Source organism: Streptomyces zinciresistens K42 (assembly GCF_000225525.1).
Classification (GTDB): domain Bacteria; phylum Actinomycetota; class Actinomycetes; order Streptomycetales; family Streptomycetaceae; genus Streptomyces; species Streptomyces zinciresistens.
In genome coordinates this window covers 1-56,946 of the sequence record NZ_AGBF01000010.1, presented here as the reverse complement: position 1 = coordinate 56,946, position 56,946 = coordinate 1, and the positions used below count along the sequence as shown (strand labels likewise).

Annotated in this window: 52 protein-coding genes (1 of these 52 only partly in view); 24 read left to right on the top strand and 28 right to left on the bottom strand. The window is 72.7% G+C overall.

Annotated features, from left to right (window positions below; translation table 11 throughout):
• The 3 genes from SZN_RS05980 to SZN_RS05970 form a co-directional block, all read left to right on the top strand.
• Positions 1-829, top strand: the 3' portion of a protein-coding gene (locus tag SZN_RS05980; protein WP_007492367.1) for a hypothetical protein. Its footprint begins 122 nt before the window's first position; 829 of the gene's 951 nt are visible here — the last part of the coding sequence; the start codon falls outside the window, past its left edge; it ends in the stop codon at positions 827-829.
• 256 nt (positions 830-1,085) lie between these two features.
• Positions 1,086-2,144: a LacI family DNA-binding transcriptional regulator gene (locus SZN_RS05975; protein ID WP_007492365.1), complete on the top strand. Its 1,059-nt coding sequence runs from the start codon at positions 1,086-1,088 to the stop codon at positions 2,142-2,144.
• Complete coding sequence (locus tag SZN_RS05970; protein ID WP_007492362.1) at positions 2,141-3,052, top strand: carbohydrate kinase family protein; 912 nt, start codon at positions 2,141-2,143, stop codon at positions 3,050-3,052. The genes SZN_RS05975 and SZN_RS05970 overlap by 4 nt, the downstream gene beginning before the upstream one ends.
• Positions 3,053-3,210: 158 nt before the next feature.
• On the opposite strand, the gene uvrA is transcribed toward SZN_RS05970, so the two are convergent.
• Entirely contained in the window at positions 3,211-6,249 is a 3,039-nt protein-coding gene (gene uvrA / locus SZN_RS05965) for an excinuclease ABC subunit UvrA (RefSeq protein ID WP_043728621.1), read from the bottom strand.
• Between the two features lie 222 nt (positions 6,250-6,471).
• Between uvrA and SZN_RS05960 the strand changes: the two genes are divergently transcribed.
• Together SZN_RS05960 and SZN_RS05955 are read left to right on the top strand one after the other, a co-directional pair.
• Positions 6,472-7,158 (top strand): maleylpyruvate isomerase family mycothiol-dependent enzyme, encoded by a 687-nt coding sequence (locus SZN_RS05960; RefSeq protein ID WP_007492359.1) that lies wholly within the window; start codon positions 6,472-6,474, stop codon positions 7,156-7,158.
• A 62-nt stretch (positions 7,159-7,220) separates the two neighbouring features.
• Positions 7,221-7,877, top strand: coding sequence for an MBL fold metallo-hydrolase (locus tag SZN_RS05955; protein WP_007492357.1), 657 nt, complete (start codon positions 7,221-7,223; stop codon positions 7,875-7,877).
• 267 nt (positions 7,878-8,144) lie between these two features.
• Here SZN_RS05955 and aroQ read toward each other — a convergent pair whose 3' ends face one another.
• On the bottom strand, positions 8,145-8,618 hold the full coding sequence (gene aroQ, locus SZN_RS05950) for a type II 3-dehydroquinate dehydratase (RefSeq protein WP_007492356.1): 474 nt from the start codon (positions 8,616-8,618) through the stop codon (positions 8,145-8,147).
• Between the two features lie 269 nt (positions 8,619-8,887).
• On the opposite strand from aroQ, the gene SZN_RS05945 reads away from it, so the two are divergent.
• Complete coding sequence (locus tag SZN_RS05945) at positions 8,888-10,159, top strand: MFS transporter (RefSeq protein WP_007492354.1); 1,272 nt, start codon at positions 8,888-8,890, stop codon at positions 10,157-10,159.
• A gap of 34 nt (positions 10,160-10,193) precedes the next feature.
• On the opposite strand, the gene SZN_RS05940 is transcribed toward SZN_RS05945, so the two are convergent.
• From SZN_RS05940 to SZN_RS05915, 6 genes are all read right to left on the bottom strand, one after another.
• Complete coding sequence (locus SZN_RS05940; protein ID WP_007492352.1) at positions 10,194-11,294, bottom strand: calcium:cation antiporter; 1,101 nt, start codon at positions 11,292-11,294, stop codon at positions 10,194-10,196.
• 543 nt (positions 11,295-11,837) lie between these two features.
• A complete protein-coding gene (locus SZN_RS05935) occupies positions 11,838-12,839 on the bottom strand; it encodes a TerC family protein (protein ID WP_043728617.1) in 1,002 nt (333 codons plus the stop codon).
• 225 nt (positions 12,840-13,064) lie between these two features.
• A complete protein-coding gene (locus SZN_RS05930) occupies positions 13,065-15,062 on the bottom strand; it encodes a TerD family protein (protein WP_007492348.1) in 1,998 nt (665 codons plus the stop codon).
• Positions 15,063-15,116: 54 nt separating this feature from the next.
• Positions 15,117-15,695: a TerD family protein gene (locus tag SZN_RS05925; protein WP_007492347.1), complete on the bottom strand. Its 579-nt coding sequence runs from the start codon at positions 15,693-15,695 to the stop codon at positions 15,117-15,119.
• 195 nt (positions 15,696-15,890) lie between these two features.
• Positions 15,891-18,038: an excinuclease ABC subunit UvrB gene (gene uvrB / locus SZN_RS05920; RefSeq protein ID WP_007492346.1), complete on the bottom strand. Its 2,148-nt coding sequence runs from the start codon at positions 18,036-18,038 to the stop codon at positions 15,891-15,893.
• Between the two features lie 40 nt (positions 18,039-18,078).
• Entirely contained in the window at positions 18,079-18,945 is an 867-nt protein-coding gene (locus tag SZN_RS05915) for an MHYT domain-containing protein (protein WP_007492345.1), read from the bottom strand.
• 279 nt (positions 18,946-19,224) lie between these two features.
• Between SZN_RS05915 and SZN_RS05910 the strand changes: the two genes are divergently transcribed.
• The 4 genes from SZN_RS05910 to fdhA all read left to right on the top strand — a co-directional run bounded on the left by SZN_RS05910 (position 19,225) and on the right by fdhA (position 23,554).
• The gene (locus tag SZN_RS05910; protein WP_007492344.1) at positions 19,225-20,094 is read left to right on the top strand and encodes a glycerophosphodiester phosphodiesterase; all 870 of its coding nucleotides are present in this window, start codon (positions 19,225-19,227) and stop codon (positions 20,092-20,094) included.
• Between the two features lie 60 nt (positions 20,095-20,154).
• Complete coding sequence (locus tag SZN_RS05905; RefSeq protein ID WP_043728611.1) at positions 20,155-20,709, top strand: methylated-DNA--[protein]-cysteine S-methyltransferase; 555 nt, start codon at positions 20,155-20,157, stop codon at positions 20,707-20,709.
• Between the two features lie 174 nt (positions 20,710-20,883).
• Positions 20,884-22,167, top strand: coding sequence for an MFS transporter (locus SZN_RS05900; protein WP_007492342.1), 1,284 nt, complete (start codon positions 20,884-20,886; stop codon positions 22,165-22,167).
• Positions 22,168-22,327: 160 nt separating this feature from the next.
• Positions 22,328-23,554, top strand: coding sequence for a formaldehyde dehydrogenase, glutathione-independent (gene fdhA / locus SZN_RS05895; protein ID WP_043728606.1), 1,227 nt, complete (start codon positions 22,328-22,330; stop codon positions 23,552-23,554).
• Between the two features lie 74 nt (positions 23,555-23,628).
• Here the strand turns inward: fdhA and SZN_RS05890 are convergent, their stop codons facing one another.
• The gene (locus SZN_RS05890) at positions 23,629-24,057 is read right to left on the bottom strand and encodes a VOC family protein (protein ID WP_007492338.1); all 429 of its coding nucleotides are present in this window, start codon (positions 24,055-24,057) and stop codon (positions 23,629-23,631) included.
• Positions 24,058-24,156: 99 nt separating this feature from the next.
• Between SZN_RS05890 and SZN_RS05885 the strand changes: the two genes are divergently transcribed.
• Together SZN_RS05885 and SZN_RS05880 are read left to right on the top strand one after the other, a co-directional pair.
• Complete coding sequence (locus SZN_RS05885; protein WP_007492335.1) at positions 24,157-25,065, top strand: pseudouridine-5'-phosphate glycosidase; 909 nt, start codon at positions 24,157-24,159, stop codon at positions 25,063-25,065.
• A 251-nt stretch (positions 25,066-25,316) separates the two neighbouring features.
• Positions 25,317-26,207 (top strand): carbohydrate kinase family protein, encoded by an 891-nt coding sequence (locus tag SZN_RS05880; protein WP_043728657.1) that lies wholly within the window; start codon positions 25,317-25,319, stop codon positions 26,205-26,207.
• Between the two features lie 135 nt (positions 26,208-26,342).
• Here the strand turns inward: SZN_RS05880 and SZN_RS05875 are convergent, their stop codons facing one another.
• The gene (locus SZN_RS05875) at positions 26,343-27,149 is read right to left on the bottom strand and encodes a methyltransferase (protein ID WP_007492333.1); all 807 of its coding nucleotides are present in this window, start codon (positions 27,147-27,149) and stop codon (positions 26,343-26,345) included.
• 469 nt (positions 27,150-27,618) lie between these two features.
• Here SZN_RS05875 and corA point away from each other — a divergent pair, with 469 nt between their 5' ends.
• Positions 27,619-28,746, top strand: coding sequence for a magnesium/cobalt transporter CorA (corA, locus tag SZN_RS05870; protein WP_007492332.1), 1,128 nt, complete (start codon positions 27,619-27,621; stop codon positions 28,744-28,746).
• 103 nt (positions 28,747-28,849) lie between these two features.
• Here corA and SZN_RS05865 read toward each other — a convergent pair whose 3' ends face one another.
• Both SZN_RS05865 and SZN_RS05860 read right to left on the bottom strand, forming a co-directional pair.
• Entirely contained in the window at positions 28,850-29,287 is a 438-nt protein-coding gene (locus SZN_RS05865; RefSeq protein ID WP_007492330.1) for a CBS domain-containing protein, read from the bottom strand.
• A 309-nt stretch (positions 29,288-29,596) separates the two neighbouring features.
• Positions 29,597-30,229, bottom strand: a complete 633-nt coding sequence (locus SZN_RS05860; protein WP_007492328.1) for a nucleoside/nucleotide kinase family protein — start codon at positions 30,227-30,229, stop codon at positions 29,597-29,599.
• A gap of 103 nt (positions 30,230-30,332) precedes the next feature.
• Here SZN_RS05860 and SZN_RS05855 point away from each other — a divergent pair, with 103 nt between their 5' ends.
• From SZN_RS05855 to SZN_RS05845, 3 genes are all read left to right on the top strand, one after another.
• The gene (locus SZN_RS05855) at positions 30,333-31,034 is read left to right on the top strand and encodes a DUF2293 domain-containing protein (RefSeq protein WP_043728601.1); all 702 of its coding nucleotides are present in this window, start codon (positions 30,333-30,335) and stop codon (positions 31,032-31,034) included.
• A gap of 268 nt (positions 31,035-31,302) precedes the next feature.
• Positions 31,303-31,782 (top strand): anthrone oxygenase family protein, encoded by a 480-nt coding sequence (locus SZN_RS05850; RefSeq protein WP_007492325.1) that lies wholly within the window; start codon positions 31,303-31,305, stop codon positions 31,780-31,782.
• Between the two features lie 157 nt (positions 31,783-31,939).
• The gene (locus SZN_RS05845) at positions 31,940-33,427 is read left to right on the top strand and encodes a glutamate synthase subunit beta (protein ID WP_007492323.1); all 1,488 of its coding nucleotides are present in this window, start codon (positions 31,940-31,942) and stop codon (positions 33,425-33,427) included.
• Positions 33,428-33,635: 208 nt separating this feature from the next.
• Here the strand turns inward: SZN_RS05845 and SZN_RS05840 are convergent, their stop codons facing one another.
• From SZN_RS05840 to SZN_RS05830, 3 genes are all read right to left on the bottom strand, one after another.
• The gene (locus tag SZN_RS05840; protein WP_086021336.1) at positions 33,636-34,451 is read right to left on the bottom strand and encodes an SAM-dependent methyltransferase; all 816 of its coding nucleotides are present in this window, start codon (positions 34,449-34,451) and stop codon (positions 33,636-33,638) included.
• Positions 34,452-34,606: 155 nt separating this feature from the next.
• Entirely contained in the window at positions 34,607-34,861 is a 255-nt protein-coding gene (locus SZN_RS05835; protein ID WP_007492317.1) for a DUF397 domain-containing protein, read from the bottom strand.
• Positions 34,862-35,722 carry a helix-turn-helix domain-containing protein gene (locus SZN_RS05830; RefSeq protein ID WP_007492315.1) on the bottom strand — a complete coding sequence of 287 codons (861 nt, stop codon included), beginning with the start codon at positions 35,720-35,722 and terminating at the stop codon, positions 34,862-34,864.
• Positions 35,723-36,006: 284 nt separating this feature from the next.
• Between SZN_RS05830 and SZN_RS05825 the strand changes: the two genes are divergently transcribed.
• From SZN_RS05825 to SZN_RS05815, 3 genes are all read left to right on the top strand, one after another.
• On the top strand, positions 36,007-36,681 hold the full coding sequence (locus SZN_RS05825) for an ATP-binding protein (RefSeq protein WP_050815013.1): 675 nt from the start codon (positions 36,007-36,009) through the stop codon (positions 36,679-36,681).
• Positions 36,672-37,103 carry a hypothetical protein gene (locus SZN_RS05820; RefSeq protein ID WP_043728597.1) on the top strand — a complete coding sequence of 144 codons (432 nt, stop codon included), beginning with the start codon at positions 36,672-36,674 and terminating at the stop codon, positions 37,101-37,103. Before SZN_RS05825 ends, SZN_RS05820 begins: the two co-directional genes overlap by 10 nt.
• 369 nt (positions 37,104-37,472) lie before the next feature.
• Entirely contained in the window at positions 37,473-39,416 is a 1,944-nt protein-coding gene (locus SZN_RS05815) for an ABC transporter ATP-binding protein (protein ID WP_007492309.1), read from the top strand.
• Between the two features lie 15 nt (positions 39,417-39,431).
• Here SZN_RS05815 and SZN_RS05810 read toward each other — a convergent pair whose 3' ends face one another.
• The 4 genes from SZN_RS05810 to SZN_RS05795 form a co-directional block, all read right to left on the bottom strand.
• Positions 39,432-39,614, bottom strand: a complete 183-nt coding sequence (locus SZN_RS05810; RefSeq protein ID WP_043728649.1) for a hypothetical protein — start codon at positions 39,612-39,614, stop codon at positions 39,432-39,434.
• 156 nt (positions 39,615-39,770) lie between these two features.
• Entirely contained in the window at positions 39,771-40,460 is a 690-nt protein-coding gene (locus tag SZN_RS05805; protein WP_007492305.1) for a DUF899 domain-containing protein, read from the bottom strand.
• 181 nt (positions 40,461-40,641) lie between these two features.
• Positions 40,642-41,595 carry a prolyl aminopeptidase gene (gene pip, locus SZN_RS05800; RefSeq protein WP_007492303.1) on the bottom strand — a complete coding sequence of 318 codons (954 nt, stop codon included), beginning with the start codon at positions 41,593-41,595 and terminating at the stop codon, positions 40,642-40,644.
• A gap of 101 nt (positions 41,596-41,696) precedes the next feature.
• Entirely contained in the window at positions 41,697-42,383 is a 687-nt protein-coding gene (locus SZN_RS05795) for a uracil-DNA glycosylase (RefSeq protein WP_007492301.1), read from the bottom strand.
• A 70-nt stretch (positions 42,384-42,453) separates the two neighbouring features.
• On the opposite strand from SZN_RS05795, the gene SZN_RS05790 reads away from it, so the two are divergent.
• Positions 42,454-42,999 carry an RNA-binding S4 domain-containing protein gene (locus SZN_RS05790; protein WP_007492298.1) on the top strand — a complete coding sequence of 182 codons (546 nt, stop codon included), beginning with the start codon at positions 42,454-42,456 and terminating at the stop codon, positions 42,997-42,999.
• A gap of 174 nt (positions 43,000-43,173) precedes the next feature.
• On the opposite strand, the gene SZN_RS05785 is transcribed toward SZN_RS05790, so the two are convergent.
• On the bottom strand, positions 43,174-43,635 hold the full coding sequence (locus SZN_RS05785) for a DoxX family protein (RefSeq protein ID WP_007492296.1): 462 nt from the start codon (positions 43,633-43,635) through the stop codon (positions 43,174-43,176).
• A gap of 102 nt (positions 43,636-43,737) precedes the next feature.
• Positions 43,738-44,670 (bottom strand): acyltransferase domain-containing protein, encoded by a 933-nt coding sequence (locus SZN_RS05780; RefSeq protein ID WP_007492294.1) that lies wholly within the window; start codon positions 44,668-44,670, stop codon positions 43,738-43,740.
• A gap of 57 nt (positions 44,671-44,727) precedes the next feature.
• Here SZN_RS05780 and SZN_RS05775 point away from each other — a divergent pair, with 57 nt between their 5' ends.
• Positions 44,728-45,072: a DUF6343 family protein gene (locus tag SZN_RS05775; protein ID WP_007492292.1), complete on the top strand. Its 345-nt coding sequence runs from the start codon at positions 44,728-44,730 to the stop codon at positions 45,070-45,072.
• Positions 45,073-45,104: 32 nt separating this feature from the next.
• On the opposite strand, the gene SZN_RS05770 is transcribed toward SZN_RS05775, so the two are convergent.
• The 4 genes from SZN_RS05770 to rpsA all read right to left on the bottom strand — a co-directional run bounded on the left by SZN_RS05770 (position 45,105) and on the right by rpsA (position 48,892).
• Positions 45,105-45,485: a tetratricopeptide repeat protein gene (locus SZN_RS05770; protein ID WP_007492290.1), complete on the bottom strand. Its 381-nt coding sequence runs from the start codon at positions 45,483-45,485 to the stop codon at positions 45,105-45,107.
• Between the two features lie 50 nt (positions 45,486-45,535).
• Positions 45,536-46,171, bottom strand: a complete 636-nt coding sequence (gene coaE, locus SZN_RS05765; protein WP_007492289.1) for a dephospho-CoA kinase — start codon at positions 46,169-46,171, stop codon at positions 45,536-45,538.
• A 119-nt stretch (positions 46,172-46,290) separates the two neighbouring features.
• On the bottom strand, positions 46,291-47,229 hold the full coding sequence (locus SZN_RS05760) for a PAC2 family protein (RefSeq protein WP_043728594.1): 939 nt from the start codon (positions 47,227-47,229) through the stop codon (positions 46,291-46,293).
• A gap of 166 nt (positions 47,230-47,395) precedes the next feature.
• A complete protein-coding gene (rpsA, locus tag SZN_RS05755; RefSeq protein WP_007492284.1) occupies positions 47,396-48,892 on the bottom strand; it encodes a 30S ribosomal protein S1 in 1,497 nt (498 codons plus the stop codon).
• 378 nt (positions 48,893-49,270) lie between these two features.
• Here rpsA and SZN_RS05750 point away from each other — a divergent pair, with 378 nt between their 5' ends.
• Together SZN_RS05750 and hrpB are read left to right on the top strand one after the other, a co-directional pair.
• On the top strand, positions 49,271-50,128 hold the full coding sequence (locus tag SZN_RS05750) for a class I SAM-dependent methyltransferase (protein ID WP_078508464.1): 858 nt from the start codon (positions 49,271-49,273) through the stop codon (positions 50,126-50,128).
• Positions 50,129-50,152: 24 nt separating this feature from the next.
• Positions 50,153-52,660: an ATP-dependent helicase HrpB gene (gene hrpB / locus SZN_RS05745; RefSeq protein WP_007492272.1), complete on the top strand. Its 2,508-nt coding sequence runs from the start codon at positions 50,153-50,155 to the stop codon at positions 52,658-52,660.
• Here hrpB and pgfA read toward each other — a convergent pair.
• The 3 genes from pgfA to SZN_RS05735 form a co-directional block, all read right to left on the bottom strand.
• A complete protein-coding gene (gene pgfA, locus SZN_RS05740; protein ID WP_007492270.1) occupies positions 52,650-53,642 on the bottom strand; it encodes a cell envelope lipid trafficking protein PgfA in 993 nt (330 codons plus the stop codon). The genes hrpB and pgfA overlap by 11 nt on opposite strands.
• Before the next feature lie 25 nt (positions 53,643-53,667).
• Positions 53,668-53,802: an SPW_0924 family protein gene (locus tag SZN_RS40345; protein ID WP_007492269.1), complete on the bottom strand. Its 135-nt coding sequence runs from the start codon at positions 53,800-53,802 to the stop codon at positions 53,668-53,670.
• Positions 53,803-54,004: 202 nt separating this feature from the next.
• Positions 54,005-55,759 (bottom strand): lytic transglycosylase domain-containing protein, encoded by a 1,755-nt coding sequence (locus SZN_RS05735; protein WP_007492268.1) that lies wholly within the window; start codon positions 55,757-55,759, stop codon positions 54,005-54,007.
• A 323-nt stretch (positions 55,760-56,082) separates the two neighbouring features.
• Between SZN_RS05735 and SZN_RS05730 the strand changes: the two genes are divergently transcribed.
• The gene (locus SZN_RS05730; protein ID WP_007492267.1) at positions 56,083-56,943 is read left to right on the top strand and encodes a DUF4184 family protein; all 861 of its coding nucleotides are present in this window, start codon (positions 56,083-56,085) and stop codon (positions 56,941-56,943) included.
• The last annotated feature ends 3 nt before the right edge of the window (positions 56,944-56,946 follow it).

Here is a 56,946-nt window from a genome sequence, read left to right as displayed (position 1 = left end):
GCGCGTGAAGCACCATCTGTCCCGGCGCGGGGTCAAGGTCGGGGTCACCAGCCTCAGCTACTGGCAGCAGGGCGCCCGCCGTCCGCAGCGCCCCGAGTCGCTGCGCGCGGTACGGGCCCTGGAGGAGATCCTCCAGCTGCCGGAGGAGTCCCTGATCCGGCTGCTCGCCGAAGCCGACGACCACACCGCCCTCCAGCGGCCCGCCACCCGCACCTACCGCGCCCTGGTGGAGGCGACCGGCGTCCTGCAGGAGCTGCTGGGAGACCTGGACTGCTCGGTCGACGGCGGGCTGCACACCCTCGCCCACCACGAGCGCGTACGGATAGGGGCGCGGCGCGAGCTGGCCGGGCGCGAGTCGCATCACATCGTGCGGGCCCACAAGGACGGCGTGGACCGCTTCATCGCCGTGCACCACGGCGATCCCGGGTGCGTCCCGCAGCACATGACCGTGCACGCCCTGGAGAACTGCCGCACGGGCCGGATCCGCTGGCATCAGGACACCGGAGTCCTCGTGGCCGAGCTGCTGTTCGACACCCGGCTGCGCGCGGGCGACACCCATCTCTTCCGCCATGGCGTCGACGACGGCACCGCCGACGTGTCCCACGAGTACGCCCGGGGGTTCCCTCTCGCGGGCGGGCAGTACGCGCTCCAGGTCCGCTTCGCCGGGAGCGAGCTGCCCGCCCGGTGCCACCGGTTCACCCAGCATTCTGCGGCGGCGCCCCGCAGCGGCCGCCAGGGTCTCGCCCTGAGCGGGCTGCACCGGTCCGTGCACCTCGTGGAGCCGCGGGTGCGGGCGGGGATCGTCGGCATCGGGTGGCAGTGGGAGTGAGCCGCCCCCTTGCGGCCTCCGGTCGCGCGCCGGTCTGAGCCGTCCCCGGCGCTGTGTTCCGGGCCGCGGGTCGCGACACGCCCCGGCCGGCGCGGGGGAGGGCGAGCGACCGGTCTTCGCGGCTCTGCCCCCTCGGCGCGGCGAGATCCTCCGCGTAAACGCTTGCGCAAGCGTTTACGCCGGGCTTCGGATGGGATACCTTCCCCGCCAGGAGGCCCGCCGTGGCCCCGGCGGAACGCGCAGGGAAGGGATCGCGATGACGACCATGGCCGATGTCGCGCGAAGCGCCGGCGTCTCCGTGGCGACCGTCTCGCATGTGCTGAACGGCACCCGGCCGGTACTTCCCCACACCCGCCAGGCGGTGCTGGACGCGATGGACGCGCTCGGCTACACCCCCAACACCCTCGCCCGGTCCCTGGTGACCTCGCGCACCCGCTCCATCGGCCTCGCGGTCTCCGCGATCAGCAATCCGTACTTCACCGAGATCCTCCAAGGCGTCGAGGCCGCTGCCGTCGAGGAGGGCTACAGCCTGCTGATCGCCGACCCGCACGACGATCCGCTGCATGAGCGCAAGGTCGTCCAACTGCTCCACGAACGCCGCGTGGACGGCATGATCGTGGCACCCTCCGCGAACCCGCGGGACCTCCTCGCCTACCTCGGCCGTCACAAGGTGCCGGCCGTGCTCCTGGACCGGCTGGTCGACTTCCCGGCGGACGGTCCCGCTCGGTTCGACCAGGTGTGCGCCGAGAGCGCCGCGCCCGTGTCCCGGCTGGTCACGCATCTCGCCGGGCTCGGCCACCGGCGGATCGCCCTGATCGCCGGCCGGCCGGGGCTCAGCACCACCGCCGAGCGGATCAGCGGGTACGGGGACGGACTCGCTTCCGCTGGGCTCGATCACGACGAGGACCTCGTGGTGCACGGCCACTCCGAGTCGGCCGGCGCGGAACCGGCCACCGCGAGGCTGCTGGCCCTCGCCTCACCGCCGACCGCGCTCGTCACGGCCAACAACGCGATGACCATCGGCGCCCTGCGCGCGCTGCGGGACCACGGCCTGTCCGTGCCCGGCGACATGGCACTGTGCTGCTTCGACGACTTCGCCTGGGCCGACCTGTTCTCCCCCCGGCTCACCGCGATCGCCCAGCCCGGCAAGGAGATCGGCGCTCGGGCCGTCCGGATGCTCCTCGACCGCCTCGCCGCGCCGGAGCGGGCCGCGCGGACCGTGCGCCTGCCCTGCGCCTTCATGCACCGCACCTCCTGCGGATGCCCCGAACAGCCCCTGACGCCCCGGACACCCCTGGAAGGAACGCTCTCGTGATCGTCGTCGCCGGTGAGGCCCTGATCGACCTGGTACCGCAGGGCACGGGTGCCCTCGCGGGCCTGAAGCCGGCGCTCGGCGGCGGCCCCTACAACACGGCCGTGGCGCTCGGCCGGCTCGGCTCCCCCACCGCGTTCTGCTCGCGCACCTCGCGGGACGCCTTCGGCGAGGCGCTGCTCGACGGGCTGCGGGAGGCGGGCGTGGACGTGTCGGCCGTGCAGCGGGGCCCGGAGCCCACCACGCTCGCCGTCGCCACCGTCGACGCCGAGGGATCGGCCGCGTACTCGTTCTACGTCGAGGGCACCGCGGACCGGCTCTTCACCGCTCCCCCGGCCCTGCCCACGGGCACCCGCGCGGTGTCGTTCGGGACCTGTTCGCTCGTCCTGGAGCCGGGAGCCACGGCGTACGAGGAGCTGATGCGCGGCGCGGCCGGGCAGGGGGTGTGCACGGCGCTCGACCCGAACATCCGGGCGGGGCTGATCCCGGACCCGGACGCCTATCGTGCCCGCTTCGGGAGCTGGCTGCCGTCCGTGACGCTGCTCAAGCTCTCCGAGGAGGACGCGCGGTGGCTGGGCGGCACGCCGCGTGAGTGGCTGGCCGCGGGACCGGCGGCCGTGGTGGTCACCCGGGGCGGCGACGGACTGACCGTCTTCACGCGGGACGGCGCCGAGCACTCCGTGCCGGGCGAGAAGGTCGACGTCGTGGACACGATCGGCGCCGGCGACACGGTGAACGCCGCCCTGCTGCACGGGCTGGCCGCCCAGGACGCGCTGTCCGCCGACGCGCTCGCGGGACTGGGCGCGGACGGCTGGGCACGGCTGCTGCGGTTCGCGGCGCGGGCTGCCGCGATCACCTGTTCCCGTGCGGGTGCCGAACCGCCCTACGCCTCCGAGCTGGGAGCCGCGTGAGAGGCGTTCGGTCTCGGAAGAGCACGCTGTTGAGAAGTCAAGGTGCGCCGCGGCCGCCTGGCCGGGGCCGCTGATGATCCAACGGGCGGCGCCTCGCGGGAAGTTCCCGGGACGCGCCGCCCGTTTCCGGATTTCTGCGAGTCGGCTGCCCGCCGGGCTCAGACCTTCCGTGCCCGCGTCGTCTTCTTCGCGGGGGCCGCCTTCTTCCCGGCGGCCGCCTTCTTGGCGGTGGTGTTGCCGTCGGGCGCCTTCGCCGTCCTGGCGGTCGCCGTCTTCTTCGCCGTGGTCCCGGCCGCGACGGTCTTCTTGGCCGGTGTCCTGCGCGAGGGCTTCGCCGTGGCCGCGTCGCTGACGCGGTCGGCGCCGAGGATCTCGCGCAGGAACTTGCCGGTGTGGCTGGTGGGCACCGCCGCGACCTCCTCCGGTGTGCCCTCGGCGATGACGAGGCCGCCGCCTGCGCCGCCCTCGGGTCCCATGTCCACCAGCCAGTCCGCGGTCTTGATCACGTCGAGGTTGTGCTCGATGACGATGACCGTGTTGCCCTTGTCCACCAGGCCGGAGAGGACCGTCAGCAGCTTGCTGATGTCCTCGAAGTGCAGACCGGTGGTCGGCTCGTCCAGGACGTAGACCGTACGGCCGGTGGAGCGCTTCTGGAGCTCGCTGGCGAGCTTGACGCGCTGCGCTTCGCCGCCGGACAGGGTGGTCGCCGACTGGCCGAGGCGGACGTAGCCGAGCCCGACGTCGTTGAGCGTCCTGAGGTGGCGGTTGATCGCCGGAACGGCCTCGAAGAAGTCCATGGCCTCCTCGATCGGCATGTTCAGGACCTCGGAGATGGACTTGCCCTTGTAGTGGACCTCAAGGGTCTCCCGGTTGTACCGGGCGCCGTGGCAGACCTCGCACGGGACGTACACGTCCGGGAGGAAGTTCATCTCGATCTTGATCGTGCCGTCGCCCGCGCAGTTCTCGCAGCGGCCGCCCTTGACGTTGAAGGAGAAACGGCCCGGCAGGTATCCGCGGACCTTCGCCTCGGTGGTCTCGGCGAACAGCCGGCGGATGTGGTCGAAGACGCCGGTGTAGGTCGCCGGGTTCGACCGCGGGGTGCGGCCGATCGGCGACTGGTCGACGTGCACGACCTTGTCGACGAGGTCGTCGCCGTCCACACGCGTGTGCCGCCCCGGCACATTGCGCGCGCCGTTCAGCTCGCGGGCCAGGTGGGTGTACAGGATGTCGTTGACCAGCGTGGACTTGCCGGAGCCGGACACGCCGGTGACCGCGGTGAACACGCCCAGCGGGAACGAGACGTCGATGTCCTGGAGGTTGTTCTCCCGGGCGCCGTGCACCGTGAGCTGCCGCGTCGGGTCCAGCGGGCGCCGGATGTCGGGCAGCGGGATGGCCTTCTTGCCGGCCAGGTACTGACCGGTCTGCGACTCGGCGTTGGCCAGCAGTTCCTTCAGTGAACCGCTGTGCACGACCTTGCCGCCGTGCTCACCGGCTCCGGGGCCGATGTCGACGATCCAGTCGGCGGTCTTGATGGTGTCCTCGTCGTGCTCGACGACGATGAGCGTGTTGCCCATGTCGCGCAGCCGGACCAGGGTCTCGATGAGCCGGTGGTTGTCGCGCTGGTGCAGACCGATGGACGGCTCGTCGAGGACGTAGAGCACGCCGACGAGTCCCGAGCCGATCTGGGTGGCCAGGCGGATGCGCTGGGCCTCGCCGCCGGACAGGGTGCCGGCCGCGCGGTTCAGCGAGAGGTAGTCCAGGCCGACGTCGACCAGGAAGCGCAGCCGCTCGTTGACCTCCTTCAGCACGCGCTCGGCGATCTTCTTGTCGCGGGAGTTGAGTCTCAGCTGACCGAGGAAGTCGGCGCAGTCGCTGATCGACATCGCCGAGACCTCGGCGATCGACTTCTCCATGATCGTGACCGCGAGGACGATCGGCTTCAGGCGCGTGCCCTCACAGGTGGGGCAGGGCACCTCGCGCATGTAGCCCTCGAAGCGCTCGCGGCTCGCGTCGCTCTCCGCCTCGCTGTGCCGGCGCTTCACGAAGGGCACGGCCCCCTCGAAGGGCGTCGTGTAGACGCGCTCGCGGCCGTACCTGTTGCGGTACCGGACCTCGATCTGGGTCTTGTGGCCGTGCAGCAGGGCCTTCCTGGCGCGCTGGGGCAGGCCCGCGAAGGGGATGTCGGTGCGGAACCCCAGGGCGTCCGCGAGGGCGCCGACCAGCCGGCCGAAGTAGTCCTTGGTGTGGCCGTGCGACCAGGGGTGGATGGCGCCCTCGTCGAGGGACTTGTCCTCGTCCGGGACGATCAGCTCGGGGTCGACCTCCATGCGCGTGCCGATGCCGGTGCACTCGGGACAGGCGCCGAAGGGCGAGTTGAAGGAGAAGGAGCGGGGCTCCAGCTCCTCGAAGGACAGGTCGTCGTACGGGCAGTACAGGTGCTCGGAGTACATGCGCTCGCGCTCGGGGTCGTCCTCGGGGAGGTCGACGAAGTCGAGCACGACCATGCCGCCGGAGAGGCCGAGTGCGGTCTCCACGGAGTCGGTGAGGCGGCGCTTGGCGGAGTCCTTCACGGTGAGGCGGTCGACGACCACCTCGATGGTGTGCTTCTCCTGCTTCTTCAGCGTGGGCGGGCTGGACAGCTGGACCGTCTCGCCGTCGACGCGCGCGCGGGAGTAGCCCTTGGTCTGGAGGTCGGCGAAGAGGTCGACGAACTCGCCCTTGCGCTCGCGCACCAGCGGCGACAGCACCTGGAATCGGCTGCCCTCCGGCAGCTCCAGCACCCTGTCGACGATGGCCTGGGGAGACTGGCGCGAGATCGGACGGCCGCACTGGGGGCAGTGCGGCTTGCCGATGCGCGCGAAGAGCAGCCGCAGGTAGTCGTAGACCTCGGTGATGGTGCCGACCGTCGAGCGCGGGTTGCGCGAGGTCGACTTCTGGTCGATGGAGACGGCCGGGGACAGTCCCTCGATGAAGTCCACGTCGGGCTTGTCCATCTGGCCGAGGAACTGCCGGGCGTAGGACGACAGCGACTCCACGTAGCGCCGCTGGCCCTCGGCGAAGATCGTGTCGAAGGCCAGCGAGGACTTGCCCGACCCCGACAGGCCCGTGAAGACGATGAGCGAGTCGCGCGGCAGGTCGAGCGAGACATTCTTGAGGTTGTGCTCGCGCGCGCCACGGACGATGAGACGGTCGGCCACGCCGGTCCGCACCTTTCTTGAGAAGAGTGACAGGGGCGAGGCCCCCGTGTTTCCACACTAGGGGGAGCCACTGACAACGCCGGTCGGATTCCCCAATGGGACAACAATCCCGGACCATCCAGCATGCCCGACGCCGGGAACGAGCGTATAGCACGTGCATTCGATTTACGGCACTCGTTCACCACCTTCACCCAAAGGTGTGGCGAGGCTAATGTCAGCACCATGATTGATCACGCTCGTGACCTGCTGTCCGTGCATGAGGCGACGGACCGGCTGCTCACCGCAGCGGCCAAGCTGGACAACGCGTCGGTGGCGGAGCCGTCACGCCTGCCCGGCTGGAGCCGCGGCCATGTGCTCGCCCACCTCGCCCGCAACGCCGACGCCCTGGTGAACGTCCTCGAAGGACGCCCCATGTACGCCTCGGCCGCGACCCGGGACGCCGACATCGCGCGCGACGCCACGCGCCCCGTGGACGTCCACCTCACCGACGTGCGCGACAGCGGTGGTCGGTTCCGGACGGCCGGCGAGGCCCCCGCGGACTGGTCACGCACCGTGGAGCTGCGCAACGGCGTCACCGACGCCGCCGCCCGGGTGCCGTTCCGGCGCTGGGTCGAGGTGGAGCTGCACCACGTGGATCTCGGCATCGGCTACGAGCTGGAGGACCTGCCCGCGGAGTTCGTGGAGCGGGAGACCGGGTTCCTCGCCGAACGCTTCACCGGCCGTCCCGACGTCCCGCCGACACGGCTGACCGACGGCACGCGGGCGTGGAGCACCGGCCGGGAGGCGGACGCTCCGCGGATCACCGTCCGGGGGCCGGCGCCCGACCTGCTGGGCTGGCTCGCCGGGCGGCGCGACGGCTCCGGGCTGAGCACCGAGGGCGGCGTCCTCCCTACGCTCCCCCCGCTGTAGGGACTCCCGTCGGGCTCCCCGTACAGCGGCCGGGCGCCCGGCCTCCGCTATAGGCTGCCGCCATGACGTACAGCGGACAGGTGACGGTCGGTGGCCCCGCCGACGTGCACGAGCTCAAGGACCTGATGATCACCAAGATCGCGGTCGGCCCGATGGACAACAACGCCTATCTGCTGCGGTGCCGCGCCACCGACGAGCAGCTGCTGATCGACGCCGCCAACGACGCGCACGCGCTGCTGGGCACGATCGGTGACGACGGCGTCACCTCCGTCGTCACCACCCACCGGCACGGCGACCACTGGCAGGCGCTCGCGGCCGTCGTGGAGGCCACGGGCGCGCGTACCTACGCGGGCCGGCACGACGCCGACGGCATCCCCGTACCCAGCGACGTCCTGGTCGACGACGGCGACGTCATCCGGGTGGGGCGCGTCGACCTCATCGCCCGCCACCTGGTGGGGCACACACCGGGCTCCATCGCCCTGGTCTACGACGACCCCCACGGCCACCCGCACGTGTTCACCGGCGACTGCCTGTTCCCGGGAGGTGTCGGCAACACCCGCAAGGATCCGGAGGCGTTCGCCCGTCTGATCCACGACGTGGAGACGAAGATCTTCGACGTGCTGCCGGACGAGACCTGGGTCTATCCCGGGCACGGCGACGACACGTCCCTGGGCGCGGAACGCCCGCACCTGCCGGAGTGGCGCGCGCGGGGGTGGTGACCGGCGCGGCGGAGCCCGGCGCGCGCCCCGTGTGAACGCTTCGCACGCGCAGGCGCCGTGCGCGCGCTCCCGGCGCACAACGGCGCGCAGTCAACTGGACTCAGCCCCGCCCGGGATGACGGCTCCTGAGCGGATGGGGTCGCCGGTCTTCGATCCCCGCCCTCGACCGGCGACCCTGGCACGCCGTCAGGAACCTCGCGCACGGGCCGGCCGTACACGGGGGTCCAGTCGCCAGGGAAACCGTACACGCGCGTGTGCCGCCCCCGGTCAGGTGTCCGCCCGGCCCGTTCCCGCGAGCGCGGCGATCCGCTCCACCCCGAACGCGTACCCCTGCACGCCGCATCCCGCGATGACACCGTCCGCGCGCAGGGAGACGTACGAGTGGTGGCGGAACGCTTCACGCCGGTGGATGTTGGAGATGTGGACCTCCACCACAGGAAGCCCGTCACAGGTGTTGAGCGCATCCAGGATCGCCACGGACGTGTGCGAGTAGGCGCCGGGGTTGATCACGATGCCGCTGTGGCCGGAGCGCGCCTCGTGGATCCAGTCGACCAGCACGCCCTCGTGGTTGGACTGACGGAGGTCGACGGTGCCGCCGTGCGCGGCCGCCGCCTTGGCACACAGCGCCTCCACGTCGGCCAGGGTCTCCGAACCGTAGATCTCCGGCTGCCGCGTGCCCAGCAGGTTGAGGTTGGGGCCGTTGAGGATCATGATCGGGGCGTTGGCCAGGGTGCGGGGCACGGTTCCTCCGGTCCGTAGGGGTCGGCGGTCCGTCGAAGACCGCTGCTCAGCCCCCGGTCTATCACGGTGCGCCGACAGCGCCGAGGCCCCTGCCCTCCGGGACCGGGACCGGCCCACGGCGCCCCTGGAGGCGCTTCTCGGGAGGACCCGCCCGGCGCTCACCGGCACGGACCGACGCGGCCGACCGCCCCCGCACGCCCCCGTAACCGTCGGTGACTGTGGGTAGTTGACGCGGTATGCACGACGTACGCACCGTAAAGGCGCCCTCCATGCTGCGGCTCGCGTCCGCTTCACTGGCCGGGACCGCCATCGAGTTCTACGACTTCTTCGTCTACGGGACCGCTGCCGCGCTGGTTCTCGGGCCGCTGTTCTTCCCGACGTTCTCGCCCCTCGCCGGGACCCTGGCCGCGTTCGCGACCTTCGGGGTGGGCTTCGTGGCGCGCCCTCTGGGCTCGGTGCTGTTCGGGCACATCGGCGACCGGCACGGACGGCGTCCGGTGCTCGTGGCCTCCCTGCTGCTGACGGGCGCCTCCACGGTCGCGGTCGGCTGCGTGCCGACGTACGGCACGATCGGCGTCGCCGCTCCCCTGCTGCTGCTCGCCCTGCGCTTCCTCCAGGGGCTGGGGCTTGGCGGCGAGTGGGGCGGGGCCGTGCTGCTGACGGTGGAGCACGCGCCCGCCGGACGGCGCGCGCTGTGGTCGAGCTTCCCCCAGGTCGGACCAGCGGTGGGCTTCCTGCTCGCGAACGGCGTGGTGCTGGCCCTGTCGGCGACGCTGTCCGAGGCGCAGTTCGCGGCATGGGGGTGGCGGGTGCCGTTCTGGGCGGCCGGTGTGCTCGCCCTGGTGGGGCTGTGGCTGCGGTCGTCCCTCGCGGAGAGCCCCCGGTTCCTGGAAGTCGCCGACCACGCGCGCGTGCCGCTCGCCGAGGTCGTACGCGACCACTGGCGGCTGGTGCTGCTGACGGCCGGCGCGCTGTCGATCGGATACGCCGTCTTCTACACCGTGACGACCTGGTCCCTGTCCTACGGCACCGAACGCCTCGGGGTGGACCGCGGCGTCCTGCTGGTCTGCATCATGGGTGCGGTGCTGGTGAAGGGCGCGCTCACGCCGCTGGTGGCGATGCTCGGCGACCGGTACGGACGCCGTCCCCTGTGCCTCGTCGGGTGCACCGCGGCGGCGCTGTGGATGTTCCCACTGGTCGCCCTCCTCGCGACGGGTGAGCCGCTGCTGATGTTCGCGGGATTCCTGGGCGCCATGCTGGCGTTCATCACGATGTTCGCCGTGATCGCCGCGTATCTGCCGGAGTTGTACGAACCCCGTGTGCGCTGCACGGGCGCCGCGGTCGGCTACAACCTCGGCGGGGTCCTCGGTGGCGCGCTGACGCCGATCGTGGCGACGGCGCTCGTCGAGCAGAGCGGGCGGGTGCCCTGGAGCGTGGGGGCGTATCTGACCGGGCTCGCCCTGCTCAGCCTGGGGTGCTTCGCCCTGCTGCCCGAGACGCGCCCGGTGCCCGCCATGGCGGCGGAGCCCGCCACCGGGTGACGGGCTCCGCCTCGCACACGGGTCGCGAGGGCCGCTACGGGTTGATCGCAAGCTCCAGATAGGCCGCGAACAGCACCAGATGGACACCGCCCTGGAGCGGGGTCGCCCGCCCCGGCACGACCGTCAGCAAGCTCACCACCACCGTCAGGGCGAGCAGCACCATATGGGTGGGCCCCAGTCCGAGGACCAGCGGGCCGGAGAGCCAGATGGAGGCCAGCGCGACGGCGGGGATGGTCAGGCCGATGCTCGCCATCGCGGAGCCGAGCGCCAGGTTCAGACTGGTCTGCACGCGGTCCCGGCGGGCGGCCCGCACCGCGGCGATCGTCTCCGGCAGGAGGACGAGCAGGGCGATGACCACGCCCACGACGGCCTGGTGCAGGCCCGCCGCCTGCACGCCCGACTCGATGGCCGGCGACACTCCCTTGGCCAGGCCCACGACACCGATCAGTGCCAGCCCCAGCAGGCCGAGGCTGAGCAGTGCGGACCGCTTGGAGGGCGCGTCGGCGTGGTCCTCCGAGGTGATCACCTCGCCCAGCCGGGTGATGGGCAGGAAGTAGTCACGGTGCCGTACGGTCTGCGTCGTCACGAACAGGCCGTAGAGGATCAGCGAGGAGACCGCCGCGAACATCAGCTGGACTCCGGAGAACTCCGGGCCGGGTTTGCTCGTCGTGAACGTCGGCAGCACCAGGCTGAGTGTGGCCAATGTGGCGACGGTCGCGAGGGCGGCGCCGGTGCCCTCCGGGTTGAAGACGGCCGTACGGTGCCGCAGTGAGCCCACCAGCAGGCTCAGTCCGACGATGCCGTTGCAGGTGATCATCACGGCCGCGAAGACCGTGTCCCTGGCCAGGGTGGCGCTCTTGTCGCCGCCGTCGATCATCAGGGTGACGATCAGGGCGACCTCGATGATCGTGACGGCCACGGCGAGGACGAGGGAGCCGAACGGCTCGCCCACCCGGTGGGCCACCACCTCGGCATGGTGCACGGCGGCCAGGACCGCGCCCGCCAGGACCAGCGTCACCACGGCGACGACGGCGCCCGGCAGGCTCCGTCCCCAGGTGAACACCAGCAGGACGACCGCGAGCACCGGCACGACGAACGTCCACTGCGTCATGAGCGGCCTGAGCCGAGCGATCATGGAGCGATCGTCCCAGAGGGTGTCGGGGTTCGCATTCCGGTCTGTCGGGTTGTCAGGCGGCCCCGCGTCCTCGGGATGCGGGGCACCTGCGGGTCGTATGTCGCTACGCGGAATCGGTCATCTCCTCTATGTCGCAGTCCGTGAAGGACGGCGGCCTGATGCACGGCGCGGCCATCCGCTCCGCGAACTTGGTGGTACCGGCGTCTTCGCCGGTGCGCGTCGCTTCCCCGTGGGGGCCGGGCTCGAGCGACCCGCGACAGCGGGCGGCCCGACCCCGGTCCCGGAGGACGAATCGCCGGGCGGGGCCGTGGCCGGCGAGGCGCTGCCGCCTCTCCTGGATCCGGCTCCCGTGCCGCGTAGATGTGCTCTGTCCCGAAGTCTGCGATCCGCGCGAACTTCGTGAGTACGTCCATCGGTGCCTCCCCGGGCCGTGGTACCCCCTGCGGGGCGCCCGTACCCGAACAAGCACCGGGAGCGGTGCTCGGGCGATTCGCTCGGCACCACTCCCGGTGTTGGTTCTTGTTCCTTCTACGTCGGACGAGGTCAGACGTCGATGCTGTCCTTCGGAGCGCCTTCGCTGCCGCCCCGCGCGGCCTCGGCCGCCGCCTGCTTCTTGGACGCCCTCAGGCTGGTGATCGTGGTGACGATCAGGACCGAGCAGATCACGCCGAGCGAGACCGGGATGCTGATCTTCGGGACGCCGACACCGGACTCGTGCAGCGCCTGGAGCACCAGCTTGACGCCGATGAAGCCCAGGATGACCGAGAGGCCGTAGCTGAGGTGGACCAGCTTCTTCAGCAGGCCGCCGATGAGGAAGTACAGCTGCCGCAGGCCCATGAGCGCGAACGCGTTGGCCGTGAACACGATGTACGGGTCCTGCGTCAGGCCGAAGATCGCCGGGATGGAGTCCACGGCGAACAGCACGTCGGTGGTACCGATCGCCAGCATCACGACCAGCATCGGGGTCATGACGCGCTTGCCGTTCTCCTGGATCCACAGCTTGGTGCCGTGGTACCGGTCGGCGACGCCGAACCTGCGCTCGGCTGCCTTGAGCAGCTTGTTCTCCTCGAACTCCTCGTCCTCCGACTCGGAGCGCGCCTCCTGGATGAGCTTCCAGGCGGTCCAGATCAGGAAGGCGCCGAAGAGGTAGAACACCCACGAGAAGCTCGCGATGATCGCGGCGCCCGCCGCGATGAAGACGGCGCGCAGCACCAGGGCGATGAGGACGCCGATGAGCAGCACCCTCTGCTGGTACTGGGACGGCACCGAGAACTTCGCCATGATCAGCACGAAGACGAACAGGTTGTCGACACTCAGCGACTTCTCGGTGATGAAGCCGGCGAAGAACTCACCCGACGGCTGTCCGCCGCCGAAGAAGAGCAGGCCGAGCCCGAAGAGGCCGGCCAGGGTGATCCAGACGATCGTCCAGATTCCGGCTTCCTTGATGGACACGTCGTGTGGCTTGCGTCCGATGAAGAAGTCGACGGCGATGAGGGCGGCCAAGCCCACGATGGTCAGGACCCACAAGGTCGTGGAAACTTCCACTGCGCCTCCGGCAGTCGTAACGGCAAATGTCAGCGTCGTCGCGCGCCGGAGGTCTCTTCCACCCAAGATGGGCCGACGCCCCGGGATCTGGCCGGATCCGTATTGACGGGAACGTCGCAGCAGACAGGGAGTACTCCCCTCCGTGGGATCAACAGTACCGAATCACCAAGGAAAGGTAAAGCAATTGGCAAAAGGGCTGCCAAGTTCGCTGGTCAGGGCCTTTTGCTAGTACCCCGTCCGAGCGGCCGCCACGTGGCCCAGGACCTGCTGGAGCACCTGGCTGCCGGACGGCACCACGGGCGGCTCGTAGGTCCAGGCGTGGCCCACCCACGGGTCGGCCAGATGATCGTCGGGCACCGGGGTCAGCCGCAGCAGTGCCCGCCAGAGCGGGTCGAGCAGCGGACCGTAGCCGGTGGCCTCCTCGCGGTCCGCCACCATCATCAGATGGACGCCGACCGCCGGCCCCTCGTCGGCGAGGTACCTCAGCTGGTTCACGGCGCGGTCGTCGAAGCCGTGCGGGAAGTCGTTGACGATCAGCAACTGCTGGGAGGTGTCGAAGCCGGGGGGAAGGGAGTCCGGCGCCCCGCCCCGGAGAGCCATCTGCACCAGATCGACGCGCTGGGTGAGCCTCGCCAGGACCTCCGAGACGCCGGCCGCGCCCACCGCGGGCGGAGCCGCGAGCACACCGGTCCGCACGAGCGGCGCCAGGGACTGCGCGCCCGCGCCTGCCGGATCGATCACGTGCACCGTGAACTCGCCCGCCGGGTAGACGGCGAGCAGCCGTGCCGCGTGCGCCACCGCCGTCTCCATCGCCAGCCGCCGCATGTCGTGGGAGTCGGTGAAGGAGCCGTCGAGCGATCCGCCACGGCCGCTGTCGATCCACAGACCGCGCTCCAGCGGCAGCCGGATCAGCATCGGAATGCGCAGATCGGGGCTCTCGGGCAGATGCAGGTCGCCCAGGCGCACTGCCATGGGCAGCTCCATGGGGACGCGGTAGCCCTGCCAGACGGGGCTGTCCCAGCTGGCGTACGGCGGCGGCAGCGCGGGGTCGACGACCTCGGACTCGGCGGTGAGCTGGGCGACGTCCCGGTCGAGCGTCACCCGGGCCTGGTTGACGAGCTGGTCGTGCTTGGCCTGGGCGGCCTCACGGGCGGCGTCGCCCTGGCCGCCGATGCGGCTGCGCGGGTCCGACAGGACCTGGTCGAGTTCCTTCTCCATGCGGGAGTCCGCGAAGTCGACCGCGCTGCGATAAGCGGCGGCCGCGCGGGCCAGGTCCTCGAACATGCCCCACACCTGGTTGTAGAGCCGCTCCTCCATCGACCAGCCGGTGGCGTCGCCCGCCACGGGCCGCGTGGGCTGTCCGGGCTGGGCCGGGGGCGCGGTCGGCGGCGGGGGCGGCGCCGTCGTCCGGCGGCGCGGGTGGCTGTAGTCGATCGGGCCGCCCGGCGCGGAGGTGACCGGCTGGGTGGGATCACCCGCGCCGTCCTGATACGGCGACTGCGCCCGGGGCTGGCCCGGTCCGCCGGGGTTCTGGGTGGTGTACGGCGACGTGGGCGGTACCGCACCCGCGGCGCCCTGGGACGCCTGGCCGCCCTGGTCGGGGCCGAGCGCGGGGGCCGCGGCCTGGCGGGAGCGGTCGCCGTCGGTCCGGGGCGGCGGGGCCGGTACCGAACGGGCCACAGCCTGCGCCACGGCCTCGTTGATTCCGGCGGCGAGCTGGTGTGCCTGGGCCAGGCCCTGGTCGGTGAGGAGGTCGGCGAGCCCGCCCGCGTAGCCCTGGCCGATGGCACGGACCTTCCAGGCGCCCTGTCGGCGGTAGAGCTCCAGGGCGACGACGGCGGACTCGGCCTGCAGGCCCGTGATGGTGTAGCTGGCGATCTCGGTGCCGTCGAGGCCGGTGACCGCGACGAAGGGCGTGGCCAGGGCGCCGAAGCCGCCCGCGCCGTCGGCCGGCAGGGCGAGCAGCACACTGACACGGTGGACGGTGTCCGGCATGGCGTCCAGATCCACCGCGAGGCGGTGCTCCGCGGCGGCCTGCCGGGAGACCTCCAGGCCGGGCAGGGTGGGGGCGCCCGGGTGGGCCACCCCTTCGACGCCGTTGATCCTGCCCTGCTCGTCGCCGAGCGTGGCGGCGGCCACGACGGGCGCGCCGGCCGAGACCCGGATCTCCAGGCGGGCCTGGGAGAGCGGGTGGTTCTGCCCCCGCACAAGCTCGGCCGTCATGCCTTCGTCCCCCTGTGTCGTTCGTGGTGTCGTGTGCCGCTCGCCCCGGGTGTCCTACAGGTGCGGCAGGATCGCCGGCATCAGGTCCTGGAACGTACGGCCGTTGGCCGGCGTGCCGAGGGCCGTCATCGTCCAGCCGGAGCCGGTGCGGTGCACCTTCGCCATGATCTGAGCCGTGTACGCGCCGCCGCCCGCGAGCGTGTAGCGGGCGAGTTCCTGGCCGTTGGTCTCGTCGACCAGTCGGCAGAACGCGTTCTGCACCTCCTGGAAGGTCTGGCCCGTGAAGGAGTTCACGGTGAAGACGATCTGGTCGATGTGGACCGGGATGCGCGCGAGGTCGACGAGGATCGCCTCGTCGTCGCCGCCCTGGCCCACGCCGCCGACCAGGTTGTCGCCGGTGTGGCGGACCGAGCCGTCGTCGCTCACCAGGTGGCGGAAGAAGACGACATCGACGGGCTGCTTGTCGGCGAACAGGACGGCGGAGGCGTCGAGGTCGATCTCCCGCGTGCGCGAGCCGAACAGGCCGCGCCGGGGAGCCGCCTGCCAGCCGAGACCCATGCGTACCGCGGTCAGGCTGCCCCCGTCGCTCTTCTGCAGACTGATTGCCTGACCCTTGGTCATGTTGACGGTCACGTGCTGATTCCCCTCTCGAGCTGTCCCCTGTTGCCCGCGGGCTCCGCGGATGACCAGAACCCTACGCAGGGACACTGACAGTGACGTACCCCGGTCCCCACTTTGTGTCGGTCTTGCAACACTGCGCGTTCGTGGAGGTCCCGGCGGGCTGTGCAGAGGGTGCCGGCCGGGTCGGCCGGCACCCTGGCGGGCGGGTCAGGACAGACCCGCCTCCTTCATCTGGCGCAGTTCCTTCTTCATCTCCGACACCTCGTCGCGCAGCCGCGCCGCGATCTCGAACTGCAGGTCCGCGGCGGCGGCCCGCATCCGCTCGGTCAGCTCCTCGATCTGCTCGGCGAGGTCGGCGGCCGGCCGGTCGCTCGGCACCGTCTCCGCTGCCTTGCGCCGCGTGGACTTGGCCGGTTTCGCGCCCTGGGCCGCCTTGGTCCCGAGCGAGGGGACGGGCGCCTTGGTGCCGCGGCCGTCCTTCTTCGCGCGGTAGCCGGTCCCGAGCAGTTGCTCGGTGTCGACGTCCTCGCGGGCGATCTGCGCGACGATGTCGTTGATCTTCTTGCGCAGCGGCTGGGGGTCGATGCCGTTCGCCTGGTTGTAGGCGACCTGCTTCTCCCGGCGGCGGTTGGTCTCGTCGATGGCCTTCTCCATCGCCGGGGTGATCTTGTCGGCGTACATGTGGACCTCGCCGGAGACATTGCGCGCGGCGCGGCCGATGGTCTGGATCAGGGACGTCCCCGAGCGCAGGAAGCCCTCCTTGTCGGCGTCGAGGATCGCGACCAGCGACACCTCCGGCAGGTCGAGGCCCTCACGCAGGAGGTTGATGCCGACGAGGACGTCGAACTCACCGGCCCGCAGCTCGCGCAGCAGCTCGACGCGGCGCAGGGTGTCGACGTCGCTGTGCAGGTAGCGCACCTGGATGCCGAGCTCCAGGAAGTAGTCCGTGAGGTCCTCGGCCATCTTCTTCGTGAGCGTGGTGACGAGGACGCGCTCGTCCTTCTCGACCCGCGCGCGGATCTCGTGGACCAGGTCGTCGATCTGGCCCTCGGTGGACTTGACCACGACCTGCGGGTCGACGAGGCCGGTGGGGCGGATGATCTGCTCGACGGGGGCGTCGGAGCGGGACAGCTCGTAGGTGCCCGGAGTGGCCGACAGATAGACCGTCTGACCGATGCGCCCCTGGAACTCCTCCCACTTCAGCGGCCGGTTGTCCAGGGCCGAGGGGAGCCGGAACCCGTGGTCGACGAGGGTGCGCTTGCGGGAGGCGTCGCCCTCGTACATGGCGCCGATCTGCGGCACGGTGACGTGCGACTCGTCGATGACGAGCAGGAAGTCCTCGGGGAAGTAGTCCAGCAGGGTGTTCGGCGCGGATCCGGGCGAGCGGCCGTCGAAGTGCATCGAGTAGTTCTCGACGCCGGAGCAGGTGCCGATCTGGCGGAGCATCTCCAGGTCGTAGGTGGTGCGCATGCGCAGACGCTGCGCCTCCAGGAGCTTGCCCTGCTTCTCCAGCTCCGCCAGGCGCTCGACGAGCTCCTTCTCGATGTCGTTGACCGCCCGCTCCATGCGCTCGGGGCCCGCGACGTAGTGGGAGGCCGGGAAGACGTACAGCTGCTGGTCGTCGCTGATGATCTCCCCGGTGAGCGGGTGGAGTGTGGACAGGGCCTCGATCTCGTCGCCGAACATCTCGATGCGGACGGCGAGCTCCTCGTAGACCGGGAAGATCTCGATGGTGTCGCCGCGCACCCGGAAGGTGCCGCGGGTGAAGGCGAGGTCGTTGCGGGTGTACTGGATGTCGACGAAGCGGCGCAGCAGCGCGTCACGGTCGATCTCCTCGCCGACCTTCAGGGGGACCATCCGGTCCACGTACTCCTGCGGGGTGCCGAGGCCGTAGATGCAGGACACCGAGGCGACCACGACGACGTCGCGGCGGGTGAGCAGCGAGTTGGTCGCCGAGTGCCGCAGACGCTCCACCTCCTCGTTGATCGAGGAGTCCTTCTCGATGTAGGTGTCCGACTGCGGGACGTACGCCTCGGGCTGGTAGTAGTCGTAGTACGAGACGAAGTACTCGATGGCGTTGTTCGGGAGCAGCTCGCGGAACTCGTTCGCCAGCTGGGCGGCCAGCGTCTTGTTCGGCGCCATCACCAGGGTGGGGCGCTGAAGCTTCTCGATCATCCACGCGGTGGTGGCGGACTTTCCCGTGCCGGTCGCGCCGAGCAGGACGACGTCCTTCTCGCCGGACTCGATGCGCCGGGCGAGCTCGGCGATGGCCTGCGGCTGGTCGCCGCTGGGCTGGTAGGGGCTGACGACCTCGATGGGCGCCACCGTGCGTTCGATGCTGGAAACGGGCCGCATGTCATCCACCGTACGACCCCCCACTGACAACGCGGTCCGATCAGTGGTTCTGCGGGGTCCGAGGGGCCCGGCTCGGCACGGTCCGGAGGGTCGGCAGCGGCGCCCGGCGGGGGCGGCGCGGGACGACGGTGTGGGCCGGGACGCCCGGCCTGTGCTCGACGGGCCGCCCGGCCGGCTTGCCCATCACCATCTTGGGGTCGAGGACCACGACGGCGCCCGCGAGGACGAGCAGGAAGAGCGGGCCGACCATCAGCGGCGCGAGGACCGAGGCGGCGGAGTGGCCCTCGGTGGCGCCCTGCGCGCCCTGCACGTGGACGGTGAGTGCCGCCATCCCGGTGTAGTGCATGCCGCTGACGGCGAGGCCCATGACGAGGCTGGCGCCCACGGTCCACAGCACGCCCCTGACCTGTCCCGCGGACCACAGGGCAGCGGTGGCCGCCGCCATGGCTATGGCGACGGAGACCCCGACCGTCAAGGTGTTGTACTCCAGCTTGCCGTTGAGCCGCATACCGGCCATGCCCAGGTAGTGCATGGTGGCGATGCCGAGTCCGGTGAGGGTGCCCCCGGTGAACAGGGCCGCTCCGCGGGCACCCTTGTAGCCGACGATGAAGATCCCGACGCCGACCATGACGATGGCGACGGCCAGGCTCGCGAAGGTCAGCGGCACGTCGTAGTGGATCGGCGCCTCCTCGACCCGGAACCCCATCATCGCGATGAAGTGCATGGTCCAGATGCCGGAACCGATGGCGGCCGAGCCGAGGGCGAGCCAGCCGGGGCGCCAGGTGCCCGAGACCAGCATCGACCGCGCGGTGCAGCGCAGTCCGAGCGCGCCGCCGAAGCAGGCCATGAGGAAGGCCACCACCGGTGTGACGAGTCCGTAGCTGAAACCGTCGACCGTGCCCTGCATACGCGGCTGCCCTTCCCACCCGTTTACGTCCCGGAATGCCGTGAAGCCCGCCCCCCTCCCAGGACCGCCCGAGCGACCAGGGTTGAGGCAGAGGGTAGCCCCCACCGGAATGGTCGAACGATTCTCCGGCAAACAAACACCGCCTCGCCCCAGTTGTGCCGCACGAGTGAGCGGGACCCTGCAACTCCGTTCAGCAGGGGGCCGTCCCGCACTCCTTCGTCGTTGACCCTGTGCTGTCAGAGTTGAGCTGAACGTGATCACCCGACGCGAGGAGTACGCATGCACGCGCGCGCTGTAGCCGCCACGACGACCGCACTCCTGGGGGGCACCGCGCTGCTCCTTCCCGCTCCCGCCGCCCGGGCCGGTTCGGAACGGCCCACGGTCGTCGCCCACCGGGGAGCCTCCTCGTACGCGCCGGAGAACACGCTCGCCGCCGTCGACAAGGCCGCCGCACTGGGCGTCGACTGGGTCGAGAACGACGTCCAGCGCACGAAGGACGGCGAGCTGGTGGTCATGCACGACGACAACCTCAGGCGGACGACCGACGCCGAGGAGGTGTTCCCGGGCCGGTCGCCCTGGAAGGTGAAGGACTTCACCGCCGCGGAGATCGCCCGCCTGGACGCGGGCAGCTGGTTCTCTCCCGCCTACGCGAACACGCGCGTGCCGACGCTGAAGCAGTACGTGGACCGTGTGGAGCTCAACAACCAGAAGCTGCTCCTGGAGGTCAAGAACCCCGAGCTGTACCCGGGCATCGAAGAGCAGACGCTGAAGGTGCTGAGCAACGAGGGCTGGCTCGACCGGGCCCATCTGACGGACCGGCTGATCGTGCAGAGCTTCAGCGCGGACAGCGTGCGCGGCGTCCACGAACTGCGGCCCGACGTGAGGACGGGCTTCCTCGGGACTCCCCCGGTGGCGGATCTGTCCTGGTACGCGACCTTCGCCGACATGATCAACCCGTCGTACACGTCCCTGTCCGCGGGCTACGTCGCCTCCGTGCACCAGACCGAGAGCGCCCACGGCGGCCCGATGCAGCTCTTCGCCTGGACCGTGAACGACGCGGACGCCGCCCGGCAGGTCGGGGGCTACGGAGTCGACGGGATCATCACCAACAGCCCGGACGTGGTGCGCGACGCGTTCCCCGCGGGCTGAGTACCGCGGGCCGCCTGCCGGTCCGGGGGCGTTGTCAGTGGTGAGCCGTACGGTGGGCGCATGGACAGTCATGGGCAGGACGGGCGGCGGGTCGTGTGGGCCGTCGTCGGCAGCGGCATCGGTCCGTTGCTGCTGGCGGCGACCCCCACCGGCCTGGTCGGCGTCGTCTTCCACGCCACGGAGGAGGTGCGCGACAAGGCGCTCGCCCGGCTGGCGTCGCGGTGGGGCGCCGAGCCGGTCGAGGCACCCGGCTCTCCCCTGCTGGCCGAGGCGGCGCGGCAGCTGGAGGAGTACTTCGCGGGCGCGCGCCGCGCGTTCGGGCTGCCGCTCGACTGGTCGCTGGTCTCCGGCTTCAACCGCGAGGTGCTGCGCGAGCTGGCGACGGGTGTGCCGTACGGCTCGGTCGTCGGGTACGGCGATCTGGCGGGGCGGGTGGGGCAGCCGGGCGCGGCACAGGCGGTGGGGACGGCGATGGGCGCCAATCCGCTGCCGGTCGTCGTGCCCTGTCACCGGGTCGTGGAGAGCGACGGCGGGATCGGGGGTTTCGGGGGCGGGCTGGAGACCAAGCGCAAGCTGCTGGCGCTGGAGGGGGTCCTGCCGGAGCCCCTGTTCTGAGGAGCGGGGCCGCCGTCCGAGGCGGACGGCGGGCGGTCACCGGCAGGGGCGGGCGGGACACGAGGGGGGGGAGACTGCGCCTGTGACGAGACTTTTCACTCACCTGTACGCGCCCCGGCCGGTGCGCGCCTCCCGGCCGTCCGGTCCGGGTCTGCCCGCGGCGGAGGATGCCTCATGACCGTCGGGCGCGCGGTGGCGCCGGCCGTGACGGCGGAGGGGATGCCCGCGTTGCGGCGGCGCATCACGGCCGTGCTGATCGCGACGCAGATCCTCGGCGGCCTGGGCGTGGCCACCGGCATCGCCCTCGCCGCCGTGCTGGCCCAGGAGGTGAGCGGCAGCGAGTCGCTGTCCGGGCTCGCGCCCACCGCGACGGTCGCCGGAACCGCCCTGCTGTCGATGCCGCTGGCCGCGCTGATGACCGCGCGCGGGCGGCGTCCCGGGCTGGTGCTGGCCTATCTGATCGGGGCCGTGGGCGCGGCCGTCGCGGTGATCGCGGCGCGCGTGGGGAGTTTTCCGCTGCTGCTGTGCGGTATGGCGGCGTTCGGCGCGGCCTCGTCTGCGAACCTCCAGGCGCGGTTCGCGGCGGCGGATCTGGCCGAGCCGGAGCGCCGCGCCCGCGCGATCTCCCTGGTCGTGTGGGCGACCACCCTCGGCGCCGTGCTGGGCCCGAACATCGCCGCGCCCGCCGGCCGCAGCGTCACGGGCCTCGGGATACCCGCGGCGGCGGGCCCGTTCCTGTGGGCGGCCGGGATCTTCCTGATATCGGCGGTCGTCGTGGCCGTGCTGCTGCGCCCCGACCCGCTGCTCACCGCGCGGTCCCTGGCGCCCGCCGACGAACAGTCGCCGAAGGGCCGCTCCCTGCGGGCCGGGATGTCCGCGGTGGCCGCCTCGCCGCGGGCCCGCCTCGCGGTGGTGACGGTCGCCGTCGCGCACACGGCGATGGTCTCGGTGATGTCGATGACTCCGGTCGCGCTCGCGCACCAGGGTGCGGGCATCGATCTGATCGGCCTGGTCATCAGCGTCCACATCGCGGGCATGTACGCGTTCGCGCCGCTCATGGGGCGGCTGACGGACCGGCTGGGGCGGTTGTCGGGCATCGGGCTCTGCGTGGGGCTGCTGGTGGCCGCGATGTTCCTTTCGGGCACGGCGGGCGCCAGTCACGGTCAGACGGCCGTGGGCCTGTTCGTGCTGGGGCTCGGCTGGTCCGCGGGGCTCGTCTCCGGGTCCGCCCTGCTCACCGACTCCGTTCCGCAGCCGGCACGGGCCGCGGCCCAGGGGCTGTCGGACCTCGTCATGAACGCGAGCGCGGGCATCGGGGGCGCGGTCGCCGGACTGGTGGTCGCGCGGGCGAGCTACGGCTGGCTGAACCTCACAGCCGCCCTGCTGCTGCTCCCGCTCGCCGCGCTCGCGCTGTTCACCAAGGTCAGACGGGTGCGAGAGGTCCCGGTCGACGGCTGAGGGCCGCACTGCCCCGTCCGGACCGCCGCCCCGGTCCTCCGTTGCCGGCGCGCGACGGCTGGCCGGACCCGGGAAGCGGTAGCAGACTCGAACATGCGCACAGCCGCTGGCATCCGACTGGCATCCGGAAGAGACGGATCCGAAAGGACGGCGATCAGGCATGAGCGGAAACAGGGCAGTGGCGTATCTGAAGCCGGGCACGGTCGAGGTCAGGACCATCGACTTCCCGACGCTCGAACTCAAGGACGGACCGGGCGTGGCCCCCGCGAACATCGGCCGCAAGTGCCGCCACGGGGTCATCCTCAAGATCCTCGCCACCAACATCTGCGGCAGCGACCAGCACATGGTGCGCGGGCGGACGACCGCGCCCGAGGGGCTGGTCCTGGGACACGAGATCACCGGGGAGGTCGTCGAACGGGGGCCGGACGTCGAGACGATCGACGTCGGGGACGTCGTCTCCGTACCGTTCAACATCGCCTGCGGGCGGTGCCGCAACTGCAAGGAACGCAAGACGGGCATCTGCCTGAACGTCAACCCGGCCCGCCCGGGAGCCGCTTACGGATATGTGGACATGGGCGGCTGGGTCGGCGGACAGGCCGAGTACGTGATGATCCCCTACGCGGACTTCAACCTGCTGAAGTTCCCCGACCCGGACCAGGCGCGCGAGAAGCTGCTCGATCTGACCATGCTGTCGGACATCTTCCCGACGGGCTTCCACGGGGTGGTCAGCTCGGGTGCGGGCGTCGGCTCGACGGTGTACGTCGCCGGAGCGGGGCCGGTCGGGCTCGCCGCGGCCGCGTCGGCGCAGCTGCTGGGCGCCGCGGTCGTGGTCGTGGGCGACCTGAACGCCGAACGGCTGGCCCAGGCGAGGAGCTTCGGCTGCGAGACCGTCGACGTGTCCCAGGGCAGCGTCGAGGACCAGCTCGCGCAGATCCTCGGCGAGCCCGAGGTGGACGCGGCGGTCGACGCGGTCGGCTTCGAGGCACGGGGTCACGGACCCGACGCCCAGGAGGCGCCCGCGACGGTCCTGAACTCGCTGATGGGCGTCACGCGCGCGGGCGGTGCCCTCGGCATCCCCGGCCTGTACGTCACGGACGACCCCGGCGGAATCGACCAGGACGCGAAGTCCGGGACGCTGAAGGTGCGCCTCGGCCTCGGCTGGGCCAAGAGCCACCGCTTCACGACCGGACAGTGCCCGGTCATGCAGTACCACCGGGCGCTGATGATGGCGATCCTGCACGAGCGGGTGCACATCGCCAAGGCGGTCAACGCGACCGTGATCGGCATCGAGGACGCACCGACCGGCTACGCCGAGTTCGACCAGGGCGCGAGCCGCAAGTACGTGCTCAATCCGCACGGGGCGCTGGACGGCGCGCAGCCGGTCTGACACCGGGAGCGGCCGGTCCGGGACCGGGCGACGCCAGGGCGGGGCCACGCGCGCGTGGCCCCGCCCGTGTCCGGTCAGTCGTAGTGGCGGGCCTCGAAGACGTTGCCGTCGGGGTCGCGGAAGTAGAAGCTGCGTCTGGCCTTCCCGCGGGCGCCGAAGGAGTCGTGGGAGATGTCCGACACGGGGGCGGCCCGTTCCTCCAGGCGGGTGCGCAGCGCGTCGAAGTCGTCGGCGGGCAGGGCCAGGCACACGTGGTTGACGGGGTGGCCCGCGCTCTCGGCGGACGCGGGCAGCATCGTCATCCGCTCGGCCATGGCCAGCGGCATGAGGTCGATGATCGTCTCCTCGTTGAGGCGCGCGGAGGGGAACGGGACCTCCCCCGCGGTGAACTCGGAGAGCCTGACCGGCTCCATGCCGACCGTCTTCTCGTAGAAGTCGGCCGACGCCACCGGGTCACGGACCCAGAGGACGACGTGGTCGAGGCGTGCGGTGTTGTCCGTCATGCCTTCAAGGCTGGTGTCGTCCCCCACAGACCGCAAGGGTTTGACCGGGCGCGCCGGCCGCCAGAGATGAGGGAGGACCGACGGACAGGAGGCAGGCGCGTGGTGCTGGTGGTGTCGGAAGAGGTGCGGGACGCGGTTGACGCGCGTCGACCCGTGGTGGCCCTGGAGTCCACGATCATCGCGCACGGGCTGCCCCGTCCGCGCAACCTCCAGGTGGCGCTGGAGCTGGAGGAAACGGTTCGGCGTGCGGGCGCCGTCCCCGCGACGATCGCCCTGCTGGACGGGCGGCCCCACGTCGGCCTGGACGAGGAGCAGTTGGAGCGGGTCGCGAACGAGGAGGGCATCCGCAAGCTCGGCCACCGCGACCTGCCCCTTGCGGTGGCGTCCGGGGCGAGCGGCGCGACCACGGTGTCGGCCACGGCCCTGCTGGCCTCGCTCGCGGGGGTGCGGGTGTTCGCCACGGGCGGGCTCGGCGGCGTGCACCGGGAGTGGACGGTGACGCAGGACGAGTCGGCCGACCTGGGGCTCCTGGCACGTACACGCGTCACGGTGGTGTGCGCGGGGGTGAAGTCGATCCTCGACGTGCCGGCGACCCTGCAACGGCTGGAGACCCTGGGCATCGCGGTGGCCGGGTACCGCTCGGAACGCTTTCCCGGGTTCTACCTGTCCGACTCGGGCCATCCGGTGGACTGGTCGCTCGGTTCGCCGGAGGAGGTGGCCGACGTGATGCGTGCTCAGGACGCGCTGGGCGGGCCGGAGTCGGCGCTGATCGTCGCGAACCCGGTGCCGGAGCAGGAACAACTGGATCCGGAACTGCACGCGCGCGTGCTCGCCGAAGCGCTCCACGCGTGCGAGGAGTGGGAGATCACCGGCCAGGCGGTCACTCCGTTCCTGCTGGACTACCTGGTACGGCACACCGACGGCGCCTCCCTGGCCGCCAACCTCGCGGCGGTGCGCGGAAACGTACGGCTGGCGGCAGGGATCGCGGCGGCCTGGACGGGGGCGTGAGCGGAGACCGCGGCGGCGAGGTGGTGGGCAGCCCGGCCGGACGGCTCGTCGGTGGGGCCGGCTCCGGGGACGATGGCGCCGGAGCGTCGGAAGGTCCGGGCGGCGGGCCGACGGACGGCGCGGGTGTCACGGACGGGGCGGGTGCCTCTCGCGCGTCGCAGGGCGGGGCCGGGGCGGACCGGCTGAACACGGGATCCCCGGCCGCCTGTTCGCGGACCGAACCCGCCGCCGTCCGGGCTCGCGGCGGTGGCCTGCTGGTCGTCGGGGACGTCGTGACCGACGTCATCGCACGGCACCGGGGCCCGCTCGCCGCGGGGACGGACACGGTGGCGGCCGTGCGGACGGTACCGGGCGGGGCGGGCGCCAATGTCGCCTGCTGGGCCGCGTATCGGGGCTGTGCCGACGTACGGCTGCTCGGACGGGTGGGGTCGGACGCGGCCGCCTGGCACGAACGGGAGCTGATCGCGGGCGGGGTCCGGCCCCGCCTCGTGATCGATCCCCGGGCGCCGACGGGCACGGTGATCTGCCTGGTCGACGGCGATGCCGCCGCCGAGCGGACCTTCCTCACGGACAGCGGCGCGTCCCTGCGGCTCGAACCCGGCGACTGGTGCGAGGCGTTGCTCGACGGTGTCTCCCATCTGCACCTGTCGGGTTACCTGCTGTTCTCCGAGCCGAGCCGGGCTCTGGTCGCGGCGGCGCTGCGCTCGGCCCGCGCGCGTGGGGTGCCGGTGAGCCTGGATCCCGCGTCGGCCGGGTTCCTGGTGCGGTTGGGGGCCGACCGCTTCCTGGAACTCGTCGCCGGGGTGGACGTCCTGCTGCCGAGCCGTGACGAGGCATGCCTGCTCACCGGCGAGCCCGACCCGGCGGCCGCGGCGGCCGAGCTGAGCCGCCACGTGCCCCTGGTGGTCGCCAAGCAGGGCGCGGACGGCGCGCTCGTGGCCCGGTCCGGTGCCGTACGGGCCCGGATTCCGGCTCCGCGGACGACGGCGAGGGACACGACCGGGGCCGGTGACGCGTTCACCGGCGCGTTCCTCGCGGCGCTGCTCACGGGCGCGGACGCGGAGGACGCGGCGCGGGAAGGGTGCCGGGCGGGGGCGGCGGCGGTGGTGCGCGTGGGGGGCAGACCGCCGACGCCGAGGTGACGGCCGGGACCGGGCTGGGCCGAGGTGCCGGGCCGCCTGGGACTGCGGCCGGGCCGAGGTGACGGGCCGCCTGGGACCGCGGCCGGGCCGGGGGTGGAGGCCGGTGCCGGGGGTGGGGTTGGGAGGCGGTCGGCCTCAGATCTCCTCCGGTGCCGTGCGTCCCCACGCCGAGATCATCGGAGCGGTGGCCAGATCCATGTCACCGGTCGCGATGTTGGCGAGGTGGCGGTCGATCTCCGCGTCGGTGGCCAGGCCCTCGGTGACCAACCGGTCGCGGATCTGACGCACGGTGGCCGACTCCAGGGCGGCGCAGGCGGCCGAGGCGACCGGGAAGTAGGCGTCGGCCTCCACCCGCTGGAGCCCCGCGGTCCGGAGCAGCCGCGGAAGTGTGCGGCCGTAGGAGAGGTCAGCGCCGCGGGCGGCGAGCAGGTCGCGGAAGCCGTTGCGCAACCGGTTCGCGAGCTGCTGTGCCGGTCCGTGCTCGTCGGGGCAGAGCAGGGGCTGGAGGGCGGGGTCTGCGTCCTCGATCAGGAGGCGGCCGCCCGGACGCAGGGCCTCGATCATGGACCGCAACGCCCTTTCGCGGTCGGGCACATGCACCAGCACGAGGCGGGCGTGCACCAGGTCGAAGCCCTCCCCGGGAGGCTCGTCGACGGCGACGTCGTGCACACGCACCTCGACCGGCGGGCGCGCGGCCGGAATGAGCAGCGCGGTGTCGATGTCGGTGGCGACGACGCGCCCGGTCGGGCCGACCTTCTTGGCCAGCCAGGACACCACCGAGGTACCGCCGGCGCCCACCTCCCAGCAGCGCCAGCCGGGACCGACGCCGAGCCGTTCGAGGTGCCGGAACGTCGTGGGGTCGAAGAGAGCGGCGAAGGCGTCGAAGCGCTCGGCTGCCTCGGCCTGCCGGTTGTCGAGGAGATACCCGTCGGTTCGCGTCATGCGCCGATCATCCCAGTTGCCCGCCATGTCCGGAGAGGACGACGCTCGGCCGCGAGCCGTCGAATTCCCCTCACGACAACCCGGCGGGTGCGCGGCCCGCGACCGCGGCCAGCGCACCTGCCGACCGGCGACGGGCGGCCGACGACCGGCGACGGGAGACGGACGAGGGGGCAGACCGCAGACCGCCGAACCACGCACCTCGTTCTCGCCGCCGGCACTCACTGACCCGGGTCCCGGCCCCGCAGCCACCCACCCGGGACCCGGTCACGCCGTGGGAGGCGACGGTTCGTCCACAGCCGGGAACCAAGCGGAATGCCCTGCTCCCACAGGCTTGCCCGCGTTTTTCCTCGGCCTGGCAAACTGGCTGGCCACGGCGGAAGATACGCGGCGCATCGTGAGCGGGTCGAAGGGGCAGGAGCGCCCTGGAGGCGCGGTGCGCCGCACAGGGGATGCACGCGAGGAGACCCGGATGTCCATGGCAGGGAATCTGCGGAAGGTCACGAGCCTCGGCAAGGTCAACGGCCTGCGCAGAGTGGCACGGCTGGCCCGGCGGCGTCCGCGCGTCGACCTGAGCCACCCGGCCCGGTCCCCGCTGGGTTCCTCGGTGGTGAACTGCGTGACGTACAGGGGCGGCGTGCGGGTCCTGGAGAGCGGCGACCTGGTCGAGGCGGTCCAGAAGGTCCGCAAGCGGGGTGCGGGTTTCGTGTGGCTTGGCCTCCACGAACCGACGGACGAGGAGTTCGCGGGGATCGCGGAGCTGTTCGACCTGCACCCGCTCGCCGTCGAGGACGCGATCGAGGCACATCAGCGGCCCAAGCTGGAGCGCTACGACGAGACGCTGTTCGCGGTGTTCAAGTCGGTCTGCTATGTCGAGCACGAGAAGCTGACGGCGACCAGCGAGGTCGTGAACACGGGCGAGATCATGGTGTTCGTCGGCCACGACTTCGTGATCACCGTGCGGCACGGACGGCACGGCTCGCTCGGTCCCCTGCGCGAGGAACTGGAGGCCGACCCCGAGCAGCTGAAGAAGGGGCCGGCCGCGGTGCTGCACGCGATCGCCGACCACGTGGTGGACGACTACCTCAGCGTCATCGACTCGGTGCAGGAGGACATCGACGAGGTCGAGACGGACGTCTTCGCGGAGGACGGCGCGCGGACGGACCCGGGGCGCATCTACCAGCTCAAGCGTGAACTGCTGGAACTGAAGCGGGCCGTGGTGCCGTTGAGCCGCCCGCTGGAGGAACTGGCCGCGGTGCCGATCCGGGTGGTGGACGCGGAGATACAGGCATACTTCCGCGATGTCTCCGACCACCTGCTGCGGGCCACAGAGCAGATCGCCGCGTTCGACGAACTGCTGAACTCGATCCTTCAGGCGCACCTGGCCCAGGTCACCGTGGCGCAGAACGCGGACATGCGGAAGATCACGGCGTGGGCCGCGATCATCGCCGTGCCGACGATGGTGTGCGGGGTCTACGGCATGAACTTCGAGTACATGCCGGAGCTGCGCTGGTCGTTCGGTTATCCACTGGTCATCGGCGTGATAGCGGTGGCGTGCACGGCGCTGCACCGCGGCTTCCGGCGCAACGGATGGCTCTGACGGCAGACGCGGACGGCTCCACCACGACGGCAACCGGCACGGCCGGGCGGCGGAGAAGGGCCAGCGGTGGCCCGGCGGTCGGACGCCCGGCAGTTGCGGCAGATCAGCGGGTCGTGGGCTCCGTGTTGCCGGCGTAGACGCTCTCGGCCCAGTGGCCGATGTCGCCCTCCGGGAGGCTGCGGGCGAGGTCGGCCTCGCTGATCATGCCGACCAGCCGCTTGTTCTCGATGACCGGGAGCCGACGGATCTGGTGGTCCGTCATCTCGCGGAGCACGTCGCCGATGTCGGCGTCCGCCTCGATCCAGCGCGGGGTGCCCTGGGCCATCTCACCGGCGGTGACCTGGCCCGGGTCGTGGCCCATGGCCACGCAGCCGACCACGATGTCGCGGTCGGTCAGGATGCCGCAGAGCCGTTCGTTCTGGTCGCTGATGGGCAGGGCTCCCACGCCCAGCTCACGCATCAGCTGGGCCGCGCGGTCCAGGGTCTCGTGGGCGGGGATCCACTGGGCGCCGCGGTGCATGATGTCTGCGGCTGTGGTCATGGAGTACCTCCCGGTGCCGGACGGCCGGCGCGGCGCGGGCGGCACCGCAAGTCCCGGCGCCCTTCATTCTCGCCGTGCGCCGCGCGGCCTGCACCCGGAACCGGGCGGCGACGAACGCACCGCGTGCCGCGTGGTGGAAAGGACGGCCGCGGCAGGCGGCAGGCGGCAGGCGGCAGGCGGCAGGCGGCAGGCGGCAGGCGGCAGGCGGCAGGCGGCAGGCGGCAGGCGGCAGGCGGCAGGCGAGCCTGCTTCGCGGATCTTTCCTGTCCGCGCAACAGGACACGCCGAGGGCCGCACGACGCGAACCGGTCAGCCGTTCCAGGCGGGGTGCCGGGGATCGTCGGCGCGGACCAGCACGTCGGCCGTGCCGGACGGGTCGGTCTCGCGGTCGTAGCGGTCGAACGCGGGGAGGGTCCAGTGCTCGGCCTCGGAGGTGCGGCGGCGCAGCGCGCCGGGTGACAGCAGGACATGGACGGTCAGATCGAAGGGGAACCAGTGACGCAGCAGGAGGGGGCCATGCAGCAACAACACTCCACCAACAGGGAGTTGGACGTAGGGACTGCGCGTGGCCCGGTCGGCGACGGGGTCCCACAGGTCGGGCAGGACGCGGCCGTCGCCGCCGGGTTCGAGGGGGCCGAAGACCTCGCGCCACAGGGCACCCGTGTCGGACCAGCCGTCGTAGAAGGAGTCCACGTCGCGGTGGCCGTACTCCAGGCGGACCGAGGCGGGGCGCAGGAAGCCGTCGGTGCCGACAGTGAGCGCGGGACGCCCCCGTACGCGCAGGGCCTCCCCCACGCGCTCGGCGAGGTCACCGGGGCGGGCCGCCGGGGCGCCGTCGAGGGCGACGCGCGGCCGCCCGCCGCCGTCGCCCGGCTTCAGGTCCAGGATCCGGTCGGCCAGCCGGTCGGCGAGCCGGTCCCAGGTGATCGCTTCGAGTCGCACACGGCCCATCATGCGACAGGGCGGACGGGTGGAGGACGGCGACGGTGCCCGCTCGCCCGCCCGGACACGTGCCGCGGACGGCTCCGGAGGGAAGGAGGGCCCCATGCCGTCACCTGTGGTCCCGGCGGCCCGGTCCGGGCCCGTCGTCGTCCAGCCGCTCAAGCGGCGCCACTGCGCGGAGTGCCACGCGGGCCCGCTGTCGCTGCTCGTGTGGGAGGACGGGGCGCCCCGGTGCCTGGACTGCGCCGATCTCGGGCATCTGGTGTTCCTGCCGCGCGGGGACGCGGCGTTGACCCGCCGGGCACAGGAGGAGAGCACGCTGTCGGCGGTGGTGGTGCGGTTCAGCCGGCGCAGGAGTCGTTACGAGCGCCAGGGCGTCCTCGTCGAGGAGTCGGGGCTCGTCCGCGCCGAGCGGCGGTGCCTGGCCGACGCGGAGGCCCGTCGCCGGCGGCGGGCCCGGGACGCGCGGCGCCGGGAGCGGGAGGACGTGCGGTTCGCGGAGGCGTTCGCGGCCGAGGTACGGCGGCTGTTCCCGGGCTGCCCGGCGGACCGGGCGCGGGACATCGCCCTGCACGCGTCGGCACGGGGCAGCGGACGTGTGGGGCGCAGCGCGGCGGGGCGGGCGTTGTCCGAGGCCGCGGTGACCTCGGCCGTCGCGGCGTCGGTACGGCATCTGGACTCGCCGTACGACGACCTGCTGATGGGCGGGACGCCGCGCCACGAGGCCCGGCGCCTGATCGCCGCGACGGTGCACACGACGCTGCGTGCCTGGCGTGCGGCACCGGCCACGGAAGCGGCGCACTGACGGAGCAGTGGACTGACGGCGAGCCCCCGCAGCCCGTCAGGACGGTCCAGCCCGTCCAAGCCGTCCAAGCCGTCCAAGCCGTCCGAACCGTCCGAACCGTCCGAACCGTCCGAGCCGTCCGAGCCGTCCGAGCCGTCCAGGGTCCCCCGGTCGGTCGCGCAGGGGCTCGCGTCGCCCGGCCGTGGGCGCCGAGCCCGTACGGGAATTCACTGGTGATGAGCGGCGGGGCCGGGCAGGATCCCGGCGGAACAGGGGAGTTGACGTTGACATGATCGATGGACCGTACTTCGTACTGATCGTGCTCGGTGTGGTGGGGACCGGCCTGGTCGCCGGGGTGTTCTGCGCGTTCTCGACCTTCGTGATGCGCGGGCTCGCGGCGCTTCCGCCCGCTCAGGGCGTCGCAGCGATGAAGGCGATCAACGTGAGCGCGCTGACACCGGCGTTCATGCTGGTGTTCCTCGGGACGGCGGTGCTGTGCGCGGTGATCGCCGTGGTGACGTTCGTGCTCTGGCCGGACGAGGCGAGAGGCGAGCTGCTGGTCGGCAGCGCGCTGTATCTGTTCGGCAGCCTGGGCGTGACGATGGCGGCGAACGTGCCCCGCAACGAGACCCTGGCCGGGCTGGAGGCCGGCACCCCGCGGGCGGCGGAGTACTGGACGGTGTACGTGCGCGAGTGGACGGCATGGAACCACGTCCGTACGGTCGCCTCGGCCGCCGCGACGGTGGCGTACGCCCTGGCACTGAGCTGACGGGGGCGCCGCCGCGATCCCGGGGAGCACCCAGGCGCCGCCGCGATCCCGATCCCGGGGAACACCCAGGTGAGAAAGCGCTGTCCCCCACCCTGCGCGCATGCCGGGTGGGACGTATCGTGACCGGAAGGGTGCGCTCACGTGAGAGAAGACGGCCATGGCCGATCCCAAGGGTTTCCTGACCACCCCCCGGCAGGACTGGCCGCGCCGGCCGGTCGAGGAGCGGGTCGGGGACTGGGACGAGGTGTACGTGCCGGGGGCGTTGCTGCCGATCATCAGCAGGCAGGCCGACCGTTGCATGGACTGCGGCATCCCCTTCTGCCACGACGCCTGTCCGCTGGGCAACCTGATCCCCGAGTGGAACGACCTCGTCTCGCGCGAGGACTGGCGGGCCGCGGCGGACCGGCTGCACGCGACGAACAACTTCCCGGAGTTCACCGGCCGGTTGTGCCCGGCGCCCTGCGAGGCGGGCTGCGTCCTGGCGATCAACCAGCCGGCCGTCACCATCAAGAACGTGGAGTGCGCCGTCGCCGACCGCGCGTGGGCGGACGGCTTCGCGCCGCCGCGCCCGCCCGACCGCCTGTCGGGACGGACCGTCGCGGTGATCGGCTCGGGGCCGGCCGGACTCGCGGCCGCCCAGCAGCTGACCCGGGCCGGGCACACGGTCGCCGTCTTCGAGAAGGACGACCGGATCGGCGGGCTGATGCGCTACGGCATCCCCGCCTTCAAGATGGAGAAGCACCATCTGGAGCGGCGGATCGAGCAGATGCGGGCCGAGGGGACGAAGTTCCGCGCGTCGACCGCGGTGGGACGGGACATCGGGGCCGCCGAGCTGCGGTCGCGCTACGACGCCGTGGTGGTCGCGACGGGGGCCACGGCCTGGCGCGAACTGCCCGTGCCGGGGCGGGAGCTGGCGGGGATCGAGCAGGCCATGGCCTATCTGCCGCTGGCCAACCGGGTCTGCGAGGGGGATCTGGAGTCGTCCCCGATGTCCGCGGCCGGGAAGCACGTGGTCATCGTCGGCGGCGGGGACACGGGAGCGGACTGCCTGGGCACGGCGGTGCGGGAGGGCGCCGCGTCCGTGACCCAGCTGGACATCTACGCCCTGCCGGACACCGAGCGCGACGACGACGCCGAGCCCTGGCCGACGTATCCGAAGGTCTACCGGCTGTCGGCGGCGCACGAGGAGGCGCGCGACCTGCGGACCGCGCCCGCGGCGGACGCCGACGCGCGGCTGTTCGCCGCCTCCACCCTGCGCTTCACCGGCGACGAGGCGGGGCATGTGCGGTGGCTGCGGCTGGTCGAGGTGGACGCGCGGCGCGGCCCGGTGCCGGGCACCGAGCGGATCCTGCCCGCCGACCTGGTGCTGCTCGCCCTCGGCTTCTCCGGGCCGGACCGTGCGGACGGACTCGTCGAGCAGCTGGGGCTGGACCTGGAGCCGCGCGGGACGGTCAGGCGGGACGCGGGCTTCGCCACCAGCGCGCCGGGGGTGTTCGCGGCGGGGGACGCGGCCCGCGGCCAGTCGCTCGTCGTGTGGGCGATCGCCGAGGGGCGGGCGGTGGCGGCGGCGGTCGACCGCTATCTGACGGGGAGTTCGAGGCTGCCGGCACCCATCTCCCCGTACGACCGCCCCATGGCCGTCTGACGGGCACGGCGTGACGGCGGGCCCCCCTTGCCCGCCACGTCACGCCCCCTTGCCCGCCACGTCACGCGCCTTCGCCCGCCACGTCACGCCCCGCGCCTGCACACCCGGCGGGCCCGAACAGTGCCCGCTGCCCGGGGCCCACTCCCCCGGGCACACCCCCCGAGCCAGCTCACCCGAGCGCACCCCCGGGCCAGATCCTCGGGGCCCGCTACGGCTTGCGGGCCACCGCCCCGTAGCCGGGGATGACCCCCTCCTCCTGGCCGGGTACCGGGTCGCCCAGCTCGGGGTGCCAGCGGTGGGGCACCTCGACGCCGGGCTCGACGAGGTCGAGGCCGTCGAAGAAGCGGGTGAACTCCTCCCGGGAGCGCAGGGCCAGCGTGACGCCCGCGGCCCTGAGCTTCTCGGTCGCCGCCGCGGACTCCTCGGGGGTGAAGTCGGCGGTGGCGTGTGTGATCACCAGATGGCTGCCGGAGGGCAGTGCGGACAGCAGCCGCCCGACCAGCTCGTGGGCACCGTCGTCGTCGGGGACGAAGTGGAGCAGCGCGACGAGCGAGAGGGCCACCGGACGGCTGAGGTCGAGTACCTTGCGGGCGCCTTCGAGGATGGCGTCCGGGTCGCGGACGTCGGCCTGGAGGTACTCGGTGGCCCCGGCGTCCGTGCCGCGCAGGAGGGCCCCGGCGTGCGCGAGCACGATGGGGTCGTTGTCGCAGTAGACGACGCGCGCGTCCGGAGCGACGCGCTGGGCGATCTGGTGGAGGTTCGGCTCGGTCGGTATGCCGGTCCCGATGTCCAGGAACTGGCGGACGCCGTGCTCGGCGAGCCATCGGGTCGCACGCTGCATGAAGGCGCGGTTGACCCGAGCCATCACCGGCACCCGGGGGTCCAGGACGAGCATCTGGCGGCCCATGGCCTCGTCGACGGGATAGTTGTCCTTCCCGCCGAGGTACCAGTCGTACATCCGCGCGGGATGGGGCTTGCTGGTGTCGATCTCGACGGGACGCGGCCCGGTCATGACGAGCTCCATGAGGTCAGAGAACACGGATTAAGCAACTCAGCACCAAAATAAGGGAATTCACCAGTGGAACCATAGAGAGCACGGGGATCGGGGATCGGGGGTCACCTGGAGGGAAGGAAGAGGGGGTGGCAAGGGAAGTGGGGGGTGGCAAGCGGTGGTGCGGGTCAGGACAGCAGGAAGTCCGCCTTCCCCGCCTTGGCGCCCTCGATGAACGCCGTCATCTCGTCCGTGGTGTAGATCAGCGCGGGTCCGTCCGGGTCCGTCGACTGACGGACGGCGATCCGGCCGTCGGCGAGCTTCATCGCCTCCAGGCAGTTGCCTCCGTTGCCGCCGCTCCACGGCTTGTGCCAGCCTTCACTGCCCAAGTCCCGCGCGGGCATGCCGTTGTAGACGCTTATGCGCGGCTTGATGCGATCCATTCACAGCTCCTTGCGGAGATCCCGGAGGATCTCCTTCGTGCGATGTGCCGTAGCGGCCTGCGCCGCCATGCGGTCCATGACCTCGAGATGGGTGGCCACCTCGGTGCGCGCGTCGAGATAGACGGCGCCGGTCAGGTACTCGCTGTAGACCATGTCGGGCAGTTCCGGCACGGCGAATCGGAACAGCACGAAGGGCCCGTACGTGCCGGGGTGCGGCCCGCTGGAGAACGGGGCCACCTGGAGCGTGACGTTGGGCAGCTTCGTGGTGTCGAGCAGTCTGTCGATCTGGGCACGCATCACCTCCGGGCCGCCGACGGGGCGGCGCAGCACGGTCTCGTCCATCACGACCCACAGCCGGGGCGCGTCCTGGCGGGTGAGCAACTGCTGGCGTTGCATACGCAGAGCGACATGGCCTTCGATGTCGTCGGGGCTGGTCTGGCCGATGGCGCCGGAGCGCAGCACACCGCGCGCGTACTCCTCGGTCTGGAGGAGGCCGGGCACGAAGTGGGGCTCGTAGGAGCGGATGAGCGCGGCGGCGCCCTCCAGGCTCACGTACATCGAGAACCAGCCCGGCAGGATGTCGTGGAAGCGCTGCCACCAGCCCGGTTTGTTGGCCTCCTCGGCCAGCAGGACGAAGGCTTCCGCCTCCACGTCGGAGATGCCGTACGCCTTCAGGAGCAGCTGGAGGTACGGGATCTTCAGCCCGACCTCGGCCATCTCCATACGGCGGACCGTGGCGGGGGCGACGCGGAGGATGCGGGCGGCCTCCTCGCGCTTCAGCCCGGCGTTCTCCCGCAGCTCCAGCAGGCGCCGGCCGAGGACGACCTGGCCGACCGTCGGCGCGGACCGCGGCTCGCTCACGCTCCACCTCCACGAACGGGATCCCTGAGGACCGGACGGTTCCCGCGCCCCGAGGATCGACTTATTCTCGACAGACCGACTGAATCCTGACAGACCTACTGATCACCGACAGGCCGACGGCGCCATTCGAAGATCCGTTCGAAGATCGTGGCGGATCTCCGATGATCCCAACTGGCGCCGCTCAACATGCTGTTGCGAGCAGTGTGCCACGGCCTTCCAGAGAGTCACACCGCACTCTGCATTTTTCAGAGTGACACTTGCCAAGTGTTCACGGCGGGGCGATAGTGGCAAGCGTGATTCCGTCCCCGCCCTTAGGAACAGACGCCGCCCTGGTCCCTCACGGCCTCGGTACCGACGGAGGTCCCCCCGCTCCGGCCGCTCCGCGTGCGGGCGAGGGAGCCGACTCCCGGCGCGAAGCTCCCGACGTGCGCCGGTTCCGCTTCGAGCTGACCGCGCACCCGGGCTCCGCCGCCCAGGCCAGACGCCTGACCAAGGCGCGTCTGCACGGCTGGTCGGTGTGCGAGGACACCTGCGACACGGCGGCTCTGGTCGTGTCCGAGCTGGTCACCAACGCCATCGTGCACACCGCGAGCGAGCACATAGTGTGCGAGCTGCGTGACGGCGCGGAGCTGGTGCGCATAGCGGTGCGCGACGAAGGATGCGCGCCGGGTGAACCGCACCCGGGTGCCGCGCGTCCCGACGACGAGCACGGCCGGGGACTGCTTCTCATCGACGCCCTGTGCGACGCGTGGGGAGCCCAGGAGCACGGCGCCGGACTGATCGTCTGGGCCGAACTGCCGCGCCGCGCCGGCTCCGGGGACGCCCCGGGCACCGGCGACGGTCCGCACGACGACCTCGGCTGGGGGTCGCGCCCCAAGCCGGGCCCCGCCGGGGGATCCGACGACGAGGACGGCACCCAGGCGTGGCACGACGGGGAAACGGGGTCCGCATGGCTGTGAGGGGCGCGTCCGGCGGTCAGGTCATGAGCCTGGACTCGCTGGTCCGTGTTGGCCGCGGCATGCGCGTGACGGCCGCCCCGCGACGCCTGCCCGTTCCGGAGGGGATGACGGCACCCCTGGGCTGCGACGCGGTGGCGGTTCCCGCCCGCTTCGGTCCGCTGGTACTGCCCCGGCTCCCGCGCGTGGGGTGCGTGTACGCCGACGACACGCACTGGTGGTGGATCGTTCCGTCCGACTCCGACTACGCGCTGGAGTGGCCGGAGTCCGTGCGCTACTCGACGGGCGCGGTCGTCTCGGAGACCCCGCACCTGATCCACCGCCCCGAGGGGCCGGTGCCCTACACGCCGCCGATCCCGCTCTACCTGGCGCTGTGCCGCGTCATGGGGACGACGCCGATCTGGTCCCGCCAGCTGAGCGCGTGACACCCCGCCCGGACCCGGCCCCACCCATGCCCGGACCCGGCTCCGCACGGACCCGGCCCCACCCCGCCGAGCACGTGACACCCCGCCCGGCCGCCCGTTCCTGACCCCGTCGGCCGCCCGCACCCGGTCCCGCCGCACCCGGTCCCGCCGCAGCCGTCCCCGCCGCACCCGGCAGCCCCGCCGGTCCGATCAGCCCGGTCGCCCACGCCCGCCCGATCAGCCTGTTCGCCCCGGCCCGCCCGGTCACCCCGCCCGCCCCGTCGACGTACGCCCGCGCGCACCCTTCCACCCCCCTCGCGCCCTCCCCCGCGCGCTGCCGCCCCGCCATAGTGGCCCTTCGTCACCAGCAGCCGTCGGGGGGAGCCGGTCGTGGCGAAGAAGCGCGGGGGTGTCGACCCCGAGGTCTCGGAGTCGGAGCGGCTGCTCTTCGGGGGCCCTCTGCGCTACGACATGGGGTGGAACCAGCACCACGACGCCTTCCTCGAACTGAGTCTGCGGGCCATGGTGCGGCGGCTGCCCTCGCTGCTCGCGGAGAGCTTCCGGCTGGCCTGGCAGGCCGACCGGCGTGCCGCGCGGACCGTCCTCGCGGCCGAGGTGGCACGCGGACTGGCGCAGGCGGTCGGCCTGCTCGCCGTGAACAGCGTCCTCGGGCGGCTGATCGCGGGCGGCGCCCTGGAGGAGCGGCTGCGCGGCGCCGTTCCCGCGCTCGTCGCCATGACGGCCGTCATGGTGGTCTCCACCCTGCTGCGGGCGGCCTCGACGTACGCCACCGGCCGGCTGGAGCCCAAGGTGGAACGGGTGGCGACGACGCTGTACCTGGAGCGGGCGGCGGCCGTGGAGCTGTCCGCGATCGAGGACCACGCCTTCCACAAGCTGCTGGACACCGCGCAGTACGGCGCCGCCTCGGCCCGCCGCATGATCGCGTACAGCGCCCGGGTGGTGAACGCCGCCATCTCGCTGATCGCCGCCGCCGGTGTGCTCACCGTGCTGCACCCCGCCCTGCTGCCGCTGCTCGCCACCATGACGCTGCCCAGCGCCTGGAGCGCCCTGACCAACGCCCGGCGCCGCTACGAGTCCTTCCACACCTGGGTGCAGCACGCGCGTGCCGGGCATCTGATCAGCGGGCTGCTGACCGAACCGGCCGCCGCGCCGGAGATCCGGCTGCACGACGTCGGACCGTTCCTGCTGCGCCACTACCGCGCGATGGCGGAGACGGCCGAGGCCGAGCAGGCGCGGCTGGCCGCGCTGGCGGCCCGTACGGGGCTGGTCGCGGCGGCGTGGACGGGCCTCGCGGCCGTCGCGACGTACGCGACGCTCGGCGCTCTGCTGCTCGCCGGCGCCATGGCGCTGGCCGTGGCGGGTACGGCCGTCATCGCGATCCGCACCGGGTCGTCCAGCCTGGACACGCTCGTCCTGGAGGTCAACGCGCTCCACGAGGAGGCCCTCTTCGTCGGCGATCTCCAGCGGCTGTACACCGAGGCGGCCGAGCGGGCGATCCCGGTGGGCGGCGAGCCGCTGCCCGAGGACCCCCGCGAGGTCCGCTTCGAGCACGTGAGCTTCTCCTACCCCGGCGACGCGGCCCGGCCGGCCCTGGACGACGTCACCCTCACCCTCCCGCTCGGCCGGATCGTCGCGCTCGTCGGGGAGAACGGCTCGGGCAAGACGACGCTGGTGAAGCTGCTGGCCGGCCTGTACACGCCGGACCGGGGCCGCATCCTGTGGGACGACGTGGACGCCGCCGGCGCCGACCGGCACCAGCTCGCCGAGCGCGTCGCGATGGTGGCCCAGGACTTCAAGCGCTGGCCGTTCACCGCCCGGGTCAACGTGGCCGTCGGCCGCTCCTCCGCGCCCCTGACCGAGGAACGGCTCGCGGAGTCCCTGGCCGAGGCGGGCGCGCAGGAGGTGGTGGCCGACCTGCCGCACGGCCTGGACACCCTGCTGGCCCGCCAGTTCAACGGCGGGCACGAGATGTCCGGCGGCCAGTGGCAGCGGCTCGGTATCGCGCGGGCCGCCTACCGGCGCGGCCGCATCCTGATCGTCGACGAGCCCACGGCGGCCCTCGACGCCCGCGCCGAGGTGGAGGTCTTCGACAAGATCCGGGCGCTGGCCTCGGCCGGTCAGACCGTCGTGCTCATCACCCACCGGCTCGCGTCCGTCCGCCACGCCGATCTGGTGCACGTGCTCGACCAGGGGCGGCTCGTGGAGTCCGGCACCCCCGACGGGCTGCTGGCCACCGGTGGCCTGTACGCCGAGCTGTACGCGCTCCAGGCGGAGCAGTTCACCGCCCGGGTGCCCGCCCCGGAGGCGGGCTGACCCGGCCGTCCGGCGTCATGCCGTCGCGTCGGCCGCCCCGTCGCGGCGGACGACCACCAGGAACGCGTCCGTCGCGAGGTCCATGACGACCTCGGCGGGCAGTCCCTCCATGCGCCGCGCGTGCGCGAACTCCTCCGCGGGCCACGATCCGCGCGGCCCGCCCGCGGGAAAGCGTTCGAGCACTGTCCGCCCGTTCACCATCCTGTACCTCCGTTGGCGTCGTACTTGTGAGAGTCAACGCCTGACAGGGGTGGATGGCCTCGGCCGGTGACGGTACTGAGACGTAGCCGACACCGGTTCACCGCTCTGTGCGAGCGGGCGCTCACCCTCGATCACGGACGGCCACGTGGTGTGTCAGTACTCGTACTCGTCGTGATAGCGGACGCGGGCGCCGCCCGTGGGCGTGCCGAGCGCGGAGGAGCGGCCGCGGGGTTCCTCCCAGTCCTCCTGCCTGCCCAGCGCGGTGAGGTCGAGGAAGCCGTTGGCCGAGCCCAGTCCGTCGAGCCCGCGCCCGTGGGTCGAGTAGGTGTGGAAGACCCGGTCGCGGTCGCGCAGGAAGCAGCTGACACCGGACCGTTCGACCAGCTCGCCGCCCTCCTCCAGGGTGGCCTCGAAGTCGCGGTTGAAGTCGCTGCCGAGCGAGGAGTACCAGGGCAGGGTCCAGCCCATCCGCGCCTTGAACGGCAGGATCCTCGTGAACGGCGCCCGCGAGACGGCCACGAGTGTCGTGCCGCGCGCCCGCAGATGCGCCGGATGGCCGACCTGGTCCAGGAACGCCGCGCAGCCGCGGCAGCCGGCGTCCCACTCGGGGGCGAACATGAAGTGGTGGACGACGAGTTGGTGCCGTCCCTCGAACAGGTCGAGCAGCGTGGCCTTGCCGTCACCGCCCTCGAAGACGTACTCCTCGCCGATCTCGACCATGGGCAGTCTGCGCCGCTCGGCGTTGACCGCGTCCCGCGCGCGGGTGACGGCCTTCTCCTGGGCCAGCAACTCCTCGCGCGCCAGGAGCCACTGAGCACGCGAGACGATCTCCGGCAGCGACATGGGCACCCTCCAGTGCGACGTTCCGTCCGGGGTGGTGACCGGCGAGAGCGGCGGAACTCATCGCCTCGCCGGAGACTTCCCCCGAACACAGCGCCACGGATGCACCAACCCACCACCGGGCCGCCGCACACGAACCGTCAGTTCCTCTGCGGCGGCGGGTGGTTCGGCCGGAGTGCGCGGGTCAGTGTCGGGCGTAGCGGTCCGTGGCCGTCACCATCGCGTCCGCGACGCCCGTCGCCCCCGCCTCGTGGCCGGCGTCCTCGACCGTCACCAACTCGCTTCCCGGCCAGGCGTGATGGAGCCGCCAGACGATGCCGAGCAGATTGCCGAGGTCGAGGCCGCCCTGCACGAGGGTGCCGGGGATGTCCTTGAGCAGGTGCGCGTCGCGCAGGACCGCGTCCCCCGCGTCCAGGAAGTGGCCGTTGCCCCAGTAGTGGGTGACCGTCCGGGCGAACCCCGTCCGGAAGTCGGGGTCCTCGAAGCGCTCGATCGACCTCGGCGGCGCCGGGACGATCGCCGTCTCCCAGTCCGTCCAGGCCCGCGCGGCCCGCTCGCGCACCGCTGCGTCGGGCGACTCCAGCAGCCGGGCGTAGGCGGCGGCGAGGTTCCCGGAGCGTTCCTCGGCGGGCAGTTCACCGACGAACCGTTCGAAGGCGGCCGGGAAGATCCGCCCCAGTCCCCTTGTCAGCAGGGCGACTTCGGCGTCCGAGCCGGTCGTGACACCGGTGAGGACCATCTCCGAGACGGCCCGCGGATGCGTCTGGGCGTAGCGCAGCCCCAGGGCCGCTCCGAAGGAGACACCCCACACCAGCCACCGTTCGATGCCGAGGTGGCGGCGCAGCAGCTCCAGGTCGGCGATCAGCTTGGGCATCGTGTTGACGCTCATGTCGGTGCCGTAGGCGCTCGCGGGCGGGGTCGAGCGCTTCGCGCCCCGCTGGTCGAGCAGCACGATCCGGTACACGGCGGGGTCGAAGAGGCGGCGCGCCCACGGGGTGCACCCGGAGCCGGGCCCTCCGTGCAGCACCACCGCCGGCTTGCCGTCCGGGTTGCCGCAGACCTCCCAGTACACGCGGTTGCCGTCGCCCACGTCGAGCAGGCCGTGGTCGTACGGTTCGATCTCAGGGTAGAGGGGCATCCGCCACCCTAGCGCGGTGACCGGGAGGGTTCACCGGCTAACCCTCCCGGCCACAGCACTGGCCTCGCCTTCCTCCCCCTGTCGTCCCGATTGCAGGCGGCTCAACGGAGAGCGGCCTTGCGGGCCGCCGCGCGCAGCACCTCCCGCAGCATCGCGGGGGTGAGCCGGCCCGTGGAGGTGTTGCGCCGGCTGACGTGGAAGCAGCCGTAGAGGTCCAGGCCGTCCAGCGGGACGTGCGTCCCGTGCGCGAACGCCGGCCGGGGCCGGGGCACGCTCCAGCCCGCCTGGGCCAGCGCGGGCAGCGTCGCCTGCCAGCCGAAGGCGCCCAGCACGACCACCGACCGCAACGTCGGCCGCAGCAGCCCCAGCTCGCGCACGAGCCACGGGCGGCAGGTCTCCCGCTCGCCCGGGGTGGGCTTGTTGGCCGGCGGGGCGCAGTGCACGGGCGACGTGACGCGCACGCCCCTCAGTTCCAGGCCGTCCCCGAGGGCCACCGAGGTGGGCTGCGAGGCCAGCCCCTCGTCGTGGAGCGCCCGGTACAGCACGTCACCGGAGCGGTCGCCGGTGAACATCCGCCCGGTCCGGTTCCCGCCGTGCGCGGCCGGGGCCAGACCGACGATCAGCAGCCGGGCGTCGGGCGGGCCGAAACCGGGCACCGGGCGGCCCCAGTACGTCTCGTCCGCGAAGGCGGCACGCTTGGTGCGCGCGACCTCCTCGCGCCAGTCGACCAGCCGAGGGCAGGCCCGGCAGCCCGCGATCCGCAGGTCCAGGTCGGCGAGGGCGTCCATGCCTCCACCGTACGGCCGCCCGGCCCCGGAACGCGGTCCGGGAGCGACCCGGGCGGGCTAAGGTCGGGGTATGGCTCGGGACGAGAACAACCGGCGCGACCAGGGCGTCCAGGACACCAAGGGCGGCGAGGGCACGGCGAAGGCCGGCGCCGGGCAGGCGGGCGGCGGGGAGGGCGCGGCGGCCGTCGCCGCGGCCGAGGCCGCCGGTGCGCACCAGGGCGAGTCCGTGCGGGTGGACAGCTGGATCTGGTCCGTACGCCTGGTCAAGACCCGGTCCATGGGTGCCGCGGCCTGCAAGGGCGGCCATGTGCGGGTGAACGGCCAGAGCGTGAAGCCGTCGCACTCCCTGCGCGTGGGCGACGAGGTCCGGGTCCGGCAGGAGAACCGCGAGCGGATCGTCGTCGTCAAGCGGCTGATCCGCAAGCGGGTCGGCGCGCCCGTGGCGGTCGAGTGCTACGTCGACAACTCGCCGCCTCCCCCGCCGCGCGAGGCGGTCGCCCCGGCCGGGATCCGCGACCGCGGCGCGGGCCGGCCGACCAAGCGGGACCGGCGCGAGATGGAGCGCCTGCGCGGCGTCATGGGCACCGGCTCACCCCGGCCGGGCGACCACCGGTGACCTGCCCACGGCCGTGACACACGTACGGTTGGCGGCACGCGTACGGCGGTGACTCGCCTACGGCCGTGACACCCGTATGCCCGTATGACGGTGACACGCGTACGGCGGTGACATGCGTACGGCCTTGACCGGCCGCCGATGCCACCGCCCGGCGTGCCTCGCCGCGCCGCCCGCTCAGCCGCGTCGGCGCACCAGCCGCAGCAGTTCGGCGTGGGAGTCGCGCCGCGCCCAGGCGATCAGGGCGAGCGGGACGAGGAGGACGAGGGGCGTCGCGGCGTTCTCCCCGTCGAGGGCGGTGAGGGAGACGATGAAGGCGCCGACCATCAGCCCGGCCAGCGCCGTCGCCGCCACCGACTGGAGCACCGGGATCAACAGGGCCACGGCACCGGCCAGTTCGAGCGCTCCGATCACGTACATCCCCGTACTGCCCCAGCCGATGTCGGCGAAGCTCTCGGCGGCCGACGGGTGCCCGATCAGCTTGGGCAGGGCGCTGGCGATCCCGTAGAAGAGGGCGAGCAGGATCTGCACGCCGCGCAGGGCGATCCGGGCTCGGCGGCGACGCGGGGTCGCGGACCCGGCGGTGACGGGGGTGGTGGTGACGGGGGTGGTGGTGACGGGGGCGGCGGTCTCGGACATCGGGTCCTCCTGCGGTCTGCGGTCTGCGGTGCTGACACCGGGACAGACCGCGGCCCGCTCCGGAACTCATCGCTCCCCGGGGGCGATTCCGGTGCGTGCCGGTCACCTGTCCGAGCCGAACGGCAGCCACCCGTGCCCCGTGTACCAGTGCCCGCCGGCCCGCAGATGGTCGCCGACGGCCCGTTCGAGGGCCGTGCGGCGCGGCAGGTCCGCGACCGGCAGCCGCGGGTCGCCGAAGACGAACTGCACCGGCTCGGTGTCGGCGGGTTCCCGGTCCCCCGGCAGGGCCGCGGAGTCCCCCGGCAGGGCGGTGAAGCGCTCCTGGAACAGGACGATGTGGGAGTCCCCGGGAAGGTACTTCCGCAGTTGCCCGTCCAGCAGCCAGGAGTCGCAGGTCGCCACCCGGTGGCGCTCCTGCGGGAAGCACCGGGCGAAGAACTCCCGCGCCAGCGCCAGCGACCGGTCGACGGCGGCCGGGGACAGCGGCCCGCGGAAGTCGGGGATGTGCAGGCCGAGGGCGGGTGAGCCGGGGCCGGCGTCCAGCCCGGCCGCGGCGAGGCGCGCCCCGGCGAGCGGTCCGAGCCGCACCCGCTCGAACTGGAGTCGTCCCAGCTGGTACAGCTCGCCCCGGAAGTGCCGGACGAGCCACCAGGGCGCCTGCACACCGGCCCGGCCGTAGCGCCGGCGATGCACGGCCATGTTCCGGCCGAGGTCCGCGAGGGTGTGCCGGGAGACGTCGGCCGGCACCCCGCGCTCACGGTGGTAGGCCCGGGTGTGCGGCAGCGCGGCGACGAACACGTACACGGGGAAGCAGCGCTGGAGGGCGCCCGACGGCCAGTCGAGCTCCGGCAGCTCGACCGCCGTGCCCGCCTCCCCCATCGCCCGCACCAGCTCCTCCGCGGAGCGCTCCAGGCAGCGCCGAAGCTCGGGGTCGTCGGTCACCCGGCGGGCCATGCGCACGAGGTCGTTGACGTCCTCGTGGGGTACCTGGAGGTCGAGCAGTACGTCGGCGAGCTCGTCGGTGTCCGGCAGCAAGGAGCCTCCCGCGAGGAGAACGAGGAGTAGGTTTTCAGGAAGGACCGGTGAATCCCGATGCGTACAGGCAGTGAGCCCACGACGGCGCGCAGTGCCCTGCGGGCCCGCTTCTGGCTGTGCGTGTGGGGACTGGTCTGGGCGGCCTTCGGGACGGCTGTCTTCGCCCTGGTCGGCCGGCCGGGCTGGGCGGCGGCGTGCGGGGTGCTGTGGCTGGTGGTCACGGTCGACCTGGCCGTGGTGCTCCGCCATGTGCGCCAGGGTCCGCACTACCAGCCGGGGCGCGACATCCCGCCGTACCTCCCGCCCGAGGACCGCCCTCGGCGGCCCCGCCGACCGCCCGGACGACCCGACCTGCCGGGCCCGCCCGATCCGCCGGGCCCGCCGCCGCGCGACCGCCGCTAGGACCCGCCCCGCGGCCCGGCCGGCGGCGCGGCTCACCCGTCGAACCGTGCCGCCTTGAGGTACTCGGGGTTGGGATCGAGCGCGGCGGCCAGTCGGAAGTGGCGCTTGGCCTGGTCGGGCCGCGCCTGGCGTTCATAGGTGCGGGCGAGCGCGAAGTGCGCGAAGGCGTTGTCCGGCTCCCGCTCCAGAACGATGGTGAACTCCAGCTCGGCCGGGCGCAGTTGCGCGGCGAGGAAGAAGGCTCTCGCGCGCAGCAGCCGGGCCGCCGTGTTCTCGGGGTGGGCCGCGATGACTCCGTCGAGCAGCTTCACCGCGCCCCGCGCGTCCCGCACGGCGAGCAGCTGCTCGGCGGCGCGGAAGTCGATGACATGCGTCTCCGGAGAACGTCCGGTCGAACCGCTGATCTCGGGCACGGCTGAGTCCTTCCCTCGCTGGAAGGGTTCAACGCGCGAGCGCGGGGCCGCTATTCCTGGGGCGGGGCGGACGCCCGGCCCTCCCGGCCGGCCTCCGCCCCGGCCACGAGCTCGTCCCACACCCGGGCCACCCTGTTCCGCAGTTCCTCCAGCGGTACGTCGTTGTCGATGACGACGTCGGCGATCTCCAGGCGCTTCTCCCGGGTCGCCTGCGCGGCCATGCGCGCGCGGGCGTCCTCCTCGCTCATGCCGCGCAGCCGGACCAGCCGGTCGAGCTGGGTCCCGGGCGCGACATCGACCACGATCACGAGGTCGTACAGCGGCGCCAGGCCGTTCTCCGCGAGGAGCGGGACGTCGTGGACGACGACGCTGCCGGGCGCGGCCGACTCCTCCAGCTCCCGGGAGCGGCGGCCGACCAGGGGGTGCACGATCGCGTTGAGGGCGGCGAGCCGCTCGGGGTCGGCGAAGACGAGGGAGCCCAGCCGGGGCCGGTCCAGGCTGCCGTCGGCGGCGAGCACGTCCGGCCCGAACTCCTGGACGACGGCGGCGAGTCCGGGCGTGCCGGGCTCGACGACCTCGCGCGCGATGCGGTCCGCGTCGATCAGCACCGCCCCGTGCCGTACGAGCAGCCGGGACACCTCGCTCTTGCCGGCGCCGATGCCACCGGTCAGGCCCACCTTCAACATGGCCGTCAGCCTAGGGCAGGTCCACCGGCTCGCGCGCACGGCCGGCTCAGCCGTCACCGCCCGTGCCCCGGCCGGTCGCCCTCACGGCTGACCTCAGCCGTCTCGCGCACGGGGCCGCCTCAGCCGTCGCCCTCCCGCTCGGCGAGGAACCGCTCCAGTTCCCGGCCGATCTCGTCGGCGGAGGGGATGTCCACCGGTTCGGCGAGCATGTTGCCGCGGCTCTCGGCGCCCGCGATCGCGTCGTACTGGTGCTCAAGGCCCTCGACGAGGCCGGTGAGCTCGTCGTCGCCCTCGCGGATCTGCCGGTCGATCTCGTTCTGGGTGCGGTGGGCGTCGGTGCGCAGGGAGTGCGCGATGCCCGGCAGGACCAGTCCGGTCGCCGCGGTGACGGCCTCCAGCACGGTCAGCGCCGCGTCGGGGTAGGGCGAGCGGGCGATGTAGTGCGGCACATGGGCGGCGACTCCGAGCACGTCGTGGCCGGCCTCCGCCAGCCGGTACTCCACCAGCGACTCGGCACTGCCGGGCACCTGGGCCTCCTCGAAGGGGCTGGTGTGGCCCGGGACCAGGTCGGAGCGGTTGCCGTGCGGGGTGAGGCCGACGGGCCGGGTGTGCGGGACGCCCATCGGGATGCCGTGGAAGTTCACCGACAGACGCACTCCGAGCCGCTCCACGATCTGCCGCACGGCGGCGGCGAAGCGCTCCCACTCCACGTCCGGCTCCGGCCCGGACAGCAGCAGGAAGGGCGCGCCCGTGGCGTCCTGGACGAGGCGCACCTCGATGGCGGGTTCCTCGTAGCCGGTCCAGCGGTCGCGCTTGAACGTCAGCAGCGGGCGGCGGGCGCGGTAGTCCACGAGCCGGTCGTGGTCGAAGCGCGCCACGAGCTGGTGGGGCAGCGAGTCCAGGATGCCGTCGACGATCTGGTCGCCGGTCTCCCCCGCGTCGATGTACCCGTCGAAGTGGTAGAGCAGGACAAGGCCGGCCGACTCCTGGGCGAGCGCCATGTCGACCACGGCCAGCCCCTTCGGCTCCCATGCGTACAAACCCTGCGGATCAAGCACTGTGACCGCTCCTCCTCGTGTCCCTGTGTCACAACACCCTTGCGTGTACGGACATTCCCGCCGCGGGAAGGCGTGATCTTGGAAGAGGGCGCGGGAACGGCTGAGGGGCCGCACCTCGAAAGGTGCGGCCCCTCAGCCGGAAACGGTCGGCCTCAGCGGCCCGCGATCAGCTCTGGCCGCCGGCCAGCTTCTCGCGGAGCGCGGCGAGCGCCTCGTCCGAGGCCAGCGCGCCGCTGTTGTCGGCGCCCTCGGAGGAGTACGAACCGCCGGACGCGGCCGGAGCCGCACCCGCGCTGTCGCCACCCTCGGCGGCGGCAGCGGCGTCGGCCTCGCGGCTCTTGATGACCTGCTGCTGGTGCTGCTCGAAGCGGGTCTGCGCCTCCGCGTACTGGTTCTCCCAGACCTCGCGCTGCGACTCGAAGCCCTCGAGCCAGTCGTTGGTCTCGGGGTCGAAGCCCTCGGGGTAGATGTAGTTGCCCTGGTCGTCGTAGGACGCGGCCATGCCGTACAGGGTCGGGTCGAACTCGACCGTGGCCGGGTCGGCACCGAACGCCTCGTTGGCCTGCTTCAGCGAGAGGCTGATGCGACGGCGCTCGAGGTCGATGTCGATGACCTTGACGAAGATCTCGTCGTTGACCTGGACGACCTGCTCCGGGATCTCCACGTGGCGCTCGGCCAGCTCGGAGATGTGGACCAGACCCTCGATGCCCTCGTCCACGCGGACGAACGCACCGAACGGAACCAGCTTCGTGACCTTGCCGGGCACGACCTGGCCGATCTGGTGGGTGCGGGCGAACTGCTGCCACGGGTCTTCCTGCGTCGCCTTCAGCGACAGGGAGACGCGCTCGCGGTCCATGTCGACGTCGAGGACCTCGACCGTGACCTCCTGGCCGACCTCGACGACCTCGGAGGGGTGGTCGATGTGCTTCCAGGAGAGCTCGGAGACGTGGACCAGACCGTCGACGCCACCCAGGTCCACGAAGGCACCGAAGTTGACGATCGAGGAGACGACGCCGGAGCGCACCTGCCCCTTCTGGAGGGTGGTGAGGAACGTCTGGCGGACCTCGGACTGGGTCTGCTCCAGCCAGGCACGGCGGGACAGGACCACGTTGTTGCGGTTCTTGTCCAGCTCGATGATCTTCGCCTCGAGCTCCTTGCCCACGTAGGGCTGGAGGTCGCGGACACGGCGCATCTCGACCAGGGAGGCCGGGAGGAAGCCGCGGAGGCCGATGTCGAGGATGAGACCACCCTTGACGACCTCGATGACGGTACCGGTGACGATGCCGTCCTCTTCCTTGATCTTCTCGATGGTGCCCCAGGCACGCTCGTACTGGGCGCGCTTCTTCGAGAGGATCAGGCGGCCTTCCTTGTCCTCCTTCTGGAGGACGAGGGCCTCGATCTCGTCACCGACGGCGACGACCTCGTTGGGGTCGACGTCGTGCTTGATCGAGAGCTCGCGGCTCGGGATGACACCTTCGGTCTTGTAACCGATGTCGAGCAGGACCTCGTCCCGGTCGACCTTCACGATGACGCCGTCGACGATGTCGCCGTCGTTGAAGTACTTGATCGTCTCGTCGATCGCGGCGAGGAAGGCTTCCTCGTTACCGATGTCGTTGACCGCAACCTGCGGGGTGGTGGCGGTGGTCTCGGTGCTGCTCGTCATGTGGGAAAGGGCTCCGGTACGGACATTGAAGTCGTAGGTACTGCTACGCCGGGAGCCCGTATCGCTCTGAAGAAGCCGGACAGCCAAGGAAGCGCCACACCGGAAAAGACCGATGGCGCCTCGACAACCGAGGGGACATACGACAGATGCGAGCGCAGCCTGCTACGTCTGAGGTGCGCAGGCCCGCAGCGCAACTTGTAGCATACGGGGGCAGCCGGACAGGGTCAATGCGCGAAGCCGCACACCCGGGGCGGAACACCGCATACCCGGCACAAGTCGTGTCCCCTGAGGCCGGGCGGCCCTTGGAACACCTCGTGTGTGACACCGCCGGGGGAGGCCGTGCCGTTCAGGTGACGGAAGAGTACGACGAGGGAGCCGATCATCCAAGAGTCCGTATCGCCCGAGAGCGCGTCCGGCCCCCACGCCGAACCCGAGGCCACCCGCCGCGCCGCCGGCGCCGCGGAGAGCTCCCGCGCCAACCGCGGCTGGTGGGACCGCAACGCCGACGAGTACCAGAGCGAGCACGGCACCTTCCTCGGCGACGACCGCTTCGTCTGGGGCCCCGAGGGCCTGGACGAGGTGGAGGCCGAACTGCTCGGCCCGCCGGAGGACCTCAAGGGCAGGGAGGTCCTGGAGATCGGCGCCGGAGCGGCCCAGTGCTCGCGCTGGCTGGCCGCCCAGGGCGCCCGCCCGGTCGCCCTGGACATCTCCCACCGCCAGCTCCAGCACGCCCTGCGGATCGGCGGCGCCTTCCCCCTGGTCTGCGCCGACGCGAGCGCGCTCCCCTTCGCGGACGCCTCCTTCGACCTGGCGTGCTCGGCGTACGGCGCGCTGCCGTTCGTCGCCGAGCCGGTGGTGGCGCTGCGGGAGCTGCGGCGGGTGCTGCGGCCCGGCGGCCGCCTCGTCTTCTCCGTGACCCATCCGCTGCGCTGGGCCTTCCCCGACGAGCCCGGCCCGGAGGGCCTGACCGTCTCGGCGTCCTACTTCGACCGCGTCCCCTACGTCGAGCAGGACGAGGAGGGCCGCGCGGTGTACGTCGAGCACCACCGCACCCTCGGCGACCGGGTGCGCGACGTCGTCGCGGCCGGGTTCCGGCTGGTGGACCTGGTCGAGCCGGAGTGGCCGGCCTGGAACACCTCGGAGTGGGGCGGCTGGTCGCCGCTGCGCGGGAACCTGATCCCGGGCACGGCGATCTTCGTGTGCGAGCGCGGCGGGACGGGGCCGGACCCGGCCTGAGTCCGGGGGAGGGAGACTGGGCGGGTGATCCGCCACGACGCCCTGGAGGCGCTGCCCGTGCGCGGCGCCCTGCCCGCGCTGCACACCGCCCTGGACACCCACGGCACCGCGGTGCTCGTCGCGCCGCCGGGCACCGGCAAGACGACGCTGGTGCCGCTCGCCCTCGCGGGTCTCCTCGGGGACGGGCCGCGGCGCCGGGTCGTCGTGGCCGAGCCGCGGCGGATCGCGGCCCGCGCCGCGGCACGCCGGATGGCGTGGCTGCTGGGCGAGGAGCCCGGCGCGAGCGTCGGCCACACGGTGCGCGGCGAGCGGGTCGTGGGACCGCACGCGCGCGTGGAGGTCGTCACGACCGGCGTGCTGCTGCAGCGCCTCCAGCGCGACCAGGAGCTGGCTGGCGTGGACGCGGTGGTGCTCGACGAGTGCCACGAGCGCCATCTGGACGCGGACACGGCGGCGGCCTTCCTGTGGGACGTACGGCAGACGCTGCGGCCGGAGCTCCGTCTGGTGGCGGCGTCGGCGACGACGGACGCGCAGGGGTGGGCGCGGCTGCTGGGCGGCGCCCCCGTCGTCGAGGCCGCGGGCACGGCGCACCCCGTGGACGTGGTGTGGGCGCCGCCCGCCCGTCCCGTACGGCCGCCGCACGGGATGCGGGTGGACCCGGCGCTGCTGGCGCATGTGGCGTCGGTGGTGCGGCGGGCGCTGGCCGAGCGGCCCGGGGACGTGCTGTGCTTCCTGCCGGGCGTGGGCGAGATCGCCCGGGTCGCCGGGCGGTTGGGCGGCCTGGGGGACGTCGAGGTGCTCCAGGTGCACGGGCGGGCGCCGGCGGCCGTGCAGGACGCGGTGCTGACGCCGGGGCGGCGGCGCCGGGTGGTGCTGACGACGTCCGTGGCGGAGTCGTCGCTGACGGTGCCCGGAGTGCGGGTGGTGGTCGACTCGGGCCTCGCGCGGGAGCCGCGCGTGGACCACGCGCGCGGGCTGAGCGCGCTGACGACGGTGCGGGCCTCGCAGGCGGCCGGGCGGCAGCGGGCGGGGCGGGCCGGCCGCGAGGCGCCGGGGGCGGTGTACCGCTGCTGGGCGCAGGCCGAGGACGTCCGGCTGCCGCGCTTCCCGTCGCCGGAGATCAAGGTGGCCGATCTGACGGCGTTCGCGTTGCAGGCCGCTTGCTGGGGCGACCCGGAGGCCGCCGGGCTGGCGCTGCTGGACCGGCCGCCGGGCGGGGCCATGGCGGCGGCGCGCGGCGTGCTGGGCGCGATCGGCGCGGTGGACTCGGCCGGCCGGGCCACGGACCGGGGTGCCGCGCTGGCCCGGCTGGGGCTGCATCCGCGGCTGGGGCGGGCGCTGCTGGACACCTCGGGCGCGGGCGCGGAGGTGGTGGCGCTGCTGAGCGAGGAGGCCCCCCGGGAGTACGGCGACGACCTGGCGGCCGCGCTGCGCCGGGCCCGGCACGGCGGCGACGCGTACGCGGGCCGGTGGCGCACGGAGGTGCGGCGTCTGCGGGCGAACGCCGAGGGGGCGCGCGCGGAGGGGCGTCCGGGGGCGGAGGCTCCCGGGCGGGGTGCCGGCGAGCGGACGGCCGGTCTGGTGGCCGCCCTCGCCTTCCCCGAGCGCGTCGCCCGGTCCGACGGCGGCTCGTACCTCATGGCGTCGGGCACGCGCGCCGATCTGCCCGAGGGCAGTGTGCTGCGCGGCGCCCCGTGGATCGCGGTGGCCGTGGCGGACCGTCCGGTGGGCAAGGGGCACGCGCGCGTGCTGCTGGCCGCGGCGGTGGACGAGGACACGGCCCGCTCGGCCGCCGCCTCGCTGCACGGCGAGCGCCAGGAGGTGCGCTGGGCGGACGGGGACGTCGTGGCCCGCCGGGTCGAGCGGCTGGGGGCGATCGAGCTGGCCGTGCGCCCGCTGCGCGAGGCCGATCCCGCGCGGGTGCGCGAGGCGCTGCTCGACGGGCTGCGGCGGGAGGGGTTCGGGCTGCTGCGGTGGACGCCCGACGCGCGCGTGCTGCGGCAGCGGCTGGCCTTCCTGCGTCTGCGGCTCGGCGAGCCGTGGCCCGACGTCGGCGACGAGGCACTGCACGCGCGCGTGGACGAGTGGCTGGAGCCCGGACTCGGCCGGGCCCGGCGGCGGGCCGATCTGGGGCGGATCGACGCGGGGCAGGCGCTGGCCCGGCTGCTGCCGTGGGCGTCCGGCCAGGCGGGCCGGCTGGACGAACTGGCGCCGGAGCGGGTGAGGGTGCCGAGCGGGTCGCGGGTGCGCGTCGACTACGGCGATCCCGCGCAGCCCGTACTGGCGGTCAAGCTTCAGGAGATGTTCGGCCTCCAGGAGTCACCGGCCGTCGCGGGGGTGCCGCTGCTGGTCCATCTGCTCTCCCCCGCGGGGCGGCCGGCGGCGGTCACCGCCGACCTCGCGTCCTTCTGGAAGGACGGCTACAAGGGCGTACGGGCGGAGCTGCGCGGGCGCTATCCGAGGCATCCGTGGCCGGAGGACCCCGCCGCGGCCGAGCCGACCCGGCACACCGGCGCCCGGCTCAGGCGGTGACCGGTTCGGGTTCGCCGTCCCCGGCCGGCTCCGGCTCGCGCGGGCGCCGGGCGCGTGCCTCCAGCCGGAGGGAGAGGGCGAGCAGCAGCGCGCCGAGGGTGAGGAAGCCCCAGGGCAGGTAGGAGGTGAGGAGCAGGACCAGGGTGCGGTTGGACTTGACGAGGTCGACGGTGGAGGCGATGTAGTCCTCGCGCATCTTCACGTGTCCGGCGAACGCGGTGACCTTCTCGCGGCCGCCGAGCAGGGTGCCGCCGCGCAGCTCCTCCGAGTGGATCTCCTCGCCGTATACGGGCGCGCCGGTGAGGGGTTCGACCCAGAACCTGCGGACGGTGGTGTACCAGCGGGTGGTGCCGGTCTTCGCGAGCGACTGCGCGGTGATGCCCCGCACGGGCAGGGTCTTGGGGAAGGCGACCTGGGTCCACGGGACGGTCTGCTCGAAGTAGTAGACCTCGACGCCGCGGAAGTCCCGGGTGCCCTTGTAGCGGATGGGGGCGGTCCTGCGGGTCTGGGCGTCGAAGTACTGGTAGTCCCGCTTCTCCGTCAGGAACGGCCACTTGAACTCGATGCCGCGGCGTTTCACGGGGTCGCCGTCGACCATTTCGCCGGGGGCGTTGACGGGTTCCTGGGTGTGTGCGTCGAAGATGTAGCGCTCGGGGATGCTGGAGACCATCTTGCCGTCGGGGCCCACGATGTAGGACAGGCTGTCCCAGACGACGACGTCCTTGCCCGCCGTCCTCTCGATCTTCTCGGAGGCTTCGACGTCGCCCTTGAGGGTCTGCACGATGGTGACCTTGTCGACCTTGCGGGCCTTCATCGTGCCGTAGTCGAGGAGGGTGGCGGGGCTGGCCTCCAGGACCATGGCCTGGTACTGGCCGGCGGGCACCTTGGCCAGCCGGGGGAAGGCGTACCAGCGCAGCAGCGGGGACAGCGCCGCGCAGAACACGGCGAACGCGAGCAGGATCAGGCTGGCCTTGCGGCGCATCCCGGCCTCCCTCCCGGTGGGTGTCTCAGGGTTGTGCGGGCACCGTCGTCAGCAGCGGCTCCGGGGAGGTCTCCCCGGCCGGCGAGCCCGCGGCGGTGAGCGCGAGGACCAGGGCGAGCGCGGCGGCGAGTCCGGCCGCGGCGGCGATCAGGGCGCGCATACGGACCTCCCGGAGCCCTGGGACGGACAGGATCTGATATGTCGTCAGGTCCGGCACCGTAGCAACGGGCGGGCGAGATGAGAACACGTCGCGCACACCGGCGCAGGGGCGCCCCGCCGGCCGAGCCGGACGGGGCGCCCCTGCGCGGGTCGTGCGGGTCGGGTGCCCGCGGCGGGGCGAACGCCGCCCGCCGCTGAGCCTTCTAGGCCGCCGGGCTTCCCGAGGGCGAGGGGGAGCCGGACGGGGACGGGCCGGGGGTGGACTCGGCGGCGGCCACCTTGAGTTCGACGGTGAGGGTCGCGCCGCCCGCGGTGGTGAGGCGCAGGAGGAACGTGCCCGCGGTGCCGTCGGCGTACAGCTCGGGCAGCTTCAGCAGGCCGTTCGCGTCCGTCGTCAGTGCGCCGAGGGTGCGTACGGTCTTGCCGTCGGCGTCCTTGAAGTAGGGGCCCTTGTCGTTCTCGGCGGGGTCGTCGGCGGACTTCACGAGGGTGGCGGTGGCGGCGACCTTGCCGGCCACGGCGCCCTTGTACGTCGCCTTCACCTCGACACGCTCGGCGAACGTGCCGTTGGGGGTGCAGGTCAGCGCGGTGTCGTAGGTGCGGACCAGGGTGTCGGCGGCGCGCTCGGTGACCTTGAGCGCGTAGTCGACGGGGGTGACGGAGCGGCCGACCACGACGGCGCGCACGGTGAACTCGCCGGTGGCCTCCCCCGCCTTGAGGGCGGGCGCCATGGCGGTGCCGGCGGCGTCGGTGAGTGCGGCGGCGTACTTCTCGCCGGTGCTGAAGGCGGCGTCGGTGTCCCCGACGATGGTGAAGCGCACCCGGACCTTGGCGACGGCCTTGCCCGCCTTGGTCTCGGCGCGGGCGCCGATCCGCTCGGTGAAGGTGTCCCCGGCCGTCGCGGTGAGCGTGGTGGGGCCGACGCCCTTGAGGCGGTCCACGGTGTCGGTGGGCGTGGTGGGCGGCGGCGGGGTGGGCGTGGTGGGCGGCTTCGGGGTCGGCGAGCCACCGGGGTCGGGGGTGCCGGGTCCGGACGGCGCCGGGGGCTTCGACGGGGTGGACGGCGCCGGCGGGGACGCGGGCGGGCCGGGCCGGGTGGGCGTCGGCGAGGGGCCCGCGCCGGGGGTGACGTCGCTGCGGCCGGAGGGGAGGCCGCCGGTGCCGTCCGGGATCTCGTGGGTGCCCCTGCGGTAGTACTCCAGCCACCTCATGACGAGGTTGAGGTAGTCCTGGGAGTTGTTGTAGCTGAGGATCGCCCGGTCGAGGTCGGCCTGCGCGGACAGGTCCCAGCCGAACCGGCAGAGGTAGTTGCCGGCCGCGAGGGCCGCGTCGTAGACGTTGTTGGGGTCCTTGCGGCCGTCGGCGTTGCCGTCGCGGCCGGCCCACTCCCAGGTGGAGGGGATGAACTGCATGGGCCCGACGGCCCGGTCGAACCTGTTGTCGCCGTCGTAGACGCCGCCGTCGGTGTCGCCGATGTTCGCGAAGCCGTTGCCGTTGAGCTGGGGGCCGAGGATCCGGGACAGGGTGGTGCCGTTCGCGTCGACACGGCCCCCGCGCGCCTGCCCGGACTCGACCTTGCCGATGGCGGCGAGGACCTGCCACTGGAGGTTGCAGCCGGGCTTGGTCCCGCGCAGCGCCGCCGCGGCCTTCTTGTACGCGTCGAGGACGGTCGCCGGGATGCCCGCCTCGGAGGCGGTCGGGGTGAGCGGAGTGGTGCCCGTGCTCGGGGCGGGGTTGGGGCTCTTCAGCGGCGGCAGGTCCGTGTAGTACGGGGAGTTGCCGGTCGCGCTGTCCGCCGCGGGGGTGTCCGGGCCGGGACGGGTACCGGTGGTGATCTTTCTGCCGGCGTCGTCGGCCGTCACTCCCGGAGCCTGGGACGCGGCCAGTGCCGCGACCACGACCGCGGCGACCGTGGTGTTCACCGCGCCCTTGCGGAGTCTGCCGAATTGCGCCGCCATGTGATCGGACCCCTCCCGTGGGCGCAGCGACGCCCAGCTCGTGTGCGGGGCCCGCCGTGCCGGGCCCGCCCCTAAAGTGACGATCGGCCCGCCGCGACAGTTGCCCTCGCGGTGCGCTTTCCGTCGCTGTTCATCTGTTCGACCGCATTACCCTGACGGACGACCCAGGCGACCCTACGACAACTTCCTTGACGAAGGCACCCGTTGGTGCCCGATATTCACCGGTTGGCCGTGCTCGGGGTGGCGGATCGGCCGTCCCGCACACCGACCTGCCCGTCGAGGCGGCCGGCCGGTCCCGCCAAGGCCCCGCACGAGGAGACCTGTTGCCGTTCACACTCAGCCACGCGGCGGCCGTCCTGCCGGCCGTACGCACCGGCGGCACCGGCCGCGCCGCCCTCGTACCGGCCGCGCTGCTGGCGGGTTCCTTCGCTCCCGACCTGACCTTCTACGCGGCCAGTGTCCTGCCGGAGGCGATGGAGTTCGGCGACGTCACGCACGCGTTCCCGGGGGTGTTCACCGTGGACGCGGTGTTCGCCTGGGCGCTGGTGGGGCTGTGGCTGTGGCTGCGCGAGCCGCTGGTGGCGCTGCTGCCGGCGCGGCGGCAGGCGCGGGTGGCCGCGCTGCTGCGCTGCGGGGCGCCCCGCGCGCGCGTGCGTGTCCCGCTCGCGGCGCGCTGGTACGCCTCGGCCGTGCTGGGCTCGCTGACGCATGTCGTGTGGGACGCGTTCACCCACCTGGACCGCTGGGGGCTGCGGATCTTCCCCGTGCTGGGCGAGGAGGTCGCGGGCTTCCCGCTGTACTGGTACCTCCAGTACGGCGGTTCGGCGGTCGCGGCGGCCGTCGTCACCGTCTTCCTGGTCCGGGCGCTGCGGCGCGCGCCGGCGTCCGCGGTGGCCGGGGTGCCGGTGCTGTCGGCGCGGGACCGGTGGTGGGCCGGGGTGCTGATCGTCGGGGCGGCAGTGGTGGCCGCGGTGGAGCGGGCGATCGGCTGGTGGGCCTACTGGGGGTCCGTCGCGCAGTACTGGGAGTTGCTCCCGACGGTCTGCTTCGGGGCGGGCGCGGGGCTCCTGCTCGGTCTGGTGCTGTACGCCGCCGGCGTCAGGCTGTGGCGTCCGGCCCCAGTTCCCGGCAGTACGGGGACAGATGGCGCCGGGAGGGAGCCGAGCCGTCCGGTGGCCCGGTGAGGG

Bases quoted from the DNA above. Each gene is read 5' to 3' on its own strand.
- SZN_RS05975 (WP_007492365.1), top strand. From the start codon at position 1,086: ATGACGACCATGGCCGATGTCGCGCGAAGCGCCGGCGTCTCCGTGGCG.
- SZN_RS05960 (WP_007492359.1), top strand. From the start codon at position 6,472: ATGATTGATCACGCTCGTGACCTGCTGTCCGTGCATGAGGCGACGGAC.
- SZN_RS05955 (WP_007492357.1), top strand. From the start codon at position 7,221: ATGACGTACAGCGGACAGGTGACGGTCGGTGGCCCCGCCGACGTGCAC.
- SZN_RS05945 (WP_007492354.1), top strand. From the start codon at position 8,888: ATGCTGCGGCTCGCGTCCGCTTCACTGGCCGGGACCGCCATCGAGTTC.
- SZN_RS05940 (WP_007492352.1), bottom strand. From the start codon at position 11,294: ATGATCGCTCGGCTCAGGCCGCTCATGACGCAGTGGACGTTCGTCGTG.
- SZN_RS05930 (WP_007492348.1), bottom strand. From the start codon at position 15,062: ATGACGGCCGAGCTTGTGCGGGGGCAGAACCACCCGCTCTCCCAGGCC.
- uvrB (WP_007492346.1), bottom strand. From the start codon at position 18,038: ATGCGGCCCGTTTCCAGCATCGAACGCACGGTGGCGCCCATCGAGGTC.
- SZN_RS05915 (WP_007492345.1), bottom strand. From the start codon at position 18,945: ATGCAGGGCACGGTCGACGGTTTCAGCTACGGACTCGTCACACCGGTG.
- SZN_RS05910 (WP_007492344.1), top strand. From the start codon at position 19,225: ATGCACGCGCGCGCTGTAGCCGCCACGACGACCGCACTCCTGGGGGGC.
- SZN_RS05905 (WP_043728611.1), top strand. From the start codon at position 20,155: ATGGACAGTCATGGGCAGGACGGGCGGCGGGTCGTGTGGGCCGTCGTC.
- SZN_RS05900 (WP_007492342.1), top strand. From the start codon at position 20,884: ATGACCGTCGGGCGCGCGGTGGCGCCGGCCGTGACGGCGGAGGGGATG.
- fdhA (WP_043728606.1), top strand. From the start codon at position 22,328: ATGAGCGGAAACAGGGCAGTGGCGTATCTGAAGCCGGGCACGGTCGAG.
- SZN_RS05890 (WP_007492338.1), bottom strand. From the start codon at position 24,057: ATGACGGACAACACCGCACGCCTCGACCACGTCGTCCTCTGGGTCCGT.
- SZN_RS05875 (WP_007492333.1), bottom strand. From the start codon at position 27,149: ATGACGCGAACCGACGGGTATCTCCTCGACAACCGGCAGGCCGAGGCA.
- corA (WP_007492332.1), top strand. From the start codon at position 27,619: ATGTCCATGGCAGGGAATCTGCGGAAGGTCACGAGCCTCGGCAAGGTC.
- SZN_RS05865 (WP_007492330.1), bottom strand. From the start codon at position 29,287: ATGACCACAGCCGCAGACATCATGCACCGCGGCGCCCAGTGGATCCCC.
- SZN_RS05855 (WP_043728601.1), top strand. From the start codon at position 30,333: ATGCCGTCACCTGTGGTCCCGGCGGCCCGGTCCGGGCCCGTCGTCGTC.
- SZN_RS05850 (WP_007492325.1), top strand. From the start codon at position 31,303: ATGATCGATGGACCGTACTTCGTACTGATCGTGCTCGGTGTGGTGGGG.
- SZN_RS05845 (WP_007492323.1), top strand. From the start codon at position 31,940: ATGGCCGATCCCAAGGGTTTCCTGACCACCCCCCGGCAGGACTGGCCG.
- SZN_RS05840 (WP_086021336.1), bottom strand. From the start codon at position 34,451: ATGGAGCTCGTCATGACCGGGCCGCGTCCCGTCGAGATCGACACCAGC.
- SZN_RS05835 (WP_007492317.1), bottom strand. From the start codon at position 34,861: ATGGATCGCATCAAGCCGCGCATAAGCGTCTACAACGGCATGCCCGCG.
- SZN_RS05820 (WP_043728597.1), top strand. From the start codon at position 36,672: ATGGCTGTGAGGGGCGCGTCCGGCGGTCAGGTCATGAGCCTGGACTCG.
- SZN_RS05805 (WP_007492305.1), bottom strand. From the start codon at position 40,460: ATGTCGCTGCCGGAGATCGTCTCGCGTGCTCAGTGGCTCCTGGCGCGC.
- pip (WP_007492303.1), bottom strand. From the start codon at position 41,595: ATGCCCCTCTACCCTGAGATCGAACCGTACGACCACGGCCTGCTCGAC.
- SZN_RS05795 (WP_007492301.1), bottom strand. From the start codon at position 42,383: ATGGACGCCCTCGCCGACCTGGACCTGCGGATCGCGGGCTGCCGGGCC.
- SZN_RS05790 (WP_007492298.1), top strand. From the start codon at position 42,454: ATGGCTCGGGACGAGAACAACCGGCGCGACCAGGGCGTCCAGGACACC.
- SZN_RS05785 (WP_007492296.1), bottom strand. From the start codon at position 43,635: ATGTCCGAGACCGCCGCCCCCGTCACCACCACCCCCGTCACCACCACC.
- SZN_RS05775 (WP_007492292.1), top strand. From the start codon at position 44,728: ATGCGTACAGGCAGTGAGCCCACGACGGCGCGCAGTGCCCTGCGGGCC.
- coaE (WP_007492289.1), bottom strand. From the start codon at position 46,171: ATGTTGAAGGTGGGCCTGACCGGTGGCATCGGCGCCGGCAAGAGCGAG.
- rpsA (WP_007492284.1), bottom strand. From the start codon at position 48,892: ATGACGAGCAGCACCGAGACCACCGCCACCACCCCGCAGGTTGCGGTC.
- pgfA (WP_007492270.1), bottom strand. From the start codon at position 53,642: ATGCGCCGCAAGGCCAGCCTGATCCTGCTCGCGTTCGCCGTGTTCTGC.
- SZN_RS40345 (WP_007492269.1), bottom strand. From the start codon at position 53,802: ATGCGCGCCCTGATCGCCGCCGCGGCCGGACTCGCCGCCGCGCTCGCC.
- SZN_RS05735 (WP_007492268.1), bottom strand. From the start codon at position 55,759: ATGGCGGCGCAATTCGGCAGACTCCGCAAGGGCGCGGTGAACACCACG.